At 66.8% G+C, this 56,039-nt stretch carries 52 protein-coding genes and 1 other RNA gene (1 of these 53 running past the window's edge); 25 read left to right on the plus strand and 28 right to left on the minus strand.

The genetic code is table 11. The features are described 5' to 3' along the window. Nucleotides 1-217: 217 nt before the first annotated feature. The 3 genes from R5H29_RS05080 to R5H29_RS05090 form a co-directional block, all read right to left on the minus strand. Nucleotides 218-1,783, minus strand: coding sequence for a YdiU family protein (locus R5H29_RS05080; RefSeq protein ID WP_197576117.1), 1,566 nt, complete (start codon nt 1,781-1,783; stop codon nt 218-220). 32 nt (nt 1,784-1,815) lie between these two features. After that, complete coding sequence (locus R5H29_RS05085; RefSeq protein ID WP_197576116.1) at nt 1,816-2,505, minus strand: glutathione S-transferase family protein; 690 nt, start codon at nt 2,503-2,505, stop codon at nt 1,816-1,818. A gap of 187 nt (nt 2,506-2,692) precedes the next feature. Next, nucleotides 2,693-2,902, minus strand: coding sequence for a cold-shock protein (locus tag R5H29_RS05090; RefSeq protein WP_004153307.1), 210 nt, complete (start codon nt 2,900-2,902; stop codon nt 2,693-2,695). A gap of 301 nt (nt 2,903-3,203) precedes the next feature. Between R5H29_RS05090 and R5H29_RS05095 the strand changes: the two genes are divergently transcribed. Continuing rightward, complete coding sequence (locus R5H29_RS05095) at nt 3,204-3,692, plus strand: YaiI/YqxD family protein (RefSeq protein WP_134730503.1); 489 nt, start codon at nt 3,204-3,206, stop codon at nt 3,690-3,692. 6 nt (nt 3,693-3,698) lie between these two features. Here R5H29_RS05095 and R5H29_RS05100 read toward each other — a convergent pair whose 3' ends face one another. Next, nucleotides 3,699-4,577: a pseudouridine synthase gene (locus R5H29_RS05100; protein WP_021204711.1), complete on the minus strand. Its 879-nt coding sequence runs from the start codon at nt 4,575-4,577 to the stop codon at nt 3,699-3,701. A 125-nt stretch (nt 4,578-4,702) separates the two neighbouring features. Here R5H29_RS05100 and R5H29_RS05105 point away from each other — a divergent pair, with 125 nt between their 5' ends. From R5H29_RS05105 to R5H29_RS05115, 3 genes are all read left to right on the plus strand, one after another. Then, complete coding sequence (locus R5H29_RS05105; protein WP_019661265.1) at nt 4,703-5,251, plus strand: YaeQ family protein; 549 nt, start codon at nt 4,703-4,705, stop codon at nt 5,249-5,251. Then, a complete protein-coding gene (locus R5H29_RS05110; RefSeq protein ID WP_332328866.1) occupies nt 5,248-6,432 on the plus strand; it encodes an NAD(P)/FAD-dependent oxidoreductase in 1,185 nt (394 codons plus the stop codon). The genes R5H29_RS05105 and R5H29_RS05110 overlap by 4 nt, the downstream gene beginning before the upstream one ends. Nucleotides 6,433-6,523: 91 nt before the next feature. Then, nucleotides 6,524-8,593: an EAL domain-containing protein gene (locus R5H29_RS05115; RefSeq protein WP_332328867.1), complete on the plus strand. Its 2,070-nt coding sequence runs from the start codon at nt 6,524-6,526 to the stop codon at nt 8,591-8,593. Nucleotides 8,594-8,706: 113 nt separating this feature from the next. Here R5H29_RS05115 and fabV read toward each other — a convergent pair whose 3' ends face one another. From fabV to queA, 6 genes are all read right to left on the minus strand, one after another. Beyond that, on the minus strand, nt 8,707-9,966 hold the full coding sequence (gene fabV / locus R5H29_RS05120) for an enoyl-ACP reductase FabV (RefSeq protein ID WP_111099175.1): 1,260 nt from the start codon (nt 9,964-9,966) through the stop codon (nt 8,707-8,709). 833 nt (nt 9,967-10,799) lie between these two features. Beyond that, on the minus strand, nt 10,800-11,780 hold the full coding sequence (secF, locus tag R5H29_RS05125; protein WP_021202635.1) for a protein translocase subunit SecF: 981 nt from the start codon (nt 11,778-11,780) through the stop codon (nt 10,800-10,802). Between the two features lie 15 nt (nt 11,781-11,795). After that, a complete protein-coding gene (gene secD, locus R5H29_RS05130; RefSeq protein ID WP_058981764.1) occupies nt 11,796-13,652 on the minus strand; it encodes a protein translocase subunit SecD in 1,857 nt (618 codons plus the stop codon). A gap of 61 nt (nt 13,653-13,713) precedes the next feature. Then, nucleotides 13,714-14,058 (minus strand): preprotein translocase subunit YajC, encoded by a 345-nt coding sequence (yajC, locus tag R5H29_RS05135; RefSeq protein WP_006434333.1) that lies wholly within the window; start codon nt 14,056-14,058, stop codon nt 13,714-13,716. 133 nt (nt 14,059-14,191) lie between these two features. Beyond that, the gene (tgt, locus tag R5H29_RS05140) at nt 14,192-15,322 is read right to left on the minus strand and encodes a tRNA guanosine(34) transglycosylase Tgt (RefSeq protein WP_029379947.1); all 1,131 of its coding nucleotides are present in this window, start codon (nt 15,320-15,322) and stop codon (nt 14,192-14,194) included. 237 nt (nt 15,323-15,559) lie between these two features. Beyond that, the gene (gene queA, locus R5H29_RS05145) at nt 15,560-16,636 is read right to left on the minus strand and encodes a tRNA preQ1(34) S-adenosylmethionine ribosyltransferase-isomerase QueA (protein ID WP_111104032.1); all 1,077 of its coding nucleotides are present in this window, start codon (nt 16,634-16,636) and stop codon (nt 15,560-15,562) included. 211 nt (nt 16,637-16,847) lie between these two features. On the opposite strand from queA, the gene R5H29_RS05150 reads away from it, so the two are divergent. Both R5H29_RS05150 and R5H29_RS05155 read left to right on the plus strand, forming a co-directional pair. After that, nucleotides 16,848-18,344, plus strand: coding sequence for an aminotransferase class III-fold pyridoxal phosphate-dependent enzyme (locus R5H29_RS05150; RefSeq protein ID WP_019661257.1), 1,497 nt, complete (start codon nt 16,848-16,850; stop codon nt 18,342-18,344). 183 nt (nt 18,345-18,527) lie between these two features. Then, a complete protein-coding gene (locus R5H29_RS05155) occupies nt 18,528-19,121 on the plus strand; it encodes a TIGR00730 family Rossman fold protein (RefSeq protein WP_019661256.1) in 594 nt (197 codons plus the stop codon). Between the two features lie 20 nt (nt 19,122-19,141). Here R5H29_RS05155 and R5H29_RS05160 read toward each other — a convergent pair whose 3' ends face one another. Next, entirely contained in the window at nt 19,142-21,985 is a 2,844-nt protein-coding gene (locus R5H29_RS05160) for an EAL domain-containing protein (protein WP_332328868.1), read from the minus strand. Between the two features lie 247 nt (nt 21,986-22,232). On the opposite strand from R5H29_RS05160, the gene R5H29_RS05165 reads away from it, so the two are divergent. The 5 genes from R5H29_RS05165 to R5H29_RS05185 all read left to right on the plus strand — a co-directional run bounded on the left by R5H29_RS05165 (nt 22,233) and on the right by R5H29_RS05185 (nt 26,416). After that, nucleotides 22,233-22,751: an RNA polymerase sigma factor gene (locus R5H29_RS05165; protein ID WP_229301621.1), complete on the plus strand. Its 519-nt coding sequence runs from the start codon at nt 22,233-22,235 to the stop codon at nt 22,749-22,751. After that, a complete protein-coding gene (locus R5H29_RS05170; protein WP_164145498.1) occupies nt 22,748-23,752 on the plus strand; it encodes a hypothetical protein in 1,005 nt (334 codons plus the stop codon). The genes R5H29_RS05165 and R5H29_RS05170 overlap by 4 nt, the downstream gene beginning before the upstream one ends. Before the next feature lie 40 nt (nt 23,753-23,792). Next, the gene (locus tag R5H29_RS05175) at nt 23,793-24,386 is read left to right on the plus strand and encodes a YigZ family protein (protein ID WP_058981751.1); all 594 of its coding nucleotides are present in this window, start codon (nt 23,793-23,795) and stop codon (nt 24,384-24,386) included. Continuing rightward, nucleotides 24,379-26,151, plus strand: a complete 1,773-nt coding sequence (locus tag R5H29_RS05180; RefSeq protein ID WP_053442854.1) for an ABC transporter transmembrane domain-containing protein — start codon at nt 24,379-24,381, stop codon at nt 26,149-26,151. Before R5H29_RS05175 ends, R5H29_RS05180 begins: the two co-directional genes overlap by 8 nt. Nucleotides 26,152-26,221: 70 nt before the next feature. Beyond that, nucleotides 26,222-26,416, plus strand: a complete 195-nt coding sequence (locus tag R5H29_RS05185; RefSeq protein WP_019661251.1) for a hypothetical protein — start codon at nt 26,222-26,224, stop codon at nt 26,414-26,416. A gap of 230 nt (nt 26,417-26,646) precedes the next feature. On the opposite strand, the gene R5H29_RS05190 is transcribed toward R5H29_RS05185, so the two are convergent. From R5H29_RS05190 to R5H29_RS05200, 3 genes are all read right to left on the minus strand, one after another. Continuing rightward, nucleotides 26,647-27,771 carry a prephenate dehydrogenase gene (locus R5H29_RS05190; RefSeq protein WP_111104002.1) on the minus strand — a complete coding sequence of 375 codons (1,125 nt, stop codon included), beginning with the start codon at nt 27,769-27,771 and terminating at the stop codon, nt 26,647-26,649. Further along, on the minus strand, nt 27,768-28,676 hold the full coding sequence (gene pdxY / locus R5H29_RS05195) for a pyridoxal kinase (protein WP_019661249.1): 909 nt from the start codon (nt 28,674-28,676) through the stop codon (nt 27,768-27,770). Before pdxY ends, R5H29_RS05190 begins: the two co-directional genes overlap by 4 nt. A 277-nt stretch (nt 28,677-28,953) precedes the next feature. After that, entirely contained in the window at nt 28,954-30,153 is a 1,200-nt protein-coding gene (locus R5H29_RS05200; RefSeq protein ID WP_058981748.1) for an MFS transporter, read from the minus strand. Nucleotides 30,154-30,225: 72 nt separating this feature from the next. Here R5H29_RS05200 and R5H29_RS05205 point away from each other — a divergent pair, with 72 nt between their 5' ends. Then, entirely contained in the window at nt 30,226-31,023 is a 798-nt protein-coding gene (locus tag R5H29_RS05205; protein WP_332328869.1) for a helix-turn-helix transcriptional regulator, read from the plus strand. A 59-nt stretch (nt 31,024-31,082) separates the two neighbouring features. On the opposite strand, the gene dnaJ is transcribed toward R5H29_RS05205, so the two are convergent. From dnaJ to hrcA, 4 genes are all read right to left on the minus strand, one after another. After that, nucleotides 31,083-32,204 (minus strand): molecular chaperone DnaJ, encoded by a 1,122-nt coding sequence (gene dnaJ, locus R5H29_RS05210; protein WP_021202054.1) that lies wholly within the window; start codon nt 32,202-32,204, stop codon nt 31,083-31,085. Between the two features lie 154 nt (nt 32,205-32,358). Continuing rightward, nucleotides 32,359-34,281, minus strand: a complete 1,923-nt coding sequence (gene dnaK, locus R5H29_RS05215) for a molecular chaperone DnaK (RefSeq protein ID WP_021202053.1) — start codon at nt 34,279-34,281, stop codon at nt 32,359-32,361. A gap of 181 nt (nt 34,282-34,462) precedes the next feature. Continuing rightward, a complete protein-coding gene (gene grpE / locus R5H29_RS05220) occupies nt 34,463-34,978 on the minus strand; it encodes a nucleotide exchange factor GrpE (protein WP_019661244.1) in 516 nt (171 codons plus the stop codon). A gap of 63 nt (nt 34,979-35,041) precedes the next feature. Next, complete coding sequence (gene hrcA / locus R5H29_RS05225; protein WP_019661243.1) at nt 35,042-36,106, minus strand: heat-inducible transcriptional repressor HrcA; 1,065 nt, start codon at nt 36,104-36,106, stop codon at nt 35,042-35,044. Between the two features lie 115 nt (nt 36,107-36,221). On the opposite strand from hrcA, the gene recN reads away from it, so the two are divergent. Further along, the gene (gene recN / locus R5H29_RS05230; RefSeq protein ID WP_171952123.1) at nt 36,222-37,883 is read left to right on the plus strand and encodes a DNA repair protein RecN; all 1,662 of its coding nucleotides are present in this window, start codon (nt 36,222-36,224) and stop codon (nt 37,881-37,883) included. 116 nt (nt 37,884-37,999) lie between these two features. Here the strand turns inward: recN and R5H29_RS05235 are convergent, their stop codons facing one another. After that, complete coding sequence (locus R5H29_RS05235) at nt 38,000-38,917, minus strand: LysR family transcriptional regulator (RefSeq protein ID WP_332328870.1); 918 nt, start codon at nt 38,915-38,917, stop codon at nt 38,000-38,002. Nucleotides 38,918-39,015: 98 nt separating this feature from the next. Between R5H29_RS05235 and R5H29_RS05240 the strand changes: the two genes are divergently transcribed. Then, the gene (locus tag R5H29_RS05240; protein ID WP_332328871.1) at nt 39,016-40,260 is read left to right on the plus strand and encodes an SGNH/GDSL hydrolase family protein; all 1,245 of its coding nucleotides are present in this window, start codon (nt 39,016-39,018) and stop codon (nt 40,258-40,260) included. A gap of 58 nt (nt 40,261-40,318) precedes the next feature. Here the strand turns inward: R5H29_RS05240 and fur are convergent, their stop codons facing one another. After that, a complete protein-coding gene (gene fur, locus R5H29_RS05245) occupies nt 40,319-40,735 on the minus strand; it encodes a ferric iron uptake transcriptional regulator (RefSeq protein WP_014646807.1) in 417 nt (138 codons plus the stop codon). A gap of 103 nt (nt 40,736-40,838) precedes the next feature. Between fur and R5H29_RS05250 the strand changes: the two genes are divergently transcribed. Further along, nucleotides 40,839-41,231, plus strand: coding sequence for an outer membrane protein assembly factor BamE (locus R5H29_RS05250; protein WP_005409234.1), 393 nt, complete (start codon nt 40,839-40,841; stop codon nt 41,229-41,231). A 36-nt stretch (nt 41,232-41,267) separates the two neighbouring features. On the opposite strand, the gene R5H29_RS05255 is transcribed toward R5H29_RS05250, so the two are convergent. Then, nucleotides 41,268-41,525, minus strand: coding sequence for an RnfH family protein (locus tag R5H29_RS05255; protein ID WP_155029369.1), 258 nt, complete (start codon nt 41,523-41,525; stop codon nt 41,268-41,270). Nucleotides 41,526-41,528: 3 nt separating this feature from the next. Beyond that, nucleotides 41,529-41,954 carry a type II toxin-antitoxin system RatA family toxin gene (locus tag R5H29_RS05260; RefSeq protein WP_019661239.1) on the minus strand — a complete coding sequence of 142 codons (426 nt, stop codon included), beginning with the start codon at nt 41,952-41,954 and terminating at the stop codon, nt 41,529-41,531. Nucleotides 41,955-42,011: 57 nt separating this feature from the next. On the opposite strand from R5H29_RS05260, the gene smpB reads away from it, so the two are divergent. Then, nucleotides 42,012-42,515, plus strand: a complete 504-nt coding sequence (gene smpB, locus R5H29_RS05265; protein ID WP_019661238.1) for an SsrA-binding protein SmpB — start codon at nt 42,012-42,014, stop codon at nt 42,513-42,515. 233 nt (nt 42,516-42,748) lie between these two features. On the opposite strand, the gene R5H29_RS05270 is transcribed toward smpB, so the two are convergent. Continuing rightward, nucleotides 42,749-43,321 (minus strand): hypothetical protein, encoded by a 573-nt coding sequence (locus tag R5H29_RS05270; RefSeq protein ID WP_332328872.1) that lies wholly within the window; start codon nt 43,319-43,321, stop codon nt 42,749-42,751. A gap of 219 nt (nt 43,322-43,540) precedes the next feature. Here R5H29_RS05270 and ssrA point away from each other — a divergent pair. After that, nucleotides 43,541-43,894, plus strand: a transfer-messenger RNA (tmRNA) gene (gene ssrA / locus R5H29_RS05275). Nucleotides 43,895-44,047: 153 nt separating this feature from the next. Then, nucleotides 44,048-44,530 (plus strand): hypothetical protein, encoded by a 483-nt coding sequence (locus R5H29_RS05280; protein ID WP_332328873.1) that lies wholly within the window; start codon nt 44,048-44,050, stop codon nt 44,528-44,530. A 14-nt stretch (nt 44,531-44,544) separates the two neighbouring features. Here R5H29_RS05280 and R5H29_RS05285 read toward each other — a convergent pair whose 3' ends face one another. After that, nucleotides 44,545-45,006, minus strand: coding sequence for an isoprenylcysteine carboxylmethyltransferase family protein (locus R5H29_RS05285; protein ID WP_332328876.1), 462 nt, complete (start codon nt 45,004-45,006; stop codon nt 44,545-44,547). A 145-nt stretch (nt 45,007-45,151) separates the two neighbouring features. Here R5H29_RS05285 and R5H29_RS05290 point away from each other — a divergent pair, with 145 nt between their 5' ends. From R5H29_RS05290 to R5H29_RS05315, 6 genes are all read left to right on the plus strand, one after another. Beyond that, nucleotides 45,152-47,164, plus strand: a complete 2,013-nt coding sequence (locus R5H29_RS05290) for a triacylglycerol lipase (protein ID WP_134730629.1) — start codon at nt 45,152-45,154, stop codon at nt 47,162-47,164. Between the two features lie 84 nt (nt 47,165-47,248). Next, entirely contained in the window at nt 47,249-48,121 is an 873-nt protein-coding gene (gene hchA, locus R5H29_RS05295; RefSeq protein WP_026347157.1) for a glyoxalase III HchA, read from the plus strand. Between the two features lie 5 nt (nt 48,122-48,126). Then, nucleotides 48,127-48,831, plus strand: a complete 705-nt coding sequence (locus tag R5H29_RS05300) for a PA1136 family autoinducer-binding transcriptional regulator (protein ID WP_164145089.1) — start codon at nt 48,127-48,129, stop codon at nt 48,829-48,831. Nucleotides 48,832-48,918: 87 nt separating this feature from the next. After that, on the plus strand, nt 48,919-49,155 hold the full coding sequence (locus R5H29_RS05305) for a hypothetical protein (protein WP_021203968.1): 237 nt from the start codon (nt 48,919-48,921) through the stop codon (nt 49,153-49,155). 59 nt (nt 49,156-49,214) lie between these two features. Next, a complete protein-coding gene (locus R5H29_RS05310) occupies nt 49,215-49,442 on the plus strand; it encodes a hypothetical protein (RefSeq protein ID WP_227200225.1) in 228 nt (75 codons plus the stop codon). 138 nt (nt 49,443-49,580) lie between these two features. After that, nucleotides 49,581-50,435, plus strand: a complete 855-nt coding sequence (locus tag R5H29_RS05315; protein WP_043399271.1) for an endonuclease/exonuclease/phosphatase family protein — start codon at nt 49,581-49,583, stop codon at nt 50,433-50,435. A 19-nt stretch (nt 50,436-50,454) separates the two neighbouring features. On the opposite strand, the gene R5H29_RS05320 is transcribed toward R5H29_RS05315, so the two are convergent. Continuing rightward, a complete protein-coding gene (locus R5H29_RS05320) occupies nt 50,455-50,718 on the minus strand; it encodes a hypothetical protein (protein ID WP_332328874.1) in 264 nt (87 codons plus the stop codon). 140 nt (nt 50,719-50,858) lie between these two features. Here R5H29_RS05320 and R5H29_RS05325 point away from each other — a divergent pair, with 140 nt between their 5' ends. Beyond that, nucleotides 50,859-51,236: a VOC family protein gene (locus tag R5H29_RS05325; RefSeq protein ID WP_111104702.1), complete on the plus strand. Its 378-nt coding sequence runs from the start codon at nt 50,859-50,861 to the stop codon at nt 51,234-51,236. Nucleotides 51,237-51,277: 41 nt separating this feature from the next. Here the strand turns inward: R5H29_RS05325 and R5H29_RS05330 are convergent, their stop codons facing one another. The 3 genes from R5H29_RS05330 to R5H29_RS05340 form a co-directional block, all read right to left on the minus strand. Beyond that, on the minus strand, nt 51,278-52,699 hold the full coding sequence (locus tag R5H29_RS05330) for an efflux transporter outer membrane subunit (RefSeq protein ID WP_019661226.1): 1,422 nt from the start codon (nt 52,697-52,699) through the stop codon (nt 51,278-51,280). Then, the gene (locus R5H29_RS05335) at nt 52,693-53,430 is read right to left on the minus strand and encodes an SDR family oxidoreductase (RefSeq protein ID WP_021203972.1); all 738 of its coding nucleotides are present in this window, start codon (nt 53,428-53,430) and stop codon (nt 52,693-52,695) included. The genes R5H29_RS05330 and R5H29_RS05335 overlap by 7 nt, the downstream gene beginning before the upstream one ends. Nucleotides 53,431-53,494: 64 nt before the next feature. Further along, nucleotides 53,495-56,039, minus strand: the 3' portion of a protein-coding gene (locus R5H29_RS05340) for an efflux RND transporter permease subunit (RefSeq protein WP_155029349.1). The gene runs 626 nt beyond the window's last position; 2,545 of the gene's 3,171 nt are visible here — the last part of the coding sequence; its start codon lies beyond the right edge, outside the window — the gene reads right to left on this strand; it ends in the stop codon at nt 53,495-53,497.

Raw genomic sequence — 56,039 nt, forward strand, 5'->3', positions numbered from 1 at the left:
TGTGGGGCTGCAGGACCGTTGGCGCCCTGGATGGGGCCATCGAGCCCCCAAGGATGGGTTTACGGCGTGTCCTGCAGCCCCACACCGCCCCGCCAGACCATCGACAATCCAGAGCCGCTTTGGCTCTGGCTTTGGCTCTGGCTTTGGCTCTGGCTTTGGCTTTGGATTCGGCCCTTGCCTCTGCAGGTGCAGGGCGCAGCCCTGCCGAAACCCACCCTCAGGAACTGCAGGACAGCATCGAGCAGCCGGCGCGGTTGTCGGCCCACGCCGGGCGCTTGCCGGCAAAGTGCTCCAGCCCGGCGCGTTCGGTATACGGGTCACGCAGTACGTCCTGCAATGCGTGAACACCGCCCAGGTCGCCCTGCTCGGCGCGATCGATGGCCTCCTGGGCCAGCCAGTTGCGTAGCACGTACAGCGGATTGGCCGCGGCCATTTTCGCCGTGCGCTCGCTGGCCGACAGCGGATCCACGCGCAGTCGCGCCGCGTAGTCCTGCAACCACTGCTGCAGCGGTGCCTGCACCGACTGCTGGCGCGCCTCGTCGTAGTACACCGCGTCAAGCACGCCCACATCGGGCGACGTTGGATCAACGCGCATCAGCGCGCGCCAGGCCAGCGTCATGTCCATGCTGCCGTCCTGCATCAGCTGCTGCCAGCGCAGGTAGAGCTGCAGGTCCTCATCATCCGCCGCTGCCAGGCCGAGCTTGGCCGCTGCATCGCGACGGGTGCAGGCAACGAACGTGGACTGGTACGCCGCCAGTCCCGCTTGCAACGGTTCGACATCGGCAAACAATGGCGACAACGCCTGCGCCAGTCGGCTCAGGTTCCAGTACGCCACCTGCGGTTGGGTGCCGAAACGATAGCGCCGGCCTTGGGCATCGGTGGTGTTCGGCGTCCAGTCCGGATCGAAGTCCTCGACCCATCCATAGGGACCGTAATCCAGCGTCAGGCCTAGCACGGACAGGTTGTCGGTGTTCATCACGCCATGCACGAAGCCGACGCGCATCCAGTGCGCGATCATCTCGGCAGTGCGCACCGCGCTCTGCGCGAACCAGTCACCGTACAGCGCCTCGCCCTGCCCTTCGAGCTCCGGAAAGTCGCGGGCGATGCACGCGTCGACCAGCTGCCGCAACAAGCCAGTTTCACCACGCGAGGCCGGCAGTTCGAATGAGCCGAAGCGCAGGAACGACGGCGATACACGGCACACGATGGCGCCGGGTTCGGCGCGGGGATGACCGTCGTAGAACATGTCACGCACCACGTCTTCGCCGGTGCCGACCAGCGACAACGCGCGCGTGGTCGGCACGCCCAGGTGGTGCATGGCCTCGCTGCACAGGAATTCGCGGATGGACGAGCGCAGCACCGCGCGGCCATCGGCGCCCCGCGAATACGGGGTGGGGCCGGCACCCTTCAGCTGCAGCTCCCAATGACACCCATCGGGTGCGACCAGTTCGCCCAGCGAGATCGCGCGGCCATCACCCAGCTGCCCCGCCCAGTGGCCGAACTGATGCCCGCCATAATTGGCCGCCCACGGCTGCATGCCGGGGTACAGCGCATTGCCACCGAACACATCGGCGAAGCCATCGCTCTCCACTTCATCGGCATCGAAGCCGAGCATCGCGGCCACCTCCGGCGACCAGGCCAACAGCGTGGGCGCCGCCACGGGCGTCGGCATCACCGGCGACCAGGCGGCGCCCAGCACTTCACGCCTACGCGGGCCGGACTCTGGGTCACCCGGCAGGGCATTCAGCAGGCGATTGTCGAAACGGGGGCTGTCGTTATCCATGGTGTTGAAGATGGGGGCGACGGCCGACGGCCTCAATTGCCGCTCAGCGCCTGCAGATGTCCACCGTGGGCCTCGGCGCGCTGGTAGGCCGGGCGCTCGCCAATGCGCTTGAGGAAGCCGCGCAGCGCCGGCTTGTCGTCGAGGCCACCGCCGCGCGCGGCCGCAGCCTGGATCGGAAAGCTCATCTGGATGTCGGCTGCGCTGAACCGATCACCCGCGAACCAGGGACTTTCGGCCAGGCGACGCTCCATCCAGTCCAGGTGCAGGCGCCGCTGCGGACCAATGAAGCCGCGCTCGGCCTTGTCGGCGATGCTGCGCGCGATCGGGCGGGCGAAGAACGGCATCGGCGCGTTGCGGATGCGGCCCATCACCAGGGTCAACAGCAGCGGCGGCATCGCCGAACCTTCGGCGTAGTGCAGCCAGTAGCGATAAGCGATCCGTTCGGCACCATCGGCCGGCATCGGTGACGGCGACAGCTGGCGCTGCGTGTCGTAGCGGTCAGCGAGGTAGTCGAGGATCGCGCCGGACTCGGCCAGTACCAGCTCGCCATCCTGCAGCACCGGCGACTTGCCCAGCGGATGCACGTTGCGCAGCTCGGGCGGTGCCAGCAGCGTCTTCGGATCACGGGGATAACGGCGCAGTTCGTAGTCCAGCCCCAGCTCCTCCAGCATCCACAACACGCGCAGGGAACGGGAGTTTTCCAAGTGATGGACAATGCGCATGGGGATGATCCTTGGGGAGGCCCACATCGTACCGCGCGCAGTGCATGCCCTTTGTAGAGTCGAGCCATGCTCGACTGGCTTTGAGAGCAGTCGAGCGTGGCTCGACTCTACAAAAAAACAACGGGCAATAAAAAACGCCGGAAGCTCTCGCTTCCGGCGTTCTGGCTACCAAACGGCAGCAGACGGATTAGACCGCCTGCACCTGGTCAGCCTGCATACCCTTCTGACCCTGGACGGCGATGAAGGTAACCTTCTGGCCTTCCTGCAGGGTCTTGAAGCCGGTGCCCTGGATGGCACGGAAGTGCACGAACAGGTCCGGGCCGCTTTCCGGGGTGATGAAGCCGAAGCCCTTGGCGTCGTTGAACCACTTGACGGTGCCGGTCTGACGATCAGACATTTGACTAACTCCTGAAACACATGTTGAAAAAATCGCAGCCACCGGGTATCGGGGCCGAGACTGAGTTGCAGGCGTTGGTAAAGCGGATCGATGAGCGGATCGTGAGATCAACTGCACCAGGCCACGATTCACGGTGACCCTAGCAAACACAGTGGGGCCAACGATACGCGTGTTTTCTGCAAAAAGCGATAGCCGGGGCGTTCATGGGCTGGCCCCGCCCCCTAGACGTGGCAAGGGCTGGCAGCCGGTCGAGGCTAACCCTGAGCCCCCATTCAGGATTTTCCTACCCTACACTGGGTAAATGACTGAAGCTGAAACCCAAGCTGAACTGGCCCTCCCCCGTATCTGGGTGGACGCGGACGCCTGCCCCGCCGTCATTCGCGACATCCTGTTCCGGGCCGCTGAACGGGTCGGGATCGAACTGACCCTGGTTGCCAACCAGTGGATCCGCACCCCGCCGTCGCGCTGGTTGCGCTCGATCCAGGTCCCCCAAGGCCTGGACGTGGCCGACAGCGCCATCGTCGAACGGGTCGCCGCTGGAGACCTGGTCGTCACCCAGGACATTCCGCTGGCCGCGCTGGTGCTGGAGAAGAAGGCCGTGGCGCTGAACCCGCGCGGTCAGCTGTACACCCCGAACAACATGGCCGAGCGGCTGTCGATGCGCAATTTCATGGAGGAACTGCGCGGCGCCGGGGTGCAGACCGGCGGCCCGCCGCCGCTGGGCCCGCGCGACCGGCAGCTGTTCGCCGCCGAGCTGGACCGCTGGCTGGCGCGGCGACCGGCCCGCTGAACGGGCCTAGTCGCCCTGACCCGGCAGCACCAAGCGGTGCTGGCTGCGGAAGCGCCGTCGCTCCCCGCTCAACGGATCATTGAAGGCCAAGCCCTGCGCCAGCAGCTGCAGGGGCGGCTCGTCCGCCCCCTCCGGGCGCACTCTGAGCTGCGGATACAGGTCGTCGCCCACGATGGGCGCACCCAGCATCGCCATGTGCACCCGCAGCTGGTGCTTGCGGCCGGTTTCCGGCAGCAGCCGGTAGCGCCAGATCGCCCCCTCGGCTTCGACCAGTTCGACCCGGCTGCGCGCATTGGGCTCGCCCGGCACTTCAGCCATGCGGAAGAACGGCTCGTCTGGCGCCAGCCGGCTGTGCCGCAGCAGCGGGAACGCCAGCCCAGGCAGCGCCGGTGCCAGCGCCTCGTAGGTCTTTTCAATGCGGCGCTCGCGGAACAAGCGCTGATAGGCATCGCGTGTCGCCGGCTGGGTCGAAAACAACACCAGCCCCGCCGTGAGCCGGTCCAGGCGGTGCAGTGGTACCAGATCCGTGTTGCCGGTGCGGGCGACCAGGCGCGACAGCAGGGTTTCGCGCACATACCCACCGGCCGGCGTTACCGGCAGGAAGTGCGGCTTGTCGGCCACCAGCAGGTGCTCATCCAGATGCAGGAGGGTCTCGGCGAAGGGAATCACCGGCTCGTCGGCAACCTCGCGGAAGTACTGGATTTCCAGCCCCACCTGCCAGGGCATGTCCGGCGCCAGTGCCCTGCCCTGCGCATCCTGCACACGGCCTCGGGCGAAGCGGTCCTGCCATTGCGCGCGACCGATGCGCGGGAAACGCGCGCACAGGCCATCGAGCAGGCTGGGCCAGTGGCCGGGGGGCAGCTGCAGGTGGCTGGGCAGGGTCATGGCGTCCATTCCGGCCACGGGAAAGAGCGCCAAGAGTGCCACCGTTGACGCTGCGCAGACAGCCCGGCAACGGACACCCTTCGAGCAAACCTCTATCATTGACGTCTTTAGTCCACGGATCCCCCATGGCTCTTACCGCCACCATCCGCAAGGCCGAACTGCAGATCAGCGACATGGATCGCGGCTACTACGCGACCCACAACCTGACCCTGGCCCAGCACCCGTCCGAGACCGACGAACGATTGATGGTGCGCCTGCTCGCCTTCGCGCTGAACGCCGGCGACCGCCTGGAATTCGGCCGCGGCCTGAGTACCGACGATGAGCCGGACCTGTGGGAACACGACTACACTGGCGACATCCTGCAATGGATCGACCTGGGCCATCCCGACGAAACCCGCATCCGCAAGGCCAGCAACCGCAGCCGACAGGTGCAGGTGGTCAATTACGGCGGCAACGCCTCGGAAATCTGGTGGGGCAAGCAGGGCAAGGGCCTGGCGCGCTTCGACAACCTGTCGGTGGTTGACCTCGATGGTGCCTTCGTCGAACTGTGGGGCCAGCAGATCCAGCGCGCGATGCGCTGGAGCGTGCTGATCCAGGACGGTGAAGTGCAGCTGCTCAACGATCAGATGCAGCTCGACGTGATCCCGAATTGGCGCAAGCGCGCCAAGGCATGAGCACGATCCGCTGCGACGTGGTGGTCATCGGCGCCGGCGCGGCCGGGCTGATGACCGCGATCACGGCTGGCCAGCGCGGTCGCCAGGTGCAGGTGATCGACCATGCCAACAAGGTCGGCAAGAAGATCCTGATGTCCGGCGGCGGCCGCTGCAACTTCACCAACACCGGCACCACCCCGGCCAACTTCCTGTCGGCCAACCCGCACTTCTGCAAGTCGGCGCTGGCGCGCTACACGCCCTGGCACTTCATCGAGCTGGTCAGCAAGCACGGCATCGCCTATCACGAAAAGGAACTGGGCCAGCTGTTCTGCGACATTTCGTCCAAGCAGATCGTGAAGATGCTGGTGGACGAATGCCAGGCGGCCGGTGCCCAGATCCGCACCGAATGCAGCGTGCAGCGCATCGAGCACGGCAGCGACGGGTTCCACGTGCACACCACGCAGGGGCTGTTCCACTGCGCCTCGCTGGTGGTTGCCACCGGCGGCCTGTCGATTCCGAGCATGGGCGCCACCGGCTTTGGCTACGAGATTGCCCGCCAGTTCGGCCACGAGGTGTTGCCGACCCACGCAGGACTGGTGCCGCTCACGCTCAGCGGCAAGCACCAGGAGCGGCTGGCCGACCTCAGCGGCGTCGCACTGCCGGTCGAGGCGCGCTGCAACGGAAAGAGTTTCCAGAACTTCATGCTGCTGACCCACCGCGGCGTGAGCGGCCCGGCCATCCTGCAGATTTCGTCGTTCTGGCAGCCCGGCGATGCGCTGGAGCTGGACCTGTTGCCGGGCCAGGATGCGGGCGAGTGGCTGCGCCAGATGAAGCGCGAGCGGCCCGCCGCCGAGCTGCGCACCGTGCTGGGCGACGTGATGCCCAAGCGGCTGGCGCAGCGCCTGTGCGAGCACTGGCTGCCGGACCGCCCGGTGCGTCAGCTGGACGAGCCGGTGCTGCGCCAGGCCGCGCAGCTGCTGGGCGCGTTCCCGCTGGTGGCCAGCGGCACCGAGGGCTATCGCACCGCCGAAGTCACCCTGGGCGGCGTGGATACCGCCGAGGTGTCGTCCTCGACAATGGAATCCAAGCGCGTACCCGGCCTGCATTTCGTCGGCGAGGTGCTGGATGTGACCGGCTGGCTGGGCGGCTACAACTTCCAGTGGGCCTGGGCCAGCGGCCACGCAGCCGGTGGCGTGGTGTGAACCACATCGCCGTTCGTTGCGCGCAAGGGGTGCGCGCATGGACGGTTCGCCGCGCATCGTGTATCTAGATTCGCAGATTGGGGAGCAGTGCATGCAGAACGCGAACGACATCACCATCCGCCTGCTGATCGTCGATGACAGCGGCGAGAATGCCGAAGCCATCGTCAGCACCCTGCGCAACAGCGGCATCGCGGTGCGTCCGTGGCGCCCGCAGGATGCTGCCGAGCTGGCCCAGGTGCTGGCCAGCCAGGCCATCGACCTGGTGCTGGCCTCGCCTTCGCAGGGCATTCCGCTGCCGCTGGTGGCCCAGCATATTGCCGCCAGCGGCAAGGATATTCCGCTGGTACTGCTGGCCGAGCGCATCGACGAAGACGAACTGGTACAGGCCAGCAGCCATGGCATCCGTGCCCTCGCCCTGCGCCAGCGTTCCGAGCACCTGCTGGCCGTGGTCCGTGACCAGTGGGTGGACCTGCAGGCACGGCGTGGCCTGCGCCGCATCGAGGCGCAGATGCGTGAGACCGAGCGCCGCTGCGATGCGCTGATTGCCTCCTCGCGCGATCCCATCGCCTACGTGCATGAAGGCATGCACATCCGTGCCAACGACGCTTACCTGGAGATGTTCGGTTACGAGCATTTCGACGATATCGAAGGCATCTCGCTGCTGGACATGGTTGCCGCGCAGCACGTGGAAGGCTTCAAGCAGCTGCTGAAGGGCCTCAGCCGCGGCGAAGCGCCGCCGCCGCAGTACCAGCTTGACGCGCGCCACCAGGATGGCAGTGCGTTCCCGGCGACGATGGAATTCACCGCCGCCACCTACGAGGGCGAATCCTGCCTGCAGGTGGTGCTCCGCCGCCGCATGGAGTTCGATCCCGAGTTGGCACGCGAGGTCGAGGACCTGCGCCAGCGTGACCAGGTGACCGGCCTGCTCAACCGACCGACCTTCATGCTGCAGTTGGAAAGCGCAGTGGCCCAGGCCGGGCGCAGCGAGGGCCAGTTCGGACTGCTGCTGATCGAGCCGGACCACTATGCGCGCCTGCTGCCGGACATCGGCCTGGCCTCGGCCGATACGCTGATCGGCGCCCTCGCAGGCCTGCTGGCCGAAGTAGTTGGCGCGGACGCGCAACTGGCCCGCTTCGGCGAACACAATTTTGCCGTGTTGCAGGCCGGGCCCTACGCGCAGACCGTGGCGCTGGCCGAGCGCATCCGCGAAGCCTACGCCGCACACGTCTTCAGCATCGGCGCGCGTTCGGCCACGGTAACGGTCAGCATCGGTGGCGTGCAGGTGGGCGAGAAGATCGCCAGCATCGGCCAGGTGCTGGCACGCGCGAGCGAATGCACGCAGGCCGCCGCCGAACTGGGCAACACCTGCCGCATCTTCGACCCGGCCGCCGCCGACCGGGTCGAGGAAGAGCGCGTGCTGCGCTGGGTCGCCCGCATCCGCGAGGCGCTGGCTGGCGACGGCTTCCAGCTGCACTACCAGCCGGTGCTGAACCTGCAGGGCGAGCCACTGGAGCTTTACGAGGCCTACCTGCGCCTGGAACACAATGGCGAACTGCTGAGCCCGACCGCGTTCCTGGGCATCGCCGAAGAACACGGGCTGCTGGCCGACATCAACCGCTGGGTGGTCTCGCAGGCGATCGCGGTGCTGGGTGAACGCGCGCGTGCGGGTCATGCCCCCCAGGTGCTGGTGAAGGTCACGCCGGAATCGTTCGATGACCCGCAGATGATCGCCACCCTGCGCCGCGAGCTGCAGGCGCAGGGTGTACCCGGCGAACGGCTGTGGCTGCATGCGCCGGAAGCGAAGGTGTTCACCCACCTGCGCAGTGCGCAGCAGTTCCTCGCCGAAGTGGCGCCACTGGGCTGCCGCATCGGCCTGGAACAGTTCGGTTCCGGACTGGATTCGTTCCAGCTGCTGGCCCACTTCCAGCCACAGTTCCTCAAGCTCGACCGCGGTTTCACCAACGATCTGGCGGCCACCCGCGAGAACATCGATCGCATCAGCCAAATCACCGCACGCGCGCAGGAGGCCGGTATCCGCACCATCGCCGAGTTCGTCAGCGACGCCAATTCGATGACCCTGCTGTTCAGTGCCGGCGTGGATTACGTGCAGGGCGATTTCGTCGGCCCGGCGTTGCCGGAGATGGGGTTCGAGTTTGGGTGATGCCTCTCTGTAGAGCCGAGCCATGCTCGGCTGCGGGACTCAAGCGAAGAGCAGCCGAGCATGGCTCGGCTCTACACAAAGAGAAGGCCGGCTTTCGCCGGCCTTTTCGTTGATCAGGTCATGTCGACCAGGTTGTCGATCTTCACGTCCGGATTGACGTCGGCCTCGTAGTCGACGCCCTCCACGCCAAAACCGAACAGGCGCAGGAAGTCGGCCTTGTAACCGGCCAGGTCGCTGATTTCGTACAGGTTCTCGTTGGTCACCTGCGGCCACAGCGCGACCACCTTGCCCTGCACGTCCGCCGCCATTTCCTTGTAGTCGGCACGCAGGCGGCCTTCCTCGTCGACCAGCGCAACGGTGTGGCCATCGCCATCGACCAGATCGTGGCGCAGGCGGTCGACCGCCGTGCCATCGGCCCTGCCGCCGTAAAGGATGTCGTACAGCACGTCAAGCTGCTCGATGCAGCCTTCGTGGGTACCCTTTTCCTTCATCACCTTGAACAGCAGCGACAGGTACAGCGGCATGGTCGGAATGGCCGAGCTGGCCTGGGTCACCACGGCCTTCAGCACCGACACGCGCGCGTCGCCGCCGATTTTCGCCAGCTTCTCGCGCAGGCCCAGCACCTTGGTGTCCAGGTCCTTCTTGGCGGCGCCGATCGAGCCGTTCCAGTAAATCGCCTGGGTGATCTCTTCGCCCACGTAGGTGAAGGCCGTGGTGGTGCAGCCGTTGGCCAGCACGCCGGCATCGGCCAGCGCGTCGATCCACATCTGCCAGTCTTCGCCACCCATCACCGCAACGGTGCCGGCGATCTCTTCCGGCGTGGCAGGCTGCAGAGTGGTCTCGGTGATCACTTCCTTGTCGGTATCCAGGCCACGCAGGGTGATCGGCTCGCCGATCGGCTTCAGCGTGGAGCTGATGATCTCGCCGGTCTTGGGGTGCTTGCGGCGCGGTGCAGCCAGGCTGTACACGACCTGGTCGACCTGGCCGAGATCGGCCTTGATCATCTCGATGGTTTTCGCCTTCACCTCATCGGAGAAGGCATCGCCGTTGATGCTCTTGGCATACAGGCCGGCTTCGTCGGCGTACTTGTGGAACGCGGCCGAGTTGTACCAGCCGGCGGTACCCGGCTTGGATTCACTGCCCGGGCGTTCGAAGAAGATGCCCAGCGTTGCCGCGCCACTGCCGAACGCGGCGGTAATGCGTGCGGCCAAGCCGTAGCCGGTGGAGGCGCCGATCACCAGCACGCGCTTGGGGCCGTTCTGGATCGGCGGGCGCGCGCGGATGTAGTCGATCTGCTGCTTGACCGCGGCTTCGCAGCCAGTCGGGTGGGTAGTGACGCAGATGAAGCCGCGGACACGCGGTTTGATGACCATGGATACCTCGGGTTGGCAGATGCGGCGCACGGGGCGCTCAGCAGGAATACGGGCGCGCGCCTGTGCGCGCGAACCGCAGGATCGTAGTGTGCGGGGGCCGAATGCACAACCGACGCTGGCGTAGGGTGGGGTTTCTTTGCAGGGTTGCACCCTGCACCTGCGGTAGTGCCGGCCGCTGGCCGGCAACCTCAACAGCAACGTCAAAAGCCGGGCTACTGAGGGATGCCGGGGTGGGTCCGGTTGAGGGGGACGCCGTTAACCCGTCCATGGGGGCTTGGCCGCGGCATCCATGCCGCGGACACCCCCGCAACCGGACCCACCCCGCCTTTGACAGTCTTCCGCGATCTGTCGGAACAGCTCTTGGGGTCAGATCCGTTTTTCGAAGGAAAACGGATCTGACCCCAGAATTGTTTCGATATCTGACAAATGTGTCGACCAAGGTCGACACCTACCCACAGCCGTGGGGATCTGTCAGAGGTGGGGCGGTGTCGGAGTGCGGGGTGTCAGCCGCATGGGCCCGAGGCATGCCTCGGGCGGGTTGGGCAGGACGCCCACCCCCGGTCTTGCCGTGCGCGCAGGACTGCGCGCACGAGCAAGCGGCTGCCAAGCCTACAGGGACGTAATTGCGGCGCCCCCGCACCCCCGCCCGGCCGGCCGCCGCCCCCCCCCCCCCCCCCCCCCCCCCCCGCCCCACCAATCCACGGAATGCCCGCTGTTGCTGTTGCTGTTGCTGTTGCTGTTACTGTTGCCTCTGCAGGTGCAGGGCTGCAAGCCCTGCCAACAAAAAACCCCGCTTGCGCGGGGTTCTCTGCGTGTTGCGTGCAGCGGGACGCTTACGGGCGACGGGCCAGGGCCTCGACGTCCTTCGCCTTCGGCAGCAGGTCCTGCTTGCTGACGCGCAGGAAACCGATCGTCAGCATCGGCACCGCCACCAGGATCGAGGACAGCACCACGATCACTGCACCGATCATGTGCGTCTCGGCCAGGCCTTCCATCGAGCTGCCACCGTACAGGTACAGGGCCAGCGCGGACAGGAAGAACATCACCGCGGTGATCACCGTACGCGACAGCGTCTGGTTGATCGAGCGGTTCAGCACTTCCATCGAGTCCACGCGCAGGCTGCGGAAGTTCTCGCGGACGCGGTCGAAGACCACGATGATGTCGTTGATCGCAAAGCCCATCACCGAGAGCAGGCCGGCCAGCACGGTCAGGTCGAACTCACGGCCCAGCAGGGACACGTAAGCCACCGTCACGATCAGGTCGAACATCGCCACGATGCTGGCGGTGACCGCGAACTTCCATTCGAAGCGCACCGCGATGTAGATCAGGAAGCCGGCCAGCATGAAGATGGTGGCGTACAGGCCATTCATCGCCAGGTCCTTGCCGATCTGCGGGCCGACGAACTCGTTGCGCAGCACGGTGGCCTGGTTGTCAGCCGTGGACAGTGCCTTCACCACGGCAGCGGCAGTGGCCTTGTCCTCGGCAGCGGCATCACCGGTGCCCGGCGCATGCTCGCCGTGCGGCGCCAGGCGGATGAGCAGATCGGTGTTGCCACCGACGCTCTGCACCTGCGCGCCTTCGAAGCCGTTCTGCTCGAGCTTGGTGCGGACCTGCTCGACGTCCACCGCCTTGTCGAAGCGGGCTTCGATCAGGGTGCCGCCGGTGAAGTCCAGTGCGTAGTTGAAGCCCTTGATGCCGATGATGGCGACCGAGGCCAGGAACACCACGATGGTGACTGCCATGGCGACATGGCGCCAGCGCATGAAGTCGATCTTGGTGTCGTTCGGGAGGATGTGCAGCGGAAACAGTTTCATGTGCGTGTCGTCCCGTCAGATGGCCACGTTCTGGAGCTTCTTGCGGCGGCCGTAGATCAGCGTCGCCAGCGCACGCGACACGGTGATCGCGGTGAACATGGAGGCGAAAATACCGATGATCATGGTCAGCGCGAAGCCCTTCAGCGGACCGGTACCGAATGCAAACAGCGCCACACCGACGATCAGGCCGGTCAGGTTGGCGTCGAGGATGGTGCCCGAAGCACGCTCGTAACCGGTCACGATCGCGGTCTTGCCCGGCACGCCGGCACGCAGCTCTTCTCGGATACGCTCGTTGATCAGCACGTTGGCGTCCACCGACAGGCCGACCGACAACGCCAGGCCGGCGAAGCCCGGCAGGGTCATGGTCGCGCCGAACAGCGACATCACCGCCACCACGATCAGCAGGTTGAACAGCATCGCCGCCGACGTGATCACACCGAACATGCGGTAGTAGATGCTGAAGAACACCAGGGTGAACAGGAATGCGAACACGACCGCGCGCATGCCGTTCTTGACGTTCTCGGCGCCCAGGCTCGGGCCGACCACGCGCTCTTCGACGAAGTCCATCGGCGCAGCCAGCGAACCCGACTTCAGCAGCTTGGCCAGGTCCTCGGCTTCCTTCTTCTGCAGGCCGGTGGTCTGGAAGTTCTTGCCGAACACACCATTGATGTTGGCCACCGAGATCACTTCCTCGTTGACCTTGAAGCCACGCACTTCCTGGCCGTCGACGACGGTCACGGTCGGCACGCGCTCGGTGTAGACCACCGCCATCGGCTTGTTCACGTTGGCGCTGGTGAAGTCGAACATGCGCTGGCCGCCGACATTGTTCAGCGTCACGCTGACGGCCGGAGAGCCACTGTTCGGATCGGTCACCGCCTGCGCGCCGACCATCTGGTCACCGGTGACGATCACGCGCTTGTTCAGCAGCACCGGGCCCAGGCCGTCACGACGCTGGTACACCTTCGCCTCCGGCGGGATGCGGCCGGAATTGATGGCGTCCTGCGCATTGCCCTCGACCACCGCGCGGTACTCCAGGGTGGCGGTGGCGCCGATCATGCGCTTGGCTTCGGCGGTGTCCTGCACACCCGGCAGCTGCACGACCACGCGGTCCGCACCCTGCCGCTGGATGATCGGTTCGGCCACGCCCAACTGGTTCACACGGTTGCGCAGGGTGTTGATGTTCTGCTCGATGGCGCCATTGGCGATCTGGGTGATCTCGGTCTCCGGCACGGTGACCGTGATGCGGTTGCCACTGACGTCATAGCCCAGCGTCGGCTGCGCCTTCACCAGGGCGGCGCGCGCACGCTGCGCGGCGTCGTCGCCGGCGGACGGGCTCAGGTTGGCCACGATGCTGTTGTCGGCACGGCGTTCCACCGACTGGTACGGAATGCGGGCGTCGCGCAGCGTGCTGCGCACGTCTTCGGTATAGGCATCCAGGCGCTTGTCGAGGGCAGCCTTCTGGTCGACCTGCAGCACGAAATGCACGCCGCCCTGCAGGTCCAGGCCCAGCACCATCGGGCGACCGCCGAGGTTGGCCAGCCAGTCCGGCACGGTCGAAGCCAGGTTCAGCGCCACGGTGTACTTCTCGCCGACGGTGTCACGCAGGACGTCGCTGGCAGCGGATTGCGACTTCAGGTCCGACAGGCGGACGATCAGGCTTTCCCCTTCCTTTTCGGCACCGATGGTGGCGATGCCGGCCTTTTTCAGGTCGGCCAGCACACGGTCGCGCAGCGCATCGTCGATCTGCCCGCCACGGTTGGCGGTGATCTGGATGGCCGGGTCCTTCTGGTAGATGTTGGGCAGCGCGTACAGCGCGCTGAGCGCCAGTACGATCAGGATGACGACGTACTTCCAGCGTGGAAATTCGAGCATTGCTTGGGTCCCGCGCGGCGCCATCCCCGGCGCCGCGGTTGTGCTTCGGAAAGGGAGTGGCTTACTGGGCCGACTTCAGGGTACCGGCCGGCAGCACGTTGCCGACAGCGCCCTTCTGCACGCGGATGCGCACGTTGTCAGCCACTTCAATGGTGATGAAGTTGTCGCCGATGTCGGTGACGATGCCGGCGATGCCGCCGTTGGTCAGCACTTCATCGCCACGCTTGATCTTCTCCAGCATGGCCTTGTGCTCCTTCTGCCGCTTCATCTGCGGGCGGATCATCAGGAAGTACATGATGGCGATCAGGATGATCGGGAACAGCAGCGTGGTCAGGCCCATGCCCTGCGGTTGGCCGCCGGCGGCCTGGGCGTGGGCGGCGGGAATCAGGAAAGCAAGCAGGTTCATCGTTGGTCCTTTGGTTGGGCGGCGCTCCCGTCCCTTCAGGGGCGGGGGTGTCGACCGCGGATCTGGGTCAGCCTTGAAGTATGCCACGGCCCCGGGCGTTCGTCCTTGGACCGTTTGGCAGGGGGCGTCCGGGTTAGAGGGGCGGGGCCACCGCCCCGCGTGCCGCGTAGAAAGACTCACGGAAGGCCAGGAAGGTTCCCGCCTCGATGGCCGCACGGATGTCGGCCATGAGCTTTTCGTAATAGAACAGGTTGTGCAGGGTGCCCAGCATCGGCGCCAGCATCTCGTTGCAGCGGTCCAGGTGGCGCAGGTAGGAACGGGTATAGCCACCGGTGCAGGCCACGCAGCCGCAGCCCGGCTCGATCGGGTCCATGTCGCGCGCGTACTGGGAATTACGGATGCGGACGGTGCCGAACGAGGTGAAATAATGGCCGTTGCGCGCATTGCGGGTCGGCATCACGCAGTCGAACATGTCCACGCCACGTGCGACACCCTCGACCAGGTCCTCCGGCCGTCCCACGCCCATCAGGTAGCGCGGGCGGTCACCCGGCAGCTCCGGGTCCAGGTGGTCCAGCATGGCGTTGCGCTCGTGCTCCGGCTCGCCCACGGCCAGGCCGCCGATGGCATACCCGTCGAAGCCGATCGCCTGCAGGGCCTCGGCCGAGCGGCTGCGCAGGTCGGTGTGCACGCCCCCTTGGACGATGCCGAACAGGGCCGCATCGTTGCCCAGCTCGTCATGCGCGTTGCGGCTGCGCTGGGCCCAGCGCAGGCTCAGCTCCATCGAGCGGCGCGCCACATCCTCGGTGGCCGGATAAGGGGTGCACTCGTCGAAGATCATCACCACGTCCGAATCGAGCACCTTCTGGATCTTCATGCTCTCTTCCGGGCCCAGGAACACGCGGGCACCATCGGTGGGCGAGGCGAAGGTCACGCCCTGCTCGGTGATCTTGCGGCGGTGGGCCAGCGAGAACACCTGGAAACCACCCGAATCGGTCAGGATCGGGCCATCCCAGCGGCAGAAGCCGTGCAGGCCGCCGTGGTCGGCGATGATGTCCAGGCCCGGGCGCAGGTACAGGTGGAAGGTGTTGCCGAGGATGATCTCGGCGCCCAGCGCCCGCACCTGGTCCGGCAGGATGCCCTTGACCGAGCCATAGGTCCCCACCGGCATGAAGGCCGGCGTTTCCACCGTGCCACGCGGGAAGGTCAGGCGGCCACGGCGGGCACGGCCATCGCGGGTCTGGAGCTGGAACTGCAATCGGGACATGGAGCGGTCATTCGGGCAAATAGTTGCCCATTGTCTCCCAAAACCGCCCTCCCTGCTCCGGTAGCGCCGGGCCACGCCCGGCGGAGCGGTTTGCCCGGGATGGCTGGGGCTACCGGATTCATCACGCATGGTGTGGATCTACCTGGGCAGTAGAGCCACGCCATGCGTGGCTTTCCTGGTCTCCAGGCACCTGCAAGTGCGCACCAACGGTGCGCACCCACCACAAGCAGGCAGAGGTCAGCGCCCTACCCCCGCCTGCGGGAACAGCAGCATCGCGTCGCCGTAGCTGAAGAAGCGGTAGCGCTGCTCGATCGCGTGCCGGTAGGCCTCGAACACCCGCTCCTTGCCGGCAAACGCGGAAATCATCATCAGCAGGGTGCTTTCCGGCAGGTGGAAGTTGGTCACCATCGCGTCGACGCTGCGGATGCGGTAGCCCGGGGTGATGAAGATCTGCGTTTCACCGGCAAACGGCAGCAGCTCGCCATCGCGCATCGCACTTTCCAGCGCACGCACCACGGTGGTGCCGACGCCGATCACCCGGCCGCCGGCGGCGCGCGTGCGCCGCACCTGCTGCACCAGTTCGGCGCCGACGTTCAGCCACTCGCGGTGCATCACGTGGTCCTTCAGGTCATCGGCGCGCACCGGCTGGAAGGTGCCCGCCCCCACGTGCAGGGTGACGTGGCCGAAGTCCACGCCCTTCTCCTTCAGCGCGGCCAGCAGCGGTTCGTCGAAATGCAGGCCGGCGGTCGGTGCCGCCACCGCGCCCACTTCGCGCGCGAACACGGTCTGGTAGCGCTCGCGATCGTCCACGCCCGGCTCACGCTGGATGTACGGCGGCAGCGGCAGGCGGCCGGCGTGCAGCAGCCACTGCTCCAGCGACTCAGGCACGTGGAACTGCAGCACGTAGAACTCGCCGTCGCGACCCAGCACCTCGGCCTCCCCACCGGCATCCAGCGCAATGCGGCTGCCGGCCTTCGGCGACTTGCTGGCGCCGACCTGGGCACGGGCCTGCTGGCCACCGAGCAGGCGCTCGATCAGGATCTCCACGCGGCCGCCGCTGGCCTTCTGCCCGAACAGGCGCGCCGGGATCACGCGGGTGTCGTTGAACACCAGCAGGTCGCCCGGCTGCAGCAGGGACGGCAGGTCGCGCACCTGCAGATCGGTGAAGGCCGCAGGTGCGGCCGGCACCAGCATCAGGCGGCTGGCGGAACGTTCGGCCAAGGGAGCCTGCGCGATCAGTTCAGCCGGCAGGTCGTAGTGGAAATCGGACTTCTTCAAGGCAGTGGGCGGCAACAGGTCGACAATGGCGCGCATTGTACGTCCAGCGTCTGCGAGCCGGCGCGCTTCGCGGCGAACGTCGCGCAAAATGCTGCTATGCAGCAGGTTTCTGCGGGGTTATCGCGCAAAAAAACAAGTGCTAGCATCGAGTTGGAAGTCCGCTGCACGAGCCTGCCCCCAAGCGCGCGTGATGACGCGCGTTTTGCATTTGAAGGCCCGTGCGACCCATCGTTTCAGGAGATCTGCAATGAGCTTCATCGAACGCCTCGCCCCCCTGCGCGCCCAGCCCGGCACCCGCCTCACCTCCGGCCTGGACGACGCCACGCTGACCGCCCTGTCCGCCAACCACCCGCAGCTGATCGCCGCGGTGGACGCCGCCGCCGAGGAATTCGCGCGCGTGCAGGCCGACCTGGGGCCGCTGCTGGCGCAGGACGAACAGGCGCAGATCGACGCGATGCAGGATGGTTTCGTCAACTTCTACGCCGATGACGCGGTGACCCCGTACGTGGCACTGGCTGCGCGCGGCCCGTGGGTGGTCACCCTGAAGGGCGCCGTGCTGTACGACGCTGGCGGCTACGGCATGCTCGGCTTCGGGCACACCCCGGACGCCGTGTTGGAGGCAATGGCCCGCCCGCAGGTGATGGCCAACATCATGACCCCCAGCCTGTCGCAGCAGCGCTTCATCACCGCCCTGCGCGCCGAGATCGGCCATCGCCGTGGCGGCTGCCCATTCGCCCGTTTCATGTGCCTGAATTCCGGCTCCGAAGCGGTCGGCCTGGCCGCGCGCATCGCCGACGTCAACGCCAAGCTGCAGACCGACCCGGGTGCGCGCCACGCTGGCGCTGCGATCAAGCGCGTGGTGGTCAAGGGCAGCTTCCATGGCCGTACCGACCGCCCTGCCCTGTATTCCGATTCCAGCCGCAAGAGCTACATGCAGCACTTGGCCAGCTACCGTGGCGAGGATTCGGTGATCACCGTGGCGCCGTACGATGAGGCCGGCCTGCGCAAGGTGTTCGAGGACGCCGCACGCAACCAGTGGTTCATCGAGGCGGTGTTCCTGGAGCCGGTGATGGGCGAAGGCGACCCGGGCCGCTCGGTGCCGCCGTCGTTCTACGCCGTGGCCCGCGAACTGACCCGTGCGCATGGCAGCCTGCTGCTGCTCGACTCGATCCAGGCCGGCCTGCGCGCGCATGGCGTGCTCTCGGTGGTCGATTACCCGGGCTTCGAAGGCTTGGACCCGCCGGACATGGAAACCTATTCGAAGGCGCTGAACGCCGCGCAGTACCCGCTGTCGGTGCTGGCGGTGACCGAGCATGCCGCGCAGCTGTACCGCAAGGGCATCTACGGCAACACCATGACCAGCAACCCGCGTGCGCTGGACGTGGCCTGCGCCACGCTGGCCCAGCTGACCCCACAGGTGCGCGCCAACATCGCCGAACGTGGCGCCGAAGCCGTACGCAAGCTGGAGCAGCTGAAGAACGAGCTGGGCGGCCTGATCACCAAGGTGCAGGGTACCGGCCTGCTGTTCTCCTGCGAGCTGGCGCCGCAGTTCAAGTGCTACGGCGCCAATTCCACCGAAGAATGGCTGCGCCAGCACGGCATCAACGTGATCCACGGGGGCGAGAACTCGCTGCGCTTCACCCCGCACTTCGGCATGGACAGCGAGGAGCTGGACCTGCTGGTGGGGATGGTCGGCCGCGCCCTGCGTGAAGGCCCGCGCCGCGAACAGGCCGCTGCCGCGTAAGCCTGCTTGGCGTTTGTAGAGTCGAGCCATGCTCGACTCGGCCTTTGCCGCGATATGAACGAAGAGCAGCCGAGCATGGCTCGGCTCTACAGAAGGGCTCATAATCCAAGGACACCCCGTCCCCGACCGCCCTGCGGTTGGCGACGGGGCGTTTTCGTTTCCGGCCAAGAGACAGGAAGATCCATGAAATCGATCTGTGTGTACTGTGGTTCCAACGCTGGCAGCAAGCCGGCCTACACCGAACGCGCCATTGCCCTGGGCGACCGCATTGCCCGCGACGGCCTGCGCCTGGTGTATGGCGGCGGCAACGTCGGCCTGATGGGAACCGTGGCCAATGCCGTGCTCGCCGCTGGCGGCGAGGTGACCGGCGTGATCCCGCGCCAGCTGGCCGACTGGGAAGTGGCCCACCGCGGCCTGACCGAACTGGAGATCGTCGGTTCGATGCATGAGCGCAAGTCGCGCATGTTCGATCTTGCTGACGGCTTCGTCGCCCTGCCCGGCGGCTTCGGCACCATGGAAGAGATCTTTGAAATGCTGACCTGGCGCCAGCTGGGCATCGGCAACAAGCCGTGCGCCTTCCTCGATGTGGAAGGTTTCTACGCCCCGCTGATCGGCATGATCGATCGCATGGTGGAAGAGCGCTTCCTGCACCCGGACCAGCGCCAGGACCTGTGGTACGGCTCGGACATCGAAGCGATGCTGGAGTGGATGCAGAACTACCAGCCGGCCCAGGCCTCGAAGTGGATCGACGAGAAGCGTCGCGCTGCCCTGCGTTGATGCAGCCGCACGCGGTGGGCTCAGGCCGCCGCGTGCGACCACGGGGCGGGCCGCCCCAACAGGTAGCCCTGGCCGTAGTCGCAACCCAGTTCGCGCAGGGTCTGCCGCTGCGCCTCGGTCTCGATTCCTTCGCCGATGGTTTCGATGCCCAGCGTGCGCGCCAGCGACAGCACGCCCTCGACCAGCGCGCGCGTGCTCTGCACTTCCGGCCCATGCAGGCCAGCGATGAAACTCTGGTCGATCTTCAACGTGCTGATCGGGAAACGGTGCAGGTAGGACAGCGCGGAGAAGCCCGTACCGAAATCGTCCAGCTGCACCTGGATGCCGCGCTCGCGCAGCCCCTGCAGGATGCGCAGGGTGTGCGGGGCATCATCCAGCAGCGCCACCTCGGTTATTTCCAGCCGCAGCCGCTGCGGATCGGCCCCGTATGCGTCCAGCAGGCCGAACAGGCGGCCGCTGAACTCCGCAGAGCGGAAATGCCGCGGTGATACGTTGACCGATACATAGCTGTGCCCGCCTTCGGCGAGGCCAATGATCACCTGTTCGTAGATCAGCCAGTCGACCTGCTCGATCAGGCCGCTTTCCTCGCCCAGCTCCAGGAACGCGCCGGGCAGCAGCAGGCCACGGCGCTCATGCTGCCAGCGCAGCAGCGCCTCGTGGCCGACCACTTCACCGTCGGACAAGCGCACGATCGGCTGGTAGAACGGTACGAAATCGCGGTTGTTGATCGCACGGCGCAGGTCGGCTTCCAGGTCCAGGCTGCGCATGGCTTCTTCGCGCATGTCCTCGTCGAAAATCGCACAGCGGTCATGGCCCTGCGCCTTGGCCCGGTACATGGCCGCATCCGCATCGCGCAGCAGCTCTTCTCCGGTGCGGTAGCGCGGATTCCACAGGGCAATGCCCAGGCTGCCGGACGGAAACAGTTCGCGCCCGGCGATCCACATCGATTCCTGCAACGCCAGCAGCAGCCGCTGGCCGAAATCCAGTGCCTGGGCCAGACCTTGCGGGCATTGCAGCAGCACCGCGAATTCATCACCGCCCAGCCGTGCCACCACGTCGTCGGCGCCGGCCATCGATACGATGCGCTTGGCCACTTCCTCCAGCATGCGGTCGCCGGCGGCATGCCCGATGCTGTCGTTGACCAGCTTGAAGCGATCCAGATCGAGGAACAGTACGGCGAACACCGGGCCACCCTCACGCCTGGCCAGCACCAGCGCATCCTGCAGTCGATCCAGCAGGTGCAGGCGATTGGGCAGGCCGGTCAGCGCATCGTGCATGGCCTGATGGGTGAGCCGCTGCTCGGCCCGCAGCCGCTCGCCGATCTGCCCGAGCAGCTTTTCGTTGACCTCGGCCAGCTCGCGGGTACGTTCTTCCACGCGCTTTTCCAGTTCGGCATGCGCCGAACGCAGCCGCTGCTGGTCGCGTTGACGGGCCAGGCCGGTACCGATGTTCTGGGCGACGAAGGTCAGCAGGCGCTGGTCGTGAACGCTGAACGTGCTGTTTTCGCTGTAGCTCTGCACCACGATCGCGCCGACCACTTCGTCGTCGCGCAGCAGCGGCACGCCCAGCCAGCAGTGCGAACGTGCACCGGATTCACGCACCTCGCCACTGGCCAGCAGCGCATCGATCTGCGCGCGCGAGGCCAGCAGCGGGCGCCGGTTGCGCACCACGTATTCGGTCAGGCCCCGGCTGAAGGGCCGTGGCGCGCGGCTGGCATTGTGCTCGTCCACCGAATACACGAAATCCAGGCCGTTGCCGGCCGGGTTGACCAGGGCGATGTAGAAATTGCGCGCGTCGAGCAGGCGCCCGACCACGCCGTGCACCTGCCCGTAGAACTGAGCCAGGCTGTCGGCCGACATCGCCATTTCGGCGATGTTGTACAGGGCGGTCTGCAGCTGTTCGGCACGACGACGCTCGGCTACCTCGTCCTGCAGGCTGTGGTTGGCCCGCTGCAGTTCCTGGGTGCGCCGCGCCACCTGCTGTTCCAACCGGACCTGCGCCTGGCGCCGATCCATCGCGGTCTGCACGTGCTGGGCGACGAAGCCCAGCAGTGCGCGCTCGGCCTCGCCGTAGCGGGCGGCCTGTTCATAGCTCTGAACCACGATGGCCCCGCAGACGCGGCCGTCGCGCAGCATCGGCACGCCCAGCCAGTCCAGGCTTTCGGGACCGCGCTGCGGGTCATGCTCCTGTTCCATCACCTGCCCCAGCAGTTTGCGCGAAGGGCCACTGAGCGGCTTGCCATGGCGCAGCAGCGCCACGGTCAGGCTGCGCGGCATCTCGCTGGCGTCATGGCTCTGCGTGGGATCGGCGACGAAGTCATCGACCTGATCGGCAAAGTACAGGAACAGGATCTGGTCGCGCACATCGTCGTATTCCACGATGTAGCAGTTCTCGGCATACATCAGCGTGCCGAGCACGCCATGCACGTGGCGCAGCATCTCGGGCATTTCCAGGTCGGCACCGGCCAGATCGGCAATCTGGAACAGGGCCTGCTGCAGCCGCTCGGCCTCTTCCAGTGCCTTGATCTGGCCGGCTTGGCGGCCGCGCTGCAGCGCCAGCTCCATCGCCTGCCGGGCAACCCCCCACCATGCAGGCGAAGGCGCCGCCCCGGCTACCGACAACAGCAACCGCGCACCGTCGTATTCCCAGCCATGCTGACCCTCGCCGATTCCCGGCTCCGCGGCCACCTGGCCGGCAACTGCTGGCGACGGCCAGCCGCCCTGGCCACGACCGAGCTGCGGGTCGTCCCAGCCAACGCGAACCACGGCCGTTTCCGGCAAAAGCGCATGCAACGCGCGCACCAGCGCCGTGCTCAGCACGGCCTCGTGTGGTGACTCTTCCGCCGGTTCAGCATGCGTGGACAAATGACAATCTCTTGGCGCCGTCTGTGCGTCGCCTCCCCTGAGCCGCCGAGCATAGCGCGCCACCCGGGGGGCAATGGAAGCCCGTAAACCCCGAATCGTGCACCCGTACGTTTTTCCTGCTGTCCGTAGCCCCATCCGAGCCATGACCCTCGCCCTGCCCGCCCCCGCCACCGGCTATGCGCCATCGCCCGCAGGCCTTACCCTGTACGCCGTGGAAGCCAGCGCACTGCCAACCGATGAAGCCTTGATGCTGGCCTGGGCCGGTGGCGACCTGCGCGCCTTCGAAAGCCTGTATGCGCGCCACCGCAAGCGCCTGTTCGGCTTCCTGCTGCGGCAACTGCGCGACAACGCGCTGGCCGAGGAGATCTTCCAGGACGTCTGGCAGCGGGTGATCAGCGCCCGCGCCGGCTGGCAGCCCGAGGCCGCGTTCAGCACCTGGCTGTTCCGCATCGCCCACAACCGCCTGAATGACCATTGGCGTGCCGCCCGTCATCGCCCCGCCGCGCCGGCCGACGCCGACCTGCGCCTGGCCGCGATCGAGGATGGGCAGACCCCGGAAGGCGAGCTATCCGAATTCGAACAACGTCGCCGCATCCAGCTGGCGATGGAACAACTGCCACCGGAGCAGCGCGAAGTGCTGCAGCTGCGGCTGGATCAGGAACTGAGCCTGGAGGAGATCGGCCAGATCACCGGCGTAGGCCGGGAAACCGTGAAATCGCGGCTGCGCTATGCGATGGACAAGCTGCGTGCGGGATTGAACGCATGAACCGAGACGAACCACTGACGCCGGAAGAACGCGAGCTGTCCCGGCTGCTCGGCCGTCGCGCCGAGCAGGCACCGCCGGCCGCGCTGGACGCCGCCATCCTGGCCGCGGCCCGCGCTGCCGTGGACACTCCGCCTGCCGATGCAGTGGCCTCTCCGGAGGCGCCGCGCACGCAGCGCACACGCCCGCGTTGGCCGGCCGTGTTCGGCATCGCCGCCTCGATGGTGTTCGCCATCGGCATCGCCTGGCAGCTGCGTCCGGAACCGCCGCCGATTCCGGCCGGTGAGGCGGCCGTGGCTGCGGCACCGGCTGCGGCAGAAGACAGCGCGGCTGCCGACCAGGCCGCTGGCAACCGCGCAGCCGACAGCGCGGTGGTGGCAGCGGATCCTGCTACTGCGCCCGCAGCACCCGAGGCGGCCCCCGTTGCCGCCGCCCCGGCACCGGCCATCGCGCGGGCGTCCAAGCCCGTTCCGGCCGAACCCGATGAAGCGTCGGCCCAGGCAGCACGATCGATGGCTGCGGATGCGGCCGCCGATGTCTCCTTTGCGGCCCTCCCGCCCGCACCGGCAGCGGCGCCGCCTGCGCCACCTGCGCCACCGGCACCCGCCGCCTACCCGGCACCCACACCGGCACCGGCCCTCGCGCCGGCAGCGTCCGGGGCACTGAAAGCACGCGCGGCCAGCGCACCGGCCGCCAATGCAGCCGAGGTCGAGCGGGCGCAGGCGCTGGATCGGGTGGAGATCACCTCGATGAAGCGTGAGGCTCCCAGCCGTTCCGCACCGGGCATCATGCGCCGCGGCAGCGATGCGCGCCTGAGCGCGGATGCCGTGCAGGCCGAAGTGGACGCCGACGCACGACTGCCGCGCCGGCAGTGGCTGCAGAAAATCCGCACACGACGCGACGACGGCCAGCGCGATCTGGCCCGTGCCAGCCTGGAGCGCTACATGCAGCAGTACCCGGAAGCGCGCCTGCCGCGCGACCTGCGGCCGCTGCTGGACGATTGAAGCGGACGGGAACACCCGGCAACCCCGTAGAATGACGGGAATGCTCGATACCCTCGCCCAGCCGGTCAGCCACACGCTGGAAGTCAAACACAGCCGTTTCATCACCCAGGCCGCGCCCATCGACGGCGCCGCAGCGGCCATGGCGTTCCTGCAGCAGGTCGCGGTGACCGATGCCACCCACAACTGCTGGGCCTACCGGCACGGCCAGGACTATCGTTCCAGCGACGATGGCGAGCCGGCCGGCACGGCTGGACGTCCGATCCTTGCGGCGATCGACGGGCAGGGCTTCGACCGGGTGATGGTGGTGGTGACGCGCTGGTTCGGCGGCATCAAACTCGGCGCCGGTGGCCTGGTACGCGCCTACGGTGGCGCCGCCGCCGAGTGCCTGCGTACCGCCCCGCGCCTGCCGCTGGTGGCGCTGGCCCGGTTGCAGCTGCTGGCTGGCTTTGAGGACCTCGGCACCCTGCACGCCACCCTGCCCGCCTTCAGCGCGGAAAAGCGCGATGAACAGTTCGATGCCAACGGTGTGTGCCTGCGGATCGAACTGCCTGCCGATCAGGTCGACGCATTGAAAATCCGCCTGCGCGACGCCACCCGTGACCGTATCCGCATAGAAGACGACCAGGATGACTGACAAGGACGACGCCCCCGCTTCGACCCCGCCGCTGCGGCGCCTCGGCAGCCTGCGCACGCTGTGGCCATTCGTACGCCGCCACAGCGGGCTGTTCACCGCCTGGCTGCTGGCCCTGGCGGTGTCTTCGGCCGCCACGCTGAGCCTGCCTCCGGCGGTGAAGCAGATGATCGATCATGGTTTCAGCAGCGGCGGCCAGATCAACCGTGCGTTCGCCCTGCTGATGCTGGTGGCGGTAGTGATGGCGTTGGGCACGGCCGCGCGCTTCTACTTCGTGTCGCTGCTTGGCGAGAAAGTCGTGGCCGACCTGCGCAGCCAGCTGTATGCCCACCTGATCCAGCTGGGCGCCGGCTTCCACGACCGCAGCCGCAGCGGAGAGCTGGTCTCGCGCCTGACTGCGGACACCGAACTGCTGCGCAGCGTGGTCGGCTCGACCATGTCGGTAGCTCTGCGCAGCACGGTCACGGTCATCGGCAGCCTGGCGATGCTGTTTGTGACCAGTCCCCGGCTGGCGGCGTGGTCGCTGCTTGGCATCCCACTGGCGGTGCTGCCGATCATCATCGGCGCACGCAAGCTGCGCACCGTCGCACGCAACAGCCAGGACCGCATCGCCGACGCCAACAGCCTGGCCAGTGAGACACTGGGAGCGGTGCGCACGGTACAGGCACATGCGCGCGAAGCCTATGAACGCGGACGCTTTGACAAGGCACTCGGTGATGCCATCGGTGCCGCTCGGCGCCGCATCGGCGCGCAGTCGCTGGTCACCGCCAGCGCCATCCTGCTCGTGTTCGGCGCCATCGTCGGCGTGTTGTGGCTGGGCGCGCACGATGTCATCGACGGCCGCCTCAGCGCCGGCACGCTGGGTCAGTTCGTGCTGTATGCATTGATCGGCGGCGGTTCGGTGGGCGCGCTGGCCGAAGTATGGAATGAGCTGCAGCGTGCCGCCGGCGGCATGGGCCGCATCGGCGAGCTGCTGCAGGAAGACATCGAGATCCGCGCGCCGGCCCAGCCGCACGCGCTGCCGCAACCGCTGCGTGGCGAGATACGATTCGACGACGTGGTGTTCCACTACCCGCAGCGACCAGACCAGGCCGCACTGGACCACTTCAACCTGCATGTGCGCCCCGGCGAGACCGTAGCGCTGGTGGGTCCGTCAGGGGCGGGCAAGAGCACGGTGCTTTCGATGCTGCTGCGCTTCCATGACCCAGCCAGCGGCCGCATCGACGTGGACGGCATCGACGTGCGCCAGGTCGACCCGGCCGAGCTGCGCGCGCAGCTGGCGCTGGTGCCGCAGCAGCCGACGCTGTTCGCGGCCAGTGCACGCGACAACATCCGCTATGGCCGCCTGCAGGCCAGCGACGCGGAAGTCGAGGATGCCGCGCGTGCCGCCGAGGCCGATGCTTTCCTGCGCGCGTTGCCGCAGGGCTATGACAGCGAGCTGGGTGAGCGCGGTGCCCGTCTTTCCGGTGGCCAGCAGCAGCGTGTGGCGATTGCCCGCGCGCTGCTGAAGGATGCGCCGATCCTGCTGCTGGATGAGGCCACCAGCGCGCTGGATGCACAGAGCGAACACAGCGTGCAGCAGGCATTGGAACGGTTGATGGCGGGTCGCACCACGCTGGTCATCGCCCACCGCTTGGCCACCGTGCTCAAGGCCGACCGCATCGTGGTGATGGACCAGGGCCGCATCGTCGCCGAGGGCACGCATGCACAGCTGCTGGCCGAAGACGGACTGTACGCTGAACTGGCACGCCTGCAGTTCATCGATTGATGACGTCCGGCTAACATCCGCGCGGCCAAGCTGGCCGCGCAACAGCAGCATCCGCTGAAGGAGGTGCACGATGTCGTTCCGTCAGTTCCCCGCCGTCGACAGCAACGGCGAAAGCCACATCATCATCGAGTTCAAGCCCGAAGCGAGTGGCAGCGGGCACCACTCCGAAGCTACGCCACGCTATGAGCTGGATGACGGGCGCCAGCTGGTGCGCAACGGCCGCGAATTCACGACAAGCGGCGGTGAGCTGAGGCTGACGATCTGAGGTTCGCCGGGCATGGCCCGGCGCTACCGGATTTCATTCCGCCCCGCTCTGGTGGGTGCCGACCTTGGTCGACATGCTTTTTGCCAAAGGCGGTCGAGCGTGGCTCGACGCTACAAAAAGCATGGTCAATTTTTCACCAGGCATCTTGACAGCCTTGGCTGCCAAGGGCTGCGCGCGGTTATCCACATGTTTGCTCAGAAACCATCCACACCACCTGTGGATGAATGTGCTCAGCCCAGCACCCGTCCGATGCCGCTGGCGTCCACCTCGGCGGCTGCCCGACGGATCGCCGTCGGATCACTGCCGGCCACGAATCCGATACGGAAATGCACCTCGCCCCCGGGCGTGCGTGAGGAATGGATCGAGGCCAGGCTGATGCGGTGCTGCTCGAACACGTTCAACAGTTCACGCAGCGAGCCCGGCCGGTCCTCCGGCAAATGCACCGACAGCGCGTTGCGCTCGGTCAGGTCCGCCAACAGGTAACCCACGCGTTCGAACGTGTAGTTGCCGTCAGCCAGTTCCTGCTCGCCGAAGGCATTGCGATTGGCCAACAACAGCTGCTCACGGAATGCACTGCGTGCAGTGTCGTCGCCCTGCCCGACCTGGGCCTGCAGGGCCTGCAGCTGGCCGACCAAGCGCTCCAGCATCGGCGCCACGTACGGGTTGCCGAACTGGATGTCCTCGTAGATCGCGGGGTTCAGCGACAGGATGCGCGAGATGATCGCCGTATCCAGTTCGAACGATGCCGACCGGTACGGCATCATCGCGGCCAGGTCGCCCAGCTGCGGCTGGTACTGGCGCAGCACGCCGGCCTGGGCCAGGTGGGTGGCATGCACCATCGCCTGCACCAGCGCCATCATCTGGTCGTGATGCTGCGGCGTGGCGCGCACGCACTCAGCCTGCAACGCCGTGCACAGCGTATCAACCCACGGTTGCCAGTGCCGCAGCCGCGCTTCGCAGACCACCATCACCCGGCCCTTCAGGGTCGGCGCCTTGGGCGGCGCGGTCATCGGGTGCAGGCCGACCACTTCGGCTTGAGAGGCCAACATCGCCTGCACCGGCGCTTCTTTTACCGAGGTCACGTCCAGCCACAGCCGGTCCTGCTCGCGGCCGGCCGACTGCTGCACGTACGCGGCAATCAGAGCCGGCGTATGCCGGATCGGTGCCGAGAACACCAGCACGTCAGCCTGCGCCAGCAGCTGTTCCGGCGTATGCGAGTCCGGATCGGCCGGATCGTGGCCGATCACCTGCAGCTGCATGTGCTGCTGGAAGAAGCGGGTCAGCCAGCGCCCGTAGGCGCCGGCACTGCCGATGATGCCGACCGTGCGCGGCGTGCGTGGGTCCAGGCCGCTCATGCCACGCGTTCGGCGCGGAAGCGCGTTCCTTCGGCCAGCGCCGCCGGCGCTGCAGCAATCACGTCGAACTCTTCGAAGCCGTTGTCGAGGGTCGCCTCCAGCGCCGCATGGGTGCCGGCAATCGCGCGCGAGATCGCTTGCTGCATCGATTCGCCGCGCAGCAGGAACGACACCACCAGCGACATCAGCACATCACCGGTGCCTGCCACGTCCACTGGCAGCAACGGCGAGGTCCAGCGCCAGGTTTCCTCGCGGCCAACGGCCAGGGTTACCAGTTCACCCGGGGTGCCGCCCACGCTGTGCGCGATCACCCAATGCGGGCCGCGATCCAGCAGCGTGCGCGCGGCGGCGATGGCATCGGCCTCGGCCAGCGCTGGCATGCCGGTCAGGCGATTGAGTTCAAAGGCGTTCGGGGTCACCAGCCAGGCATGGGGCAGCAGGCGCTCGGCGAAGATCGCTTCCAGGCCCGGTTCCACGTACGGGCCGGTGTGGGTGTCACCGATCACCGGGTCCAGGCAATAACGCAGTTGCGGGCAGCCCGGCAGGATCGCGTCCAGCCAGTCGGCGAAGGCGGCACCGTTGGCGGTGCTGCCGAAGTAGCCGGACACCAGCATCTTCGCGCGTTGCGGCAGGCCGCGCTCGTGGCTGCCGAGCAGCAGGTCGGCGAACCAGTCGGCCGGCAGCACGCGGCCACGCGTGGTGTCGTAGAACGGCGCGTTGCTGAGCAGCACCGTCGGAATGCTTGCCACACGCACGCCCAGCGCGCGCATCGGCGGGATTGCCGCGCTGTTGCCGGCATGACCGTAGACGAGTTGCGACTGGACCGAGATGACATCGATCGGCGACGGACCGTCGGGCCGCTGGCGGCGGCCGTGGACCAGGTGGTTATCAAGGGATTCGCTCATGGCCGCATTCTACGCCCAAGGGGGTTTTCGGCAGGGCTTGCAGCCCTGCACCTGCCGAAGCTGCAAGCAACGGCAACGGCAACGGCAACGGCAAAAGCGAGCTATCCGTGGGGTGGCGGGGGCGTGAGCCGCATGGATGCGGCGACCGAGCTTACATGGACGTACTTGCAGCGGCCCCCGCCACCGGACCCACCCCGCCACCCCACGGATAGCGCGCTTCGGCTGTTGCCGTTGCCTCTGCGGGTGCAGGGCTGCAAGCCCTGCAAACCAAAACCCCTCAGTGAGCAGCAGGCCGCGACGGCGGCAGCCACGCCGCCACGATGCCCAGCAGCGGCAGGAACGCAGTCAGCTGATAGACGTACTCGATGCTGGTCTTGTCCGCCAGCAGGCCCAGCACGGCGGCACCCAGCCCGCCCATACCGAACGCGAAACCGAAGAACAGGCCGGACACCATGCCGATCCGGTGCGGCATCATTTCCTGCGCATAGACCACGATGGCCGAGAACGCAGAGGACAGCACGAAACCGATCAGCACCGCCAGCACCGTGGTCCAGAACAGATCGGCATGCGGCAGCATCAGTGCGAACGGCGCAACGCCCAGGATCGAGGTCCAGATGATCGGCTTGCGGCCGATGCGGTCACCCAGCGGGCCGCCGAGGAAGCCGCCGGCCGCGGACGCCACCAGGAATGCGAACAGATGCAGCTGCGCCTGTGCCACCGGAATGCCGAAATGGTGGATCAGGTAAAAGGTGAAGTAGCTGCCGATGCTGGCCATGTAGAAGTACTTGCTGAAGATCAGCACCAGCAGGATCGCCAGCACCTTGGCCACGGTGCGCGGCGGATGGCGCGGCGCCGTCGAGGCGGTGCTGGCCGGGCGCGGGATGCCCAGGTGCAGCGCGTACCAGCGGCCGACATAGGTCAGCAGCGCGATGCCGATCAGGGCGGCGCCGGCAAACCACGATGCGGCATGCTGGCCATACGGCACGATCACCGCCGCTGCAATCAGCGGGCCCAGCGCGGTACCGAAGTTGCCACCGACCTGGAACACCGACTGCGCGAAACCATGGCGACCGCCCGAGGCCAGCCGCGCGATGCGCGAGGCTTCCGGATGGAAGATGGCCGAACCAATGCCGACCATCGCCGCCGCCATCAGCACCACCGCGTAGTTCGGTGCGAAGCCCAGCAGCAGCATGCCGCACAGGGTCGAGGCCATGCCGATCGGCAGCGAGTACGGCGCCGGGCGGCGGTCGGTAGCCATGCCGATCAACGGCTGGAAGATCGAAGCGGTGAGCTGATAGGTCAGCGTGATCAGGCCGATCTGGGTGAAGCTCAGGTTGAAGCCGCCCTTGATCACCGGATAGATGGCCAGGATCAGCGACTGCATCATGTCGTTGACGACATGCGAGGTGGAAATGGCGGCCAGCACGCCGGGGGCCACCGGGCGTGAGGTCGTTGCAGGAGAAGCCAGGGTTGACATGGACACAGTCAGGTTGGGGGCGAGCCACGCATGCTACGGTGACCTCCCCCTCCCTTCTGCCGCGTTCGGGTCATGGCATATCGCAAAAAGGACACCCCCTGCCCGGTCCGCGAGACTGCGCCGTGGAACGAGGTTCCGGTGCACCGCCCAGTGACCTGCCGCGCCCGCCACTACAAGCCCGGCACCCACATCGCGCCCCACCGGCACCGCCGTCACCAGCTGGTGTTCGCCATGTCCGGACTGATGGTGGTGCGTGCAGACGGCGGCCGCTGGGTAGTGCCTTCAACCCGCGCGATCTGGGTCCCGGCCGGCACGGCCCATGCGGTGGACTGCATCGCCGAAGTACACATGCGCAGCCTGTACGTGGAGCCGGACTTCGCGCCGCAGCTGCCGGACGAAGCGTTCGCGGTACAGGTGGCGCCGCTGCTGCGCGAGCTGCTGCTGGCCGCCAGCCTGATCGAGACCGCGCATGTGGACGACAGCCGCGACGGCCGCGTGGTGCGCCTGCTGCTGGACGAGCTGCACCGCATGGACGTGCTGCCGCTGCACCTGCCCTCGCCCACCGACCCGCGCCTGCAGCGGATCTGCCAGCACATCCAGAAGCATCCCGGCGACGACGCCACGTTGCAGGATTGGGCGCAGGCGCTGCAGGTGGACGTGAAAACCATCCAGCGCCATTTCGCCAGCGAACTGGGCATGACCTTCGGGCAGTGGCGACAACAGGCGCGGCTGCTGGCCGCACTGGAACGGCTGGCGGTCGGTGATAAGGTCATCGATGTCGCGCTGGCGATGGGTTACGACAGCCCGAGCGCGTTCACCAGCATGTTCAAGCGGCAGCTGGGGCAGACACCTGCGGCGTTTTTCCGCTGACCGCATACGAAAGCGCCGGGCCGGGCCCGGCGCTACCGTTCAATGCTTGCGTTGAGAACTCAGGACGTCATGCGGTCCCAGAAGCCCTTCACGCCATCGATGAAGGTGGCCGACTTCGGCGAATGCTTGCGCGCTTCCTCACCGACGAAGGTGGCTTCGAACTGCTCCAGCAGCTTGCGCTGCTCGTTGGTGAGGTTGACCGGGGTCTCCACCACCACACGGCAGTACAGGTCACCCTCGCTGCGGCTGCGCACCGAACGTACGCCCTTGCCACGCAGGCGGAACAGCTTGCCGGTCTGGGTCTCGGCCGGGATGCGGATCTCCGCCTCGCCGCCGAGCGTGGCCACGCGCACGGTGTCACCCAGTGCCGCCTGCGAGATGCGGATCGGCACTTCGCAGTGCAGGTCGTCGCCATCGCGCTGGAAGATCGCATGCTCGCGCACGCGCACTTCCACGTACAGGTCACCCGGCGGCGTACCGGCCGGACCGGCTTCGCCCTCGCCCTGCAGGCGGATGCGGTCGCCGGTATCGACGCCGGCCGGCACCTTCACCGACAGCACCTTGTCTTCCTCGACGCGGCCGTTGCCGTGGCAGGTCTTGCAGGGCTTGGCGATGATCTGGCCACGGCCGCCGCAGTTGTGGCAGGCCTGCTGCATGGCGAAGATGCCGCGCTGGATGCGCACCTGGCCACGGCCGTGGCACACGTTGCAGGTCTCGACCTTGCCGTCCTCGGAGCCACTGCCATCGCAGTCGCTGCACTCGGCCAGGGTCGGAATCTCGATGCGGCGCTCGACGCCGCGCACGGCTTCTTCCAGGTCCAGCTCCATCACGTAGCCGATGTCGGCGCCGCGACGGGCCTGGCGCGGACCACCGCCGCCACCAAAGATGTTGCCGAAGATATCGCCGAAGATATCGTTCATGTCCGGGCCGCCCGGACCACCGCCGCCCATGCCGTGCTCGAACGCGGCGTGGCCGTGGCTGTCGTACATGCGGCGCTTGTTGCCGTCGGACAGTACTTCGTAGGCTTCCTTGCACTCCTTGAAGGAGGCTTCGGCCGCCGTATCGCCCGGGTTGCGGTCCGGGTGGAACTTCATCGCGCAGCGACGGTAGGCCTTCTTCAGCTCTTCGTCGGTGGCGGTGCGGGCAACGCCCAGCACTTCGTAGTAATCGCGCTTGCTCATATCGTGAATCGGGTTCCGGAACGTCGGGATTCGTCAAAGCGGAAGAGCGGAACCAGGTCCGCTCTTGCGTCGGGCGCCCCGACACGCCGGTGGGCGGTCAGGACCCTGATGCGACAACGAGACGCTGGTGGCCAGCGTCCCGCGTCGGTCCGGATCAGGACTTCTTGTCGTCCTTGACTTCGGTGAACTCAGCGTCGACCACGTCGTCCTGCGCCTTGCCGGCATTGCCGGCGTCGGCACCCGGGGCACCGCCCTGGTCGGCCGAAGCAGCGGCGAACAGCGACTGGCCAGCTTCTTCCAGTGCCTTCGACTTGGCTTCGATCTGTGCCTTGTCGTCGCCCTTCATCGCGGTTTCCAGGTCAGCCAGCGCTGCCTCGACCTTGCCGATGACATCGCCGCCGACCTTGCTGCCGTGCTCGGTGATCGCGCTGCGGGTGCCGTGGATCAGGGCGTCGGCCTGGTTGCGGGCCTGCACCAGTTCCTGGAACTTCTTGTCTTCTTCGCGGTTGGCTTCCGCGTCGGCGACCATGCGCGCGATCTCCTCCTCGGACAGGCCCGAACCGGCCTTGATCTCGACCTTCTGTTCCTTGTTGGTCTTCTTGTCCTTGGCCGACACATGCAGGATGCCGTTGGCGTCGATGTCGAAGGACACTTCCACCTGCGGCAGACCGCGCGGGGCCGGCTCGATGCCGGACAGGTCGAACTTGGCCAGCGACTTGTTGAAGCGGGCCTGTTCGCGCTCACCCTGCAGCACGTGCACGGTCACGGCCGACTGGTTGTCCTCGGCGGTGGAGAACACCTGCGAGGCCTTGGTCGGGATGGTGGTGTTCTTCTCGATGATCTTGGTGAACACGCCACCCATGGTCTCGATGCCCAGCGACAGCGGGGTCACGTCCAGCAGCAGCACGTCCTTGACGTCGCCGCCCAGCACGCCGCCCTGGATCGCCGCACCCAGTGCCACGGCTTCGTCCGGGTTGACGTCCTTGCGCGGTTCCTTGCCGAAGAACTCGGTCACGGCCTGCTGCACCTTCGGCATGCGGGTCTGGCCGCCGACCAGGATCACTTCGCTGATGTCGCTCGAACGCAGGCCGGCATCGTTCAGGGCGACGCGGCACGGCTCGATCGACTTCCTGATCAGGTCATCCACCAGCGCTTCCAGCTTGGCGCGGGTCAGCTTGATGTTCAGGTGCTTCGGACCCGACGCGTCGGCAGTGACGTACGGCAGGTTCACTTCGGTCTGCTGGGCGCTGGACAGCTCGATCTTGGCGCGCTCGGCAGCGTCCTTCAGGCGCTGCAGGGCCAGCGGATCCTTGCGCAGGTCGATGCCCTGGTCCTTGTTGAACTCTTCAACCAGGTACTCGATGACGCGGTTGTCGAAGTCTTCGCCGCCCAGGAAGGTGTCGCCGTTGGTGGCCAGCACTTCGAACTGCTTTTCACCGTCGACGTTGGCGATCTCGATCACCGAGACGTCGAAGGTGCCGCCGCCCAGGTCGTACACCACGATCTTGCGATCCTTGTTGTCGCCCTTGTCCAGGCCATAGGCCAGCGCGGCCGCGGTCGGCTCGTTGATGATGCGCTTGACGTCCAGGCCGGCGATGCGGCCGGCGTCCTTGGTCGCCTGGCGCTGGCTGTCGTTGAAGTAGGCCGGCACGGTGATGACCGCTTCGGTGACCTTCTCACCGAGGAAGTCCTCGGCGGTCTTCTTCATCTTTTCCAGCACCTTGGCCGAGATTTCCTGCGGCGCCATCTTCTTGCCGTCGCTGGTGGCCACCCAGGCGTCGCCATTGTCATGGGCCAGGATGCTGTACGGGACGTGGGCGATGTCCTTCTGCACCTCGCCATCGGTGAACTTGCGGCCGATCAGGCGCTTCACCGCGTAGAAGGTGTTCTTCGGGTTGGTCACGGCCTGGCGCTTGGCCGAGGCACCGACCAGGACTTCGCCGTCCTTGGTGTAGGCGACGATCGACGGGGTGGTGCGATCGCCTTCCGAATTCTCGATGACGCGGGCCTTGCCGCCGTCCATGATCGCCACGCACGAGTTGGTGGTGCCGAGGTCGATACCAATGATCTTGCCCATGGGGGAGACTCCTGAGGATACTTGTTGGGGTCAGTCCGGCCGTTCGGCCGGTGGATGAATACGATGTGGGGGAGGCTCGTGGAACATTCAAGCCATCCTCCGAACGCTGTGTTTCCGGTCATCCGGCGCGTTCAGCGTCGGGTCGGGTGGCGGTGGCTGTCCGCCGCCCGGCCCCGCGGGATCACTCGGCGGCCACCACCACCAGCGCCGGCCGCAGCAGGCGCTCGTTGAGCAGGTAGCCCTTCTGGAACACGGTCACCACGCTGCCCGGGGCGGCGCCCGGGGTCGGGGCCTGGCTGATCGCCTGGTGGTGTTCCGGGTTGAACGGCTGGCCGATCGGGTCCAGCAGGACCAGGCCGTTGTCGGCAGCGACCTTGAGCAGCTGCTTGTAGGTCAGCTCCAGGCCTTCGCGCAGCGGGTGCGGGTCGTCGCCGGCGGCCTTCAGGCCGGCGTCCAGGCTGTCGAACACGGGGAGCAGATCGCCCAGCAGCTTCTCGTTGGCGAACTTGCGGGCCTGTTCGATGTCACGGGCAACGCGCTTGCGCTGGTTCTCCAGGTCGGCGCGCTCACGCAGGGCATCGGCCTTGACCTGTTCGATTTCGGCGCGCAGGCGCTCGACTTCGTCGTTGACGCCGGCGGTGGCGGCCGCATCGGCGGCACTCTGCTGGGATTCGATATCTGGCTGTTCGTGGTTCATGTCTGGGTCCCTGGCGGTCAAACTCCGCCTCCAACCACCCTAGTGTGGGCGGGATGCTGCGTTTCAAGCGTCGGATGTTCCCGGCGTGCGCGAGGCCGGTGAAAAGGCCGCGCCGAGCACATCGGCCGTGGCCTGGACCAGCGGGATCACGCGGTCGTAGGCCATCCGCTTGGGACCGATCACGCCCAGCACGCCCAGCACCTGGCCGTTGGCGGTGTACGGGGCGGTGACCAGCGAGACGCCCTGCAGCGGCATCATCCCGGTCTCCTCGCCGATGAAGATGCGCACGCCCGGCGCCTGGATGGTCCGCTCCAGCAGCTGCAGGATCTCGCGCTTGCTGGAGAACAGCTCGAACAGTTCGCGCAGGCGCTCCAGGTCAGACAGGTCCTGCACCCCCATCAGCCGGGTCTGGCCGGCCACCAGCATGTCGTCGGCCGGCGGCTGCAGGGCCTGTTCGGCCAGTTCGATGCTGTGCGCCAGCAGCTGTTCCAGTTCGGACCGGGCATCGCGCAGTTCCAGCAGCAGGCGGGTGCGGATCTCGGCCAGCGGCAGGCCGGCGAAATGCGCATTGAGGTAGTTGGCGACCTGCTCCAGCTGCCCCGGCGCAAACTCCTGGCGGGTCTCAATGACCCGGTTCTGTACCTCGTTGTCGGCGAACACCAGGATCGCCAGCACCCGCCGTCCGTCCAGCGCCACGAAATCGATCTGGCGGAAGGCGAACTGCTCCCGCCGCGGGGCGCTGACCACGCCGACGAAGTGGCTCATCGCCGACAACAGTTCCGAAGCGCTGCCGAGCAGGGCCTGGGTGCTGCCACCGCCGGCCAGCTCCTGGCGCAGCCGGGCCAGCTCGCCCTCGCCCGGCGGCTGCATCTGCAGCAGGCTGTCGACGAATACCCGGTAGCCGTGCGCGGTCGGTACCCGCCCGGCCGAGGTATGCGGCGAGGCCAGCAGGCCCAGGTCCTCCAGGTCGCCGAGGATGTTGCGGATGGTGGCCGGGCTGACCTCCAGCCCGGCCACGCGTGCCAGCGTCTGCGAGCCCACCGGCTCACCGTCCTGGATATAACGCGCGATCAGCGTGCGCAGCAGATGGCGCGCACGCGGGGCAAGCTGGTCGGGAGAACCGTGCATGGAATCAACCTGTGAGACACGGACACTAGATAATGGCGGCGCATCACCTTGGCAAGTCATTGGACCTCCCGCGCCCGCGTGCTAGCGTTGCGCGGCTGCTGATACCCCCTTACCCATGCTCAGACATCTTTCGATCAAGGATTTCGCCGTCGTCCGCGCTACCGAACTGGAGTTCGGGCCAGGCATGACCGTGGTTTCAGGCGAGACCGGCGCCGGCAAGTCGCTGATGGTCGACGCGCTGGGCTTCCTGTCCGGCCTGCGCGCCGACAGCGGCGTGGTCCGCCATGGCGCCGCCCGCGCCGAGCTTTCCGCCGAATTCGCGCTGGAGCAGCTGCAGGCCGCCCGCCAGTGGCTGGCCGACAACGAGCTGGACGACGAGGACCAATGCCAGCTGCGCCGCGTGATCCGCGCCGACGGCGGTTCCCGGGCCTGGATCAACGGCCGCCCGGTGACCCTGGCCCAGCTGGGCGACCTGGCCTCGTTGCTGGTGGAGATCCACGGCCAGCACGAACAGCAGGCCCTGCTGACGCGCCCGTCGCAGCTGGCGCTGCTGGATGCCTATGCCGGCAACGAGAACGAACGCCGCCAGGTACGGCGCGCCGCCGCGGCCTGGCAGGCACTGGTCGATGAATCGCTGGCGCTGTCGCAACAGGGCGACGTCAGTGACCGGATCGGCTTCCTCGAGCACCAGCTGCGCGAACTGGACCGGGAAGACCTTGAGCCGGAATCGATCGCGGCACTCGGCGCCAGCCACCGTCGCCAGGCCCACGCCAGCGCCCTGCTGAGTGCCTGCCAGGCGGCCAGCAACCAGCTCAACGGTGACGACGGCAGCTCCGCGCTGGACCTGTTGCAGCAGGTGCGCCACGAGCTGTCGCGCCTGATCGAACACGACCCACGGCTGGGCGAGGTGGACGGCCTGATCGAGAATGCCTCGATCCAGCTGCACGAAGCCCTGTCGCTGCTTGACCGCGTGCACGACGATCTGGATGCCGACCCGGAACAGTTCGAGGAGAACGAGCGCCGCCTCGGCCGCCTGCACGACCTGGCCCGCAAGCACCGCGTGCCGATGGACGAGCTGGGCGCGCAACGCGAGCGCATGCATGCCGAAGTGGAGCAACTGCGCGGCGCCGACGAGCGCCTGCAGCGCCTGGCCGGCGAGATCGACAAGGCCGCCGCCGCCTGGCGCGTGCAGGCTGAAGTGCTGACCGCCAGCCGCCGCAGCGCCGCCGCCGAACTGTCGGCCACCACCACCGGCATCATCGCCGAGCTGGGCATGGGCGGCGGCCAGTTCCTGATCGAGCTGGAACCCCAGGACGCCGGCAAGCCCGACCCGCAGGGCGCCGAACGCGTGGAGTTCCTGGTCGCCGCCAACGCCGGCCAGCCGCCGCGCGCCCTGCGCAAGGTGGCCTCGGGCGGTGAACTGTCACGCATCTCGCTGGCCATTGAAGTGGCCGCGCTGGATCTGGACGCGGTGCCGACGATGGTGTTCGACGAAGTGGATTCAGGCATCGGCGGCGCGGTGGCCGACATCGTCGGCCAGAAGCTGCGCGCACTGGGCGAGAAGCGCCAGGTGCTGTGCGTGACCCATCTGCCGCAGGTCGCCTCCAAGGGCCATGCCCATTACCGGGTCAGCAAGGCGCCGGTGGAAGGCATGACCCAGAGCGCCGTGGAAAAGCTGGACAGCAAGGCGCGCGAAGAAGAGCTGGCGCGCATGCTGGGTGGCGTGGAAGTGAGCAAGGAAGCGCGCGCCGCCGCACGCAAGCTGCTGCAGGTGTAACGCCGCCCGAGCCGGGCATAGGCCCGGCTTCCGCGCGGTAGTGCCGGGCGCGGGGCGGCCCCCCCACCCCGCGGGGGGGGGGGCAGGGGTGTGGGGGGCCCCCGCCCCCCCCGGCCCTACCCCCGTGGCTGCGTCAGATCGACCTGTTCCACCAGGAAATCGAGGAACGCGAGTACCCGCAGCGGCAGGTAACCGCCCTGCCCCAGGAACACTGCGTGTACTTCTTCCAGGTCACCCGGATTGGCCTCTTCCAGCACCGGCAGCAGGCGCCCGGCGGCGACGTCGTCCTGCACCTGGAACGCGGCCAGGCGGGCCATGCCCAGACCACCCAGCACCAGCTGGCGCAGTGCATCGCCGTTGCTGGCACGGGCGTTGCCGCTGGGCAGCACCATCCGCTCTCGCCCCTCCTGCAGCAGCGGCCAGCCCTGCATCGCACGCGCGTGGCCGATGTCCAGCCGGTTGTGCGACTGCAGTTCGTCGGCGTTGCGCGGCATCCCGTGCCGCTGCAGGTACGCCGGCGCGGCCACGATCATCATCCGCGTCGCGCCCAGCCGTCGCGCCACCAGGCTGGAGCTCTTCAGCGGACCAGCCCTTACCGCAACGTCGGTGCGCTGCTCCAGAAGGTCGATCACTTCATCATTGAGGGTCAGGTCCACCCCCACCTGCGGGTTGCGCGCCAGGAACGCCGGCAGCAGCGGCAACAGGAAATGCTGGCCGAACGGCACGTTGGAGTTGACCCGCAGGCGTCCACGCGGTTCGGCATGGGCACTGGCGCAGCGCTCTGCTTCTTCCAGATCGGCCAGCACCCGCAGGCCCCGCTCGTAGAACGCGCAGCCTTCCGGGGTCAGCTGCAGCTGGCGGGTGGATCGCTGCAGCAGTCGCGTGCCCAGCCGCTGCTCCAATCGTGCCACGAGCTTGCTCACCGCAGACGGCGTCATGTCGAGCGTGCGCGCGGCGGCGGAGAAGCCGCCGGTCTCGATGACCCGCACGAACACTTCCAGCTCGCCGGATCGGTTGATGTCGGGTCGCGCCATGACGATGAATCCAGTTCACAGATGATTATCCATGCGCAGTCTAGTTCACAGATGGCCGGAGAATCACCATGGCAATTCCTCCTTCCCGGGATTGCCCGATGAACCGCTTGAGCCAGTTCACCGCCGCCGCATTGATTGCCCTGTCCGGCGCTGCCAGCGCGGCCACGGCCCCGCACTGGGTCGCCAGCTGGCAGGCCAGCCCGCAACCGGTCTGGGGCGCGGATTTCCTCTTCCCAACCCTGGTTCCGGCCGCGCTGCATGACAAGACTTTCCGCCAGACCGCGCGCATCAGCCTGGGCGGGGCGCGGCTGCGGGTGCGGCTGAGCAATGCCTACGGTACCCAGCCGTTGCGGATCGGAGCGGCCAGCATCTCCGCACGCATGGGCGGCGCGCCTCACCCGCTCAGCTTCGACGGCCAGCCCAGCGTGGTGATCGGCCCCGGCCAGGAACGGCTGAGCGATCCGCTGGCGCTTGCCACGGATGACCGGCAGGCGCTGCAGGTCAGTGTCTTCGTGCCGGGGCCGGCGGCGGTCCAGACGTTCCATTGGGACGGTCGCCAGACCAGCTGGATCGCCGCTGGCGACCAGAGCCGGGCCCAGGCGCTGCGCGCTGCCAGCAGCACCACCGCGCGCCTGCTCCTGGCCGGTATCGAGGTCGAGGCCAACGCCAGCGCGCGCAGCGTGGTGGTGATCGGCGACTCGATCACCGATGGCGCCACGGCCAGCCTCGACCAGGACCAGCGCTGGACCGACCATCTGGCCGCGCGCCTCGCCCCGCGCGGGGTGGCGGTGGTCAATGCGGGCATTTCCGGCAATCGGCTGCTGAGCGACGGCATGGGTGAGTCCGCCCTGGCCCGTTTCCAGCGCGATGCACTGGATCAACCCGGCGTGGCGAGCGTCATCGTGCTGATCAGCATCAACGACATCAGCTGGCCCGGCACGGCGTTCGCCCGGGGCCAGGCCAGGTCAACGCTGGCCGAACTGCAGGCGGGCTATCGCACCCTGGCAGAACAGGCCCGCAGGCGTGGTGTGCGGATAATCGGCGCCACCCTGCCACCGTTCGCTGGTGCCCTGCCCGGCACGCCGCTGGACGACTACTACCACCCGGACAAGGACGCCCTGCGGCGGCAACTCAATGCCTGGCTGCGTACGGACAGCCCGTTCGACGCGGTGATCGACCTGGACGCGGCGCTGCGCGACCCGGCCGAGCCGTTACGGATGGCCGCCGCCTACGACTCCGGCGATCACCTGCATCCGGGTGATGCAGGGAACCGGGCGATGGCCGAGGCGGTGGACCTGGACCTCCTGATGGGATCATCCAGGCGTGGCGGGAATCTACCGTAAGCAACGAAAAACCCCGGGCAGGCCCGGGGTTTCGTCGCATCCAGCGGGCCTGAACGGCCTACTTCCGCTTCTTGCGCACGTACAGCACCAGCGAGTGCTCTTCCAGCTCGTAGCCATGGTCGGCCGCGATCTTGCGCTGCAGCTCCTCGATCTCATGGCTCTCGAACTCGATGATCTTGCCGCTGTCCACGTCGACCATGTGGTCGTGGTGGCCACCACGGTCCAGTTCGTAAACGGCCTGGCCGCCCTCGAAATTGTGCTTGAGCACGAGGCCGGCAGCCTCGAACTGGGTCAGCACCCGGTAGACGGTCGCCAGGCCGATCTCGTCGCCATGCTCGAGCAGCTGGCGGTAGATGTCCTCGGCGGTCATGTGATGCTGGTGGTGCTGGGCATTGCGCTGCTCGAGCAGCGCCAGGATCCGCATCCGCGGATGGGTCACCTTCAGGCCGACTTTACGCAGGTCGTGGGTTTCCATAGGTCTCCGTTCATTGGCGATTTAGCGCCAGCTGCCTCGGATTGGGTCGCGGTGGCACGCCGGGAGTGTATCATCGGTTTGATTTCCCCAACCGCCAGTCCCGATGCGCAATCTCCTGTTGGTCGCCGCCGTCGCCCTGTCCACCACCGGGTGCGGCATCATCTACAAGCAACCCATCTATCAGGGCAACCTGATCCGGGAAGATGCCGTGGCCAAGCTGCAGGTCGGGCAGAGCAAGCAGCAGGTCACCGCGCTGCTGGGCACCCCGTCCATTCCCGACCCGTTCCACGCCCAGCGCTGGGACTACACGTCCAGCCAGCGCGTGAACCGCCTGGGCCGTACCGAAGTGAAGAACTTCGTGGTGTTCTTCGAGAATGACACCGTGACCCGCTGGGAGGGCGATTACTTCCCGGGCAACGACAAGGCCCTGGCCCAGCAGACCGTGCGCCAGTTCGGCCGCAACCTGCCCAAGGACAAGAAGAAGAAGGGCCGTTAAGCGCCCAGCCCCGTCCGCAGGGACGGGTTGCCGGGATCAACCGCCGAGCGCGCGACGCCGGCGGTTGTCCTTGGGATCGGCCAGCAGCGGGCGCAACAGCTCGACGCGGTCGCCATCCAGCAGCACCTGCTGCGGACGCGCCAGGACGCCGTGCACGGCAGCGGCCGGACAATCGGCACTGCCTTCCAGCGCCGCAGCGGCAATGGCGTCGGCCACGGTGGCACCCTCCTCCAGTTTCAGTCGGCGCGACAGCACCTGCTGCGGCCAAGCCAGTACCACTTCGACCTTGATCACCGCTCAGTCCTCGTCGGCGACGCGGACGAAATCGTTGACCATCCGATCGGCCAGGCCCTGGAAGCCGATCGCCAGCGCCGGACCGAGCAGGCGCGAGCTGGGTTCGAACTCCAGGGTGAGGGTGACCTTGCAGGCGTCCTCGGCCAGCGCATGGAATTCCCAGCGGCCATGCAGCCGCTTGAACGGTCCATCGCGCAGCTGCATATCGATGCTGTGTGGGCGCTGCAGGGTGTTTTCGGTCTGGAACCAGGTGCTGAACGAACCCAGGCCCAGGTCCAGGCGTGCCACCAGGCGGTCCTCGCCCTGCTCCAGGATCTGGGCGGCCGAACACCAGCGGAAACGGCGCGGATAGGCCTGGACATCGTTGACCAGGTCGAACATGCGCGCAGCCGAATGTTCGACCAGGGCGCTGCGGCGGATAGTAGGCATGAATACAGGACGTTTCGGCAATCGACCGGGCGGGCCCGAATCGGAGACAATACGGAAATGAGCAAGAACAGCGGCAAGGATAAAGCAAAGAGCGCGACGGCCAACAAAACCATCGCGTTGAACAAGCGTGCCCGCCACGAGTATCACATCGAAGAGCGCTTCGAGGCCGGCCTCGCCCTGCAGGGCTGGGAGGTCAAGTCGATCCGCGCAGGCCGTGGCAACATCATCGACGCCTACGCCTATGTGAAGCGCGGCGAGATCTACCTGATCGGTGCACAGATCACCCCGTTGATCCAGGCCTCCACCCACGTGGTCGCCGAGGACCGCCGCGAGCGCAAGCTGCTGCTGCACCGGAACGAGATCGACAAGCTGATCGGCAAGGTCGAGCGCGACGGCTACACGATCGTGCCTACCGCGATGTACTGGAGCAAGAACAAGATCAAGCTTGAGATCGCACTGGCCAAGGGCAAGCAGAACCACGACAAGCGCGATGCCGCCAAGGACCGCGACTGGGCGATCGAGAAACAACGCGTGATGCGTCGCGGCAACCGCGACGCGTAAGGCGGCTGCGCAGCACCCTGTAGAGCCGAGCTATGCTCGGCTGCTTTGGCTTTCTGTAGAGCCGAGCCACGCTCGGCTGCCTTGGCTTTCTGTAGAGCCGAGCCACGCTCGGCTGCTTTGGCTTTCTGTAGAGCCGAGCCACGCTCGGCTGCTTTGGCTTTCTGTAGAGCCGAGCTGTGCTCGACTGCCGTGAAGCAGCCGAGCATAGGTTCGGCTCTACAACACGATGCGGCTCAGCTGGCCAGAACGCCCTGCCTGCGCATCCTCGGCGCCAGCGCCGCATGCATCACCGCCAGGTGCATCACCACCGAAAGTTCCGGAGCGTGGCGATCATCACCGGCGCGCCACTGCTGCGCCAGCCGCGCGGCGTCGACGGGCAGCAGGGCCAGCAACTGGGTGTCGTCCAGCGCATCGGCGGAAGCCTGCAACTGTCGCGCAACTTGCCGCGACTGCCACACATGCACGCCAATGCTGAGGCTGGCCAGCGACATCAAGGTCAGGGCCAGGCCATGTTCGAACCACTGTGACAGTACATCCGGGCCCCACAGCAGCGCGGCGAGCACCGCCAGCGCCGGCAGCCGCCAGCCCAGCCAATGCAAGCGCCCACGTTGCGGCCAGTGCACCACCACCGCACTGGAGACCAGCGCGGCTGCCGCCGTCGCCGGCAGCTCGGTCGGCCAGGTGGCCGCCAGCAGCACCGCCAGCACCGCCCAGACCCAGCCGGGCGGCAACGCGCGCCGCTGGTAGTCGGCCCCGACGGGTCCAACCAGCTGTCGCAGGCTGCGTTGTTGGCTTGCCTCGGTCACCCACAGTCTCCCTGTCTGTCCTGGCTTGGATGGTCGTCGCCAGTGTGTCGCAAATTCGTGCCCATGACGTTACCAATCCGCTATGACGGAGGCTCTACAACTTGTTGTGGATTGCCACGGTGACTGTTCAGCTGTTTTGGCGTAGCATTGGCAGCGTTGGGCAGGCCCCGCTCGTGGCAACACGGCATTGGCCCTGTACATTGCAGCACTGTAGAAACCGGGGGTGCATTGGTTTCGACGGGGGTTGTGAAGTCGCCTGGCGCATGCCGAGGGGGTAGCTTTCCTCGTAAATCCAGCTGCAAAACTCTAGTTGCCAACGACGACAACTACGCTCTGGCCGCTTAAGGCCTAAGCCTCGAAACCGCTTGTGTCCATGCTCGCGGTGTAGAGTCACTATCATGGAATCGCGCTGGGCGGCTGCCTGTCAGCCCGGCACTAGAACACAACAGGCTGGTTCCCGGATGCGCTTTGCGCACCGTGCTGTTCGGGGACGAGATCCAACGGTGAGCTAAGCATGTAGTGCTGGGGATGGAGTGCCTTCGGACGGCGGTTCAATTCCGCCCACCTCCACCATCTGTATGGCCTGTCGAGGCCGCAAGAAGCCGGATCTCCCGTCAACCGGGGTTCCGGCTTTTTTGTGCCTGCACGTCGCGGAGGATGTGTGGCGCATAATCGGGATGACAACTCCAACAGCTCCTCACCCCGCGATCGCCAGAAGGATCTGCCATGAAAGCCCCCCTCGCGATGTCCCTGCTCCTCACCGCCCTGGCCGCAGCCCCAGCCACGCACGCCTCCACACCCACCATCGCGCCGCCAGGCACCGCAACGTTGGAAGCCCTGCTGTCCTGCAGACCTGGCTCCAACTTCAGCGAGGCCGAAGCCATCGATGCCCTGCAGGCAGCCGGCCTGGCCAAGAAGCCGGGCGGTACATTCGAACCGGAGGACAGGCCGGTCGCGCTGTTTGGCGGCACGGTCACCAGTGCCGATGTGAACGTGGCCGAAGGCGAGAGGAGCCTCTTCGTGTACTTGAACGGTGTCGATGCCAAGCGCCTGGCCAAGGCCTGGTCGGTGACCGAAGTCAACGAGCACGCCAATACCGAAGAACCGTCGTACGCGAAGCGCATCGACAAGCGCCATACCCTGCACGTGATCGGGGGCGACGATTACGAGGGCTATTCGGCCGCAGTGAAATGCCAGATCAGCCGCTGATGGCGTAGCCAACGCTACAGCCAGCGCGGCACGCGACGACGGTACTGCGCGTACGCCTCGGGAAAGCGCGCCATCAGTGCCCGCTCCTCCGGCAGGATCTGCAACCGCGTGATGTACGCCAGGAACAGCGGGACCACGATCAGCGCGATCAGATGCTGCAGGTACACCATGGCTCCCAGCAGAACCAGCGCCTGGCCCAGATACATCGGATTCCGTGTGCGGCGGTAGACCCCGCTGGTAACCAGCACGCTCGAGGCCGAAGGTCGCAGAGGATTGACGGTGGTGCCTGCTCGCCGGAAGGAGACCTTGGGCAGCAGGTTGAGCACCACACCGAGCGCCATCGTCAGACCCGCCAGTAGCGCCGGCACCTGTGCCCGAAAGGCAGAACCCGGCCACAGCCTGCACGCTGCATAGCCGACAGCTGCACACAGCAGCATCACCACGGGCGGGGGAACACGTGTTTCCAGCCAGGTCATCACGATCACCAAGCACGTTCCACCACAGTGTCACACGGGAATGCCCGGATCGCACGGCGGACGCATCGGCCAGGCCCAATCCGGCCAGTGGATTCCACTTTGACAGACCGACCGCTAGAGTGGCGCCTCCGCGCAGGAGGATCGCATGGCTACCACGGGCTTGGGCTTGATCGGCCGCACGACCCTCATCATCACCGCGCTGCTCAGCCTGGGAGGTTGCGCGACGCTGCGGCAGTTCGGGCCTTCGGTGCAGGTCGCCTCGGTCACGCCCGGCCAGTACATCGCGCTCAAGCGCGGTGACATCCTCACCTCCGGCAAGCTCAGTGCGGCGACCACGGAGACGCTGCGCGTGGCCGGCCTTGATGAAGGTGTCTGCGCCAAGCCCGGCCTGCCCTGCATCGAAGCGATGGAAGCCAGCATCGTCGTGCGCGAGGAGGACAAGCGCTCCAGCCTGGCCGAGCTGTGGCTGCAGTATGCGATGACCCTGCCGGCGCCGAAGCGCGAGTACTCCGCCTCGGGTCGCGCCAAGACCGCCATCAACGAGTTGGATGCCGACTTCCAGCCGCGCCTGGACGCATGGATGCAGGTCGCGCGCCAGGCCTACGCCTACCTGTTCTTCACCGAGCGCACCGCCAACCAGCGCGGCTTCGAAGACCGCCAGACCCAGGTGCGCGACTATTACAACCTGGCCGTGCAGGAGGCGTCGGTGCAGCTGTACGACGCCTACGCCACCGGGCGCGTGCACAACGATGCCAACCATCTCCAGCTGGGCCGCTGGACGTTCGTGCTGGCCCCTCCAGGGGAAGCATCGGCGTTGGACGAGCGTACACCGACCGAGCTGGTACCCGCCGCCTCGCTGTCGTTCACCGGCACGCTGCGCAGCGTGCACCGCCGCGATGGCTTCGGTGCCGAACTGGTGGCCGTGATGGATGACCCGGCCGCAACCACGCCCAGCACTACGCCGGCAGCGGTGCAGGCAAGCCCTTCCGCCACGCAGAGCTGGAGCGAGATGCCTTCGCCATCGATGACGGTGCTGCTGCGCTTCTCGGGAAAGAACCTGTGGGAAGTGCTGCACGATGACGAGCCGGAGCTGGAGATTCACGATCCCTACCAGGTTTCGGAAGTAACCCTGCACGGCCAGCACGTGCCATTGGCGGCCAACTTCACCGCCGGCTATGCGTTGTGGCTGGCCCGTTCCAATTTCAGCCGGCAGTCGCTGCGCTCGCTGTTCGGGGGCAAGGGCGGCATCGACACGCCGCATCTGTACATGATGCAGCCCTACGATCCCAACCGTCGCGTACTGCTGATGATCCATGGCCTGGCCAGCAGTCCGGAAGCCTGGGTCAACGTGGCCAACGAACTGCTGCGCGACGACGAGATCCGCCAGGACTTCCAGGTCTGGCAGTTCTACTACCCCACCAACATGCCCATCGCGATGAGCCACGATGCGATGCGCCACACGCTGGATGAGGTGTTCAAGCATTTCGACCCCAGCGGCAAGGCGCAGGCTTCGCATGACATGGTCCTGGTCGGGCACAGCATGGGTGGGGTGATCGCGCGGTTGATGGTTTCCTCTTCCGGCGATCATCTGGTCGATACCCTGCTGGCAACCGCGCAGATGACGCCGGCACAGCGTGAACTGCTGCGCACCAAGGGCGCACCGGTGCTGACCTTCCTGCCGGAACCGGCAGTGTCGCGGGTGGTGTTCATCGCCACGCCACACCGCGGCACCGATGTGGCGGGCACCCGCCTGGGCCGCTGGATCGGTCGCCTGGTGCGGTTGCCGCTGACCGTGCTGGAAGACGTTGCCACCATCGCCAACGACGGCCAGATCGACCGCTCCGACGGCAAGCACGGCTACCAGATGAACAGCATCCAGAATCTGGACAAGGACGATCCCTTCGTCCGCGCCGTGGCAGACCTGCCGATGTCGCCGAAGGTGCACTACCACTCGATCATCGCGCGGGCAAAGGCCGATGGTCCGCTGGGAAAGACCAGCGACGGGCTGGTGCCCTACTGGAGCTCGCACCTGCCGCATGCGGACTCGGAGAAGGTGATCGTCTCCGGGCACAGCGTGCAGGAAGCCACGCCGGCCATCGTCGAACTGCGGCGGATCCTGCATGAGGACATGCAGCAACACGGAAACCAGGCCAATTAGCCGTGGGCAGCTGAGGGAAATCCCTCATCGCGCGTGCGCACCCACCCTCCTATGCTGGCCTCACATTTCCCGCAGGAGATCTGCATGAACACGCAAGAGCCCAGCCGCCAGCCCAGTCCCGACCCGGCCGAGCGCGATGCTTTCTTCCCGTCGCCCTACTCGCTGTCACAGTTCACATCGCCCAAGAGCAACCTTTCCGGTGCCGACTACCCGGATGCGCGCCGCGATGGCCGCTGGAAGGTGCTGATGATCGCTGCCGACGAGCGCTATCTGCCAACTGCCGATGGCCACCTGTTCTCCACCGGCAACCATCCGGTGGAGACCCTGCTGCCGATGTACCACCTCGACAAGGCCGGCTTCGGCATCGATGTAGCCACGCTGTCGGGCAACCCCGCCAAGTTCGAATGGTGGGCATTTCCGAACGAGGACAAGGAAATCGGCGGGCTGTACGAGCGTTACGCCTCGTGCTTCCGCCAGCCGCTGCCACTGGACGAGGTGGTTGCCGGGCTCGATGCGGATTCGGACTATGCTGCAGTGTTCATCCCCGGTGGCCATGGCGCCCTGATCGGACTGCCGCAGAGCCGCGCGGTGAAGTCCGTCCTGCATTGGGCGATGGCCCAGCAACGCCACATCATCACCCTTTGCCACGGTCCGGCCGCACTGCTGGCTGCGGGCGTGGACGAGGCCGATGGCGGTTCGCTGTTCCGCGGCTACCGCATCTGCGCCTTCCCCGATGCGATGGACCGGCAGACGCCGGAGATCGGCTACATGCCTGGACAGTTGCCGTGGTTCTTCGGTGAGCGCCTGGCACAGCGGGGCGTGCAGATCGTCAATGACGGCATCGATGGCAGCGTGCTGCAGGACCGCCTGCTGCTGACCGGCGACAGCCCGTTGGCTGGCAATGCGCTGGGCAAACTGGCTGCACGCGCCCTGCTCGACGCCTTGGCCGGGCGCTGAGCCGGATGACCGAGCTGGTGCAGGCGCTGCTGGAGCTGGAACGCGCCAGTTCGCTGAGCGCGGTGGGTGCAGTCCTGCGAGGCATCGCGGCACCGCTCGGCTTCGACCGCGTGCTGGTGTTTGCCACCGGCACCGGGCTGGAGCGGGGTACGCAACGCGTGTACTGGATCGAGGGCGACTGGTTCGGCGATGGCAGCGATACCGACCTTGCGCGCTACCTCCACGCCTGCCCCGTCAATCGCCACGTGCTGGACAGCAACGCGCCGTTCTTCTGGAGCAAGCGCCTGGGCGTTCGCGGCGAGCGCTACCAGGTGGTGAAGCAGCCTCGCGGCGAAGGCCTGCATGGGCTGCAGGTGCCGGTGTTCGGCATCACCGGCCTGGAAGGCGCGGTCAGCGTTGCCGGTACGTCAGTCGACGCGTCGGCCAACGCGCGCCTGCGGCTGGAAGCTGCTGCAACCGCAGCATTCCGGGCCGCGCGCCGTCTGGCCGAATCACCTGCCGAGCGTTCGGGAAGCGCACTGAGCAACCGCGAGCGCGAAGTGCTGCGCTGGGTCGCCGCCGGGCGCCGGCAAGCTGAGATCGCGGCCACGCTTGGGCTTTCCACGCGCACGGTGGAGAACCACCTGCGCCACGCGCGGCAACGGCTGGGTGTGGCGACCACCGCGCAGGCAGTGCGTGCCGCCAGCCGTCGCGGCGAGATCGAAGACTGATCGCGGCGAGGCACTTCCGGAGCTCTGGTTCGCGTGTTACACACGCCATGCGCATGTGCGCGATTGCAGAAAGCAAGGATGATGCTTATGAAACTGCAACTGGCCGCGATGGCCGCATTGATGTTGGCATTGGGTAGTGGGATACCGGCGACTGGCCACGCGGCCGGGTCCCCCGGATCGACGACCGATTGCGTGCCCGTAAGACTTGGGCCCAACCTCGTGCATCAGCGCTGCACCGTCACCCGCACTCTGGCAGACGGCACCGTTTTCACGTCGGTGTACTGGATAGACGAGAACGGTCAGTGGTACCTCCCGGCAGACTGATCTGCATCGGACACCGACTACGGCTACAAGGAGTGTGATCAATGACGCTGCACAATCGAATGACCGCTTTTTCTTTCGCTGCAGTAGTTGCACTTGCGGCCCTGGTGCCCTCGCCGCCGGCGAATGCAGCCGAAGAGGTCGGCCTGCAGGAGGAGTGCGTGCCCTTCCGCATCAGCGGCAACGTGTTCCACCAGCGTTGCACGCTGTACGTGGTCCATGACGACGGCACCCGCGTGGCCAGCGACCACTACAACCGCGACGAGAACGGGATGATCTACGACCCCTGATCGGGCAAGGGGCATCTGCCGGGCGGAGCGTCCAGCGCCCGCCCGGCGTCTCCAAGTCGCCCGTCCCGGCATACCACTGCCCCCGCCTTCCATGGCATGCTCCGTGAAACCGTTTTCATGGGATGGAGGGATTCCACGATGTTGTCGCGTTTCCGTCGCCCGGCGCTGAGTGCGCTGCTGGCGCTTGCTCTGCCTGCCGTTGCCTGGGCCGTCACGCCGGCGCCGTTGAAGGTGATGTCATTCAACGTCCGTACCCCGGCTGACACCGAGCCGGGCAAGCGCTGGCCCGACCGCCGTGATGCGATGGTCAAGGTGATCCTCGACGCGCACCCGGCAGTGATCGGCACCCAGGAACTGGTGAAGGAACAGGCCGACTACCTGTCAGGGCACCTGCCCGGCTACCGCTGGTTCGGTGAAGGCCGCCGCGGTGGCAGCGGCGATGAGCACATGGGCGTGTTCTACGACAGCAAGGTGCTGGCCATCGAGGAATCCGGCAACTTCTGGCTTTCGGATACGCCGGACGTCCCTGGCAGCATCAGCTGGGGCAACCTGTACCCGCGTATGGTCACCTGGGCCCTGTTCCGCCGCCTGGACGATGGCCGTCGCTTCTACTTCCTCAATACCCACCTGCCCTACCGCGACGAGGACGAACCGCGCCGGGTGAAGGGTGCCGAGCTCATCGGCAAGCGCCTGCAGGCCATGCCGGACGACCTGCCGGTGGTGTTGACCGGTGACTTCAACAGCGAGCCCGGCGGTGACACCTACAGGGCGTTCACCCGCCTGCTGCAGGACACCCGTACCCAGGTGAAAACACCGCAGGGTCCGCGCCCGACCTTCCACGACTTCACCGGCAAGGCCACCGTGCAGCTGGACTGGGTGCTGGTGCGTGGCTTCCGTGCGCGCAGCTTCCTTACCGATGATCGTCGCATCGACGGCGTGCTGCCGTCGGATCATTTCCCGCTGGTGGTCGAGCTGGACTGGCCGAAGCCCTGAATTCCCGCGGCAGCCGTGGCTACGGCGGCGGCTGCCGCGACAACAGCCGGTACAACGCCTGGTGCTGGTTGCGCGCCTGGCAGATGCGGGCGCCGACGGCAAGGAACACGGCGACACCGATCAGCCCGAGCCCCAGCATCGGACCGGGCAGTCGCAGGAAACCGATCGCAGCGGCCATCGTCGCCAGCACCAGCAGCACAACGACCGCCACCGAAAGGCCCGCACCGGGTGGCCCCGGGTCGCCAAACAACATGCGCTGGGTATCCCGCCTGTCATCGCTCATCATGTGTACTCCCTGGAATCTGCCCCACTAGTTACACGGCGGACACGGCTTCCGGCAGAGTCAGAAACGTCACGACTGTGACAACGTCCACAGCAGACGCCGCGCTACCCTGCCCCTGTTCCCGAACTGTGGAGAAAGGCATGGCACACCAGAGTCGCCTGGCCGGTTTCATCATCGATTGCGAGGGCATTCCCGCCGACGAAGGCGCCCGCTTCTGGGCCGCCGCGCTTGGCCTGCAGGCGCAGCCCGCCCGTGCCGAAGACGCCGCCGAGTACGCCGACCTGCTCGGTGCTCCGGCGGGCCTGGACGTTGAAGTCCAGCGCGTCGATCACCCGTCACGGGTGCATCTGGACATCGAGAGCGACGACATCGATGCCGAAGCCGACCGCCTGGAGAAGCTCGGCGCGCGACGGATAGGCTTCGTCAAGCGCTGGTGGGTGATGGAAGCACCAACCGGCCATCGCTTCTGCATCGTGCGCATGCGCGAGCGTGAGGTACCGGCCAACCACTGGCCCTGAAAGAACAAGGGGACGGAAGTCCCTGCTTCCGTCCCCTGCGGTTACTGCGCCTGCGCCACGCTTGGCGGCTGCGGTGATTGACCCCAACCACCCAGCGCCTTGTACACACCCACCACGCTGACGTTGACGTCGGCCTCGGCCGCCGCCAGCGCATCATCGGCTGCCAGCTGGGTCCGCTGCGCGTCCAGCAGGGTCAGGAAGTCCTCCGATCCCTCGCGATAGCGGATCTGCGCCAGCGATTCGGCACGCCGAGCCGCCTGCGCCTGCTCCACCACGATTGCCAACCGTGCCTGCTGCTTGGAATAGCGGGTCAGCGCGTTCTCGGTGTCCTCCAGGGCGAGCAGTACCGCCTGTTCGTACTGCGCGGCCACGCCTTCGGCTTCAGCCTTGCTGGCACGCAGGCGCGCACGCACGGTGCCGAAGTCGAACGCGGCCCAGCTCAGCGAGGGCGTCAGCGACCAGGCCTTGTTGCTGCCATTGACCAGGCCACTGGCATCGCCGCCGAGGAAGCCGACGAAGCCTGACAGCGACAACCGCGGGAACAGGTCCGCTGTGGCCACGCCCACGCGTGCGGTCGCGGCAGCCAGGCGACGCTCGGCCATACGCACGTCTGCACGCTGGCGCAGCAGTTCGCGGGTATCACCCAGCGGCAAGGCCTTGGCGAACGCCGGGACTTCCTGCGGCGCCAGCATCGCCGTCAGCACTTCCGGGCGCTGGCCCAGCAGCACGGCCAGCCGGTTGCGCGACTGCGTCTCGGCTACTTCCAGCAGCGGGATATCGGCCTCGATCGCCTTCAGGCGGGCGCGGCTGCTCTGCACGTCCAGTTCGCTGCCGGCCCCAAGTTCCCAGCGTGCTTCGGTCAGCTTCTGCGTATCGCGCAGGTTCTCCAACGTGTGCTGGGCCACTGCGATGCGCTTCTGGGTGCCACGCAGTTCGAAGTAGTTGCGCGCCACTTCAGCAGCAACCAGCACCTGCGCGTCGGCCAGGTTGGCCTGCTCGGCGTCCAGGTCGGCGCGCGCGGCTTCTGCAGCACGGCGCTTGCGGCCGAACAGATCCAGCTCCCAGCCGGCGTCGAAGCCGAGCTGGTAGCTTTCACTGAACACCCGCTGCCCACCCAGCTGCGGATCGGGTTGCTTGCGGCGGTCGTAACTGCCGCCTGCGGTGATGTGCGGGGCCTGGTCGAAACGGCTTTCGACGAACACAGCACGGGCCTGGCTGACGCGGGCCACGGCCACGCGCAGGTCCAGGTTGTCCGACAGTGCTCCGTGCACCAGCTCTTCCAGCACCGGATCGTCGAACTGCGCCCACCAGCTGGCCACCGGCGAGACGGAACTGAAGACCGGCTGCTGCGCGCTCTTCAGCACCACCGGCTCCTGTACCGGGGCCTTGTAGTTCGGGCCGACGCTGACACAGCCTGCCAGCACCAGGCTGGAGACGGCCATCGCCAACGTGCGGATCACCATGGCAGCACCTCGCCCAGGTAGGTGAAGCTGCCGCTGGCACCGGACTCACCGATCAGCGCCATTTCCACGCTGGAACGCGCGCCTTCGCTGATTTCGATCTCGCCATTGCCGCCGTTCATGTCGGTCTTTACGTAACCCGGATGCACGGTGTTGACCTTGATCGGCGTGTTGCGCAGCTCATAGGCCAGGCTCAGGGTCCAGCTGTTCACTGCGGCCTTGGACGCGTTATAGGCCGGGATCTTGAAATCGTAGATGCCCGAGGTCGGGTCGGCATGCAGGGTCTGCGAACCGAGCATGCTGGACACATTGACGATGCGCCCGGACTTGGCCTGCCTGATCAGCGGCAGGAAGGCCTGGGTGACTGCCACCAGCGCATAGACGTTGGTGTCGAAGGTGCGCTTCCAGGTCTCGAGCGATTGCTCCGACGGCGCCTGCGCGGGATTCTCGATCATGATGCCGGCATTGTTGACCAGGATGTCGAGGCGGCCATGGCGCTGGCGCACCTGCTCGACTGCCTCGGCGATGCTGGCCGCGTCGGTCACGTCCAGCTGCAGGGCTTCCACCGGCAGGCCCTCGGCCTGCAGCTTCAGGGCCAGCTCCACCGCCGTTTCGCGCTTGCGACCGGCCAGCAGCGTGTGCACGCCCGCCTGGGCCAGCTGGCGCACGGTTTCCAGGCCGATGCCACGGGTAGCGCCAGTGACCAGCGCGATCTTGTTCTGATGGGTGTTCATGGATTCATGCCTCGTGAGGGAAAAGCCGCCGCCGGCCGGTAGCCGGCGGCGGCGGGGTTCCATGTCAGTGATGGATGGTCGGTTCGCCATGCTGCACCAGCTGGCCGCCACCGTTGCGGGTAACCAGCTTGCGCAGTGCCACGTAGAACACCGGGGTGAGGAACAGTCCGAACAGGGTCACGCCCAGCATGCCGGCGAACACGGTGATACCGGTCACCGAGCGCACCTCGGCGCCTGCGCCGTGCGACAGCACCAGCGGCACGGTGCCGGCGATGAACGCGATGGAGGTCATCACGATCGGGCGCAGACGCAGGCGGCAGGCTTCCAGCGCGGCTTCAACGATGCCCTTGCCGCCCATCTCCAGCTCTCTGGCGAATTCGACGATCAGGATTGCGTTCTTGCACGCCAGGCCCATCAGCACCACCAGGCCGACCTGCACGAACACGTTGTTGTCACCACCAGTCAGCCACACGCCGAACAGCGCCGACAGCAGGGTCATGGGCACGATCAGGATCACCGCCAGCGGCAGCGACCAGCTCTCGTACAGCGCGGCCAGCACCAGGAAGGCCAGCATGATCGCCACCGGGAACACGATGAAGGCGGCCTTGCCCTGGGTTGCCTGCTGGTAGCTCAGGTCGGTCCATTCGGTGGTCATGCCGACCGGTAGTACCTTGCCGGCGATCTCGGTCAGCTTGGTCATCGCCTCGGCCGAGGACAGCAGGCGCGGGTCGGCCTCGCCGGCCAGGTCCGCTGCCGGGTAGCCATTGAAGCGCAGCACCGGATCCGGGCCGAAGGTCTGCTTGATGGTGACCATCGAACCGATCGGCACCATCTCGCCGCGGTCGTTGCGGGTACGCAGCTTGCCGATGTCCTCGACCGTCTCGCGGTACGGACCATCGGCCTGGGCGATCACCTGCCAGGTGCGGCCGAACTGGTTGAAGTCGTTGACGTAGGCCGAACCCAGGTAGGTCTGCAACGTGTCGAACAACTCAGTGAGCTGCACGCCCTGTGCCTTGGCCTTGACGCGGTCCACCTCGGCATCCAGCTGCGGCACATTGGCCTGGTAGCTGGAAATCGGGAAGGCCATGCCCGGGGTCTGCGCAACGGTGCCCTGCATCGCCTGCACGGCATTCTGCAGTGCGCCGTAGCCCAGGTTGCCGCGGTCCTCGATGAACATCTGGTAGCCGTTGCCGTTACCCAGGCCGAGGATCGGCGGCGGCATCATCGCGAACGCGAAGCCCTCCTGCAGGCCAGCGATCTTCTGGTTGATCTCGGCGTTGATCTGCGCGGCAGTGCGGCCATGGCGCTCGGCGAACGGCTTGAGCGGAATGAACGCCACACCGGTGTTGGGCGTGTTGGTGAACTGCAGTGCATTCAAACCCGGGAACGAGATGGTGTGGGCCACGCCATCGGTTTCCTGGGCGATCTTGGCCACCTTGCGCAGCATTTCATCGGTGCGTGCGATCGACGAACCTTCCGGCAGCTTCACGCCGGCAATCAGGTACAGCTTGTCCTGGGTCGGGATGAAGCCCGGCGGCACCAGCTTGAAGATCACGCCGGTACCGACCAGCAGGATCGCGTAGACCACGAACACCGCACCACGACGGCCGAGGATGCGGGCCACGCCACGTTCGTACTTCTCCGAGCTGGACTTGAAGAAGCGGTTGAACGGACGGAACACCCAGCCGAACAGGCGGTCGATCAGGCGGCTCGGGCCGTCCTTCGGCGCACCATGGGCCTTCAGCAGGCGCGCGGCCAGGGCCGGCGACAGGGTCAGCGAGTTGATCGCCGAGATCACCGTGGAGATCGCGATGGTGACGGCGAACTGCTTGTAGAACTGGCCGGTGACACCGGACAGGAACGCCATCGGCACGAACACGGCGCACAGCACCAGCGCGATCGCCACGATCGGGCCGGACACTTCGCGCATGGCCTGGTGTGCCGCCGCAGTGGGCGACAGGCCTTCCTCGATGTTGCGCTCGACGTTCTCCACCACCACGATCGCATCGTCGACCACGATGCCGATCGCCAGCACCAGGCCGAACAGGCTCAGCGTGTTGATCGAGAAACCCAGCAGGTACAGCGCGGCAAAGGTACCCACCACCGACACCGGCACCGCGATCAACGGAATGATCGACGCACGCCAGGTCTGCAGGAACAGGATCACCACCAGCACCACCAGGGCGATCGCTTCCAGCAGCGTGGAGACCACGGCCTTGATCGAGTCGCGCACGAAGATGGTGGTGTCATAGACCGCTTCGTACTTCACATCGGCCGGCATGGTCTTCTGCATCTCGTCCATTGTCGAGATGACCTGGTCGCGGATTTCCAGCGCGTTGGCACCCGGCGACTGGAAGATGCCGATACCCACCGCGTTCTTGCCGTCCAGCTGCGAGCGCAGGGTGTAGTCGCCCGCGCCCAGTTCCAGGCGGGCCACGTCGGACAGGCGCACGATCTCGCCATCCGTGCCGCTCTTGAGCACGATGTCGCCGAATTCCTTTTCGGTCTTCAGCCGGCCCTGGGCATTGATGAGGGTCAGGAACTTGCTGTCCGGCAGCGGTTCGGCGCCGAGCTGGCCGGCCGACACCTGCACGTTCTGCTCGCGCATG

It is taken from the genome of Stenotrophomonas sp. A3_2 (genome assembly GCF_036624925.1).
GTDB classification, from domain to species: domain Bacteria; phylum Pseudomonadota; class Gammaproteobacteria; order Xanthomonadales; family Xanthomonadaceae; genus Stenotrophomonas; species Stenotrophomonas hibiscicola.

Coding starts and splice junctions, on each gene's coding strand:
- R5H29_RS05080 (WP_197576117.1), bottom strand. CDS start 1,783: ATGGATAACGACAGCCCCCGTTTCGACAATCGCCTGCTGAATGCCCTG.
- R5H29_RS05085 (WP_197576116.1), bottom strand. CDS start 2,505: ATGCGCATTGTCCATCACTTGGAAAACTCCCGTTCCCTGCGCGTGTTG.
- R5H29_RS05090 (WP_004153307.1), bottom strand. CDS start 2,902: ATGTCTGATCGTCAGACCGGCACCGTCAAGTGGTTCAACGACGCCAAG.
- R5H29_RS05095 (WP_134730503.1), top strand. CDS start 3,204: ATGACTGAAGCTGAAACCCAAGCTGAACTGGCCCTCCCCCGTATCTGG.
- R5H29_RS05100 (WP_021204711.1), bottom strand. CDS start 4,577: ATGACCCTGCCCAGCCACCTGCAGCTGCCCCCCGGCCACTGGCCCAGC.
- R5H29_RS05105 (WP_019661265.1), top strand. CDS start 4,703: ATGGCTCTTACCGCCACCATCCGCAAGGCCGAACTGCAGATCAGCGAC.
- R5H29_RS05110 (WP_332328866.1), top strand. CDS start 5,248: ATGAGCACGATCCGCTGCGACGTGGTGGTCATCGGCGCCGGCGCGGCC.
- R5H29_RS05115 (WP_332328867.1), top strand. CDS start 6,524: ATGCAGAACGCGAACGACATCACCATCCGCCTGCTGATCGTCGATGAC.
- fabV (WP_111099175.1), bottom strand. CDS start 9,966: ATGGTCATCAAACCGCGTGTCCGCGGCTTCATCTGCGTCACTACCCAC.
- secF (WP_021202635.1), bottom strand. CDS start 11,780: ATGAAACTGTTTCCGCTGCACATCCTCCCGAACGACACCAAGATCGAC.
- secD (WP_058981764.1), bottom strand. CDS start 13,652: ATGCTCGAATTTCCACGCTGGAAGTACGTCGTCATCCTGATCGTACTG.
- yajC (WP_006434333.1), bottom strand. CDS start 14,058: ATGAACCTGCTTGCTTTCCTGATTCCCGCCGCCCACGCCCAGGCCGCC.
- tgt (WP_029379947.1), bottom strand. CDS start 15,322: ATGTCCCGATTGCAGTTCCAGCTCCAGACCCGCGATGGCCGTGCCCGC.
- queA (WP_111104032.1), bottom strand. CDS start 16,636: ATGCGCGCCATTGTCGACCTGTTGCCGCCCACTGCCTTGAAGAAGTCC.
- R5H29_RS05150 (WP_019661257.1), top strand. CDS start 16,848: ATGAGCTTCATCGAACGCCTCGCCCCCCTGCGCGCCCAGCCCGGCACC.
- R5H29_RS05155 (WP_019661256.1), top strand. CDS start 18,528: ATGAAATCGATCTGTGTGTACTGTGGTTCCAACGCTGGCAGCAAGCCG.
- R5H29_RS05165 (WP_229301621.1), top strand. CDS start 22,233: ATGCTGGCCTGGGCCGGTGGCGACCTGCGCGCCTTCGAAAGCCTGTAT.
- R5H29_RS05170 (WP_164145498.1), top strand. CDS start 22,748: ATGAACCGAGACGAACCACTGACGCCGGAAGAACGCGAGCTGTCCCGG.
- R5H29_RS05175 (WP_058981751.1), top strand. CDS start 23,793: ATGCTCGATACCCTCGCCCAGCCGGTCAGCCACACGCTGGAAGTCAAA.
- R5H29_RS05180 (WP_053442854.1), top strand. CDS start 24,379: ATGACTGACAAGGACGACGCCCCCGCTTCGACCCCGCCGCTGCGGCGC.
- R5H29_RS05185 (WP_019661251.1), top strand. CDS start 26,222: ATGTCGTTCCGTCAGTTCCCCGCCGTCGACAGCAACGGCGAAAGCCAC.
- R5H29_RS05190 (WP_111104002.1), bottom strand. CDS start 27,771: ATGAGCGGCCTGGACCCACGCACGCCGCGCACGGTCGGCATCATCGGC.
- pdxY (WP_019661249.1), bottom strand. CDS start 28,676: ATGAGCGAATCCCTTGATAACCACCTGGTCCACGGCCGCCGCCAGCGG.
- R5H29_RS05200 (WP_058981748.1), bottom strand. CDS start 30,153: ATGTCAACCCTGGCTTCTCCTGCAACGACCTCACGCCCGGTGGCCCCC.
- R5H29_RS05205 (WP_332328869.1), top strand. CDS start 30,226: ATGGCATATCGCAAAAAGGACACCCCCTGCCCGGTCCGCGAGACTGCG.
- dnaJ (WP_021202054.1), bottom strand. CDS start 32,204: ATGAGCAAGCGCGATTACTACGAAGTGCTGGGCGTTGCCCGCACCGCC.
- dnaK (WP_021202053.1), bottom strand. CDS start 34,281: ATGGGCAAGATCATTGGTATCGACCTCGGCACCACCAACTCGTGCGTG.
- grpE (WP_019661244.1), bottom strand. CDS start 34,978: ATGAACCACGAACAGCCAGATATCGAATCCCAGCAGAGTGCCGCCGAT.
- hrcA (WP_019661243.1), bottom strand. CDS start 36,106: ATGCACGGTTCTCCCGACCAGCTTGCCCCGCGTGCGCGCCATCTGCTG.
- recN (WP_171952123.1), top strand. CDS start 36,222: ATGCTCAGACATCTTTCGATCAAGGATTTCGCCGTCGTCCGCGCTACC.
- R5H29_RS05235 (WP_332328870.1), bottom strand. CDS start 38,917: ATGGCGCGACCCGACATCAACCGATCCGGCGAGCTGGAAGTGTTCGTG.
- R5H29_RS05240 (WP_332328871.1), top strand. CDS start 39,016: ATGAACCGCTTGAGCCAGTTCACCGCCGCCGCATTGATTGCCCTGTCC.
- fur (WP_014646807.1), bottom strand. CDS start 40,735: ATGGAAACCCACGACCTGCGTAAAGTCGGCCTGAAGGTGACCCATCCG.
- R5H29_RS05250 (WP_005409234.1), top strand. CDS start 40,839: ATGCGCAATCTCCTGTTGGTCGCCGCCGTCGCCCTGTCCACCACCGGG.
- R5H29_RS05260 (WP_019661239.1), bottom strand. CDS start 41,954: ATGCCTACTATCCGCCGCAGCGCCCTGGTCGAACATTCGGCTGCGCGC.
- smpB (WP_019661238.1), top strand. CDS start 42,012: ATGAGCAAGAACAGCGGCAAGGATAAAGCAAAGAGCGCGACGGCCAAC.
- R5H29_RS05280 (WP_332328873.1), top strand. CDS start 44,048: ATGAAAGCCCCCCTCGCGATGTCCCTGCTCCTCACCGCCCTGGCCGCA.
- R5H29_RS05285 (WP_332328876.1), bottom strand. CDS start 45,006: ATGACCTGGCTGGAAACACGTGTTCCCCCGCCCGTGGTGATGCTGCTG.
- R5H29_RS05290 (WP_134730629.1), top strand. CDS start 45,152: ATGGCTACCACGGGCTTGGGCTTGATCGGCCGCACGACCCTCATCATC.
- hchA (WP_026347157.1), top strand. CDS start 47,249: ATGAACACGCAAGAGCCCAGCCGCCAGCCCAGTCCCGACCCGGCCGAG.
- R5H29_RS05300 (WP_164145089.1), top strand. CDS start 48,127: ATGACCGAGCTGGTGCAGGCGCTGCTGGAGCTGGAACGCGCCAGTTCG.
- R5H29_RS05305 (WP_021203968.1), top strand. CDS start 48,919: ATGAAACTGCAACTGGCCGCGATGGCCGCATTGATGTTGGCATTGGGT.
- R5H29_RS05310 (WP_227200225.1), top strand. CDS start 49,215: ATGACCGCTTTTTCTTTCGCTGCAGTAGTTGCACTTGCGGCCCTGGTG.
- R5H29_RS05315 (WP_043399271.1), top strand. CDS start 49,581: ATGTTGTCGCGTTTCCGTCGCCCGGCGCTGAGTGCGCTGCTGGCGCTT.
- R5H29_RS05320 (WP_332328874.1), bottom strand. CDS start 50,718: ATGAGCGATGACAGGCGGGATACCCAGCGCATGTTGTTTGGCGACCCG.
- R5H29_RS05325 (WP_111104702.1), top strand. CDS start 50,859: ATGGCACACCAGAGTCGCCTGGCCGGTTTCATCATCGATTGCGAGGGC.
- R5H29_RS05330 (WP_019661226.1), bottom strand. CDS start 52,699: ATGGTGATCCGCACGTTGGCGATGGCCGTCTCCAGCCTGGTGCTGGCA.
- R5H29_RS05335 (WP_021203972.1), bottom strand. CDS start 53,430: ATGAACACCCATCAGAACAAGATCGCGCTGGTCACTGGCGCTACCCGT.